Origin of the sequence: Kribbella pratensis, from assembly GCF_004366075.1 — a bacterium.
Classification (GTDB): Bacteria; Actinomycetota; Actinomycetes; order Propionibacteriales; family Kribbellaceae; genus Kribbella; species Kribbella pratensis.
This window is the reverse complement of the sequence record NZ_SODU01000004.1, coordinates 831,562-888,737: the sequence shown is the minus strand read 5'-3', so window position 1 is coordinate 888,737 and position 57,176 is coordinate 831,562. Positions and strand designations below refer to the sequence as shown.

The following is a 57,176-nucleotide window of genomic DNA, read 5'->3' as shown; positions in this document are numbered from 1 at the left end:
TGGCCAGGCAGAATGGCACGGCAACCGAGCAGAAGGAGCTTGTCGTGCCGTTCGAGCCAGGCGAGGTCGTCGCCCCGTCCGATCCGCGCATCGTCCTGGAAGGACAGTGGGGACATCAGCCGGGCGTGGCGATCACCGTCAACTCCGGGTCGCGGATCTCGTTCTCGTACGCCGGCGAGCGGCTGCAGTTGCTGTTCGACACCGACGGGCTGACCGTCGCTCCGCACCTGTGGATCACGGTCGACGACGGCGAGCCTTTGCTGCATGTGCTCGACGGTCCGGTCATCGAGCTGTCGGCGCCCGACGGCAGGCACCAGGTGTCGGTGGTGGTGAAGGACGTCAACGAGCACGTCAACCGGTGGAACCCGCCGTTCGAGTGCGCGGTCGTGTTCGCCGGTCTCGTGCTCGACGTGCGGTCGGTGTTGCGGCTCAGCGGGCGGCCGAGTGGTCCGCGGCTGGAGTTCTACGGCGATTCGATCACGCAGGGCGTGCGGTCGCTGAGCGAGCACCCGGAGTCGGAGGGGGCCGACGGTACGACGTCGTACGCCTATCTGACCGCGCGCGCGTTCGGTGCCACGTCGTACCAGGTCGGGTTCGGGAGCCAGGGGATCAGCAAGCCGGGGAACGGCGAGGTGCCGGCCGGGATCGACTCGTTCGGTTGGAACTTCGCCGGCTCACCGGCCGAGCGGGTGGAGCCGTCGGACGTGGTGGTGATCAACCTGGGCGTGAACGACCCGACGCTGGAGATCGAGGAGTACGCCGATTACGTACGCCGGGTGCGGGCGGCGTACCCGTCCGCGACGATCGTGTCGCTGACCCCGTTCAACGGCAAGCACGCGGACACGATCCAGGCTGCGGTGAAGTCCCTCGACGACCCGAACCTGATCTGCATCGACTCCACCGGCTGGATCACCGAAGACGACTGCACCGACCAGGTCCACCCAACAGTCGCCGGCCACACCAAAATCGCCACCCACCTGATCGAGGCCCTCGAAGAGCAAACCTCTCTCCGCCGCCCCACCTAACCCCTCCGAACGCACCGATCCCGCCCCGCAGCACACCCTCCCCGCGTCTGGCCACCCACGGACGGATATCCGACTCGCCTGTCGGATGTGTGGGTGGTGATCAGCCCGATCCGGGGTCGTGCAACAGGCAATGGTGGGTCGGCACCTGCTATTACCTGTCCCCAGTCACCAGCGCCTGTCCCCAGTCCCCACTTCCCGCCGCGCCCGCCCCGCCATTCGCGCGTCGAGCAGGAGACGACGGGTTATCCCCGCGTGTTGGGGGTTCTCTACTGGTACGTGAGGGAGAACCCTGCACCCAGGGAGAACCCCGGCTCTGACGGCGCTCCTCGGACCCGGGTGTGCCGGAGGCCTGCGACGTGACGAGTGGGTCGCGCCGAGTCGTGGCGTGTGGTTGGCCCCCTGAACGTCGAGTCGTGGATCGGGGCTGCATTTGGTCGCCGAAATCCACGACTCGATGGCCACGGGCGGGGCTCCGCTCTTGGCAGATGACGTTTCAGAGCGTGGACGAGTACGTCGCGTCGTTTCCCGCGGAGGTCCGCGAGGTGCTGGACGAGGTACGTCGTACGATCCACGCGGCCGTGCCCGACGCGGGCGAGAAGATCAGCTACCAGATGCCGACGATCACCCTCGGCGGCACCTCCCTACTGCACTTCAGCGGCTGGAAGACTCACCTCGCGATCTACCCGATCCCACCCACCGACCCCGCCCTGACCAAAGCCCTGAACCCCTACCGCTCCGGCAAAGGCACCCTCAATTCCCCCTCGACAAGCCAATCCCGTACGACCTGATCACCCGCCTCGCCGAGGCTTTCGTCGCGGCGCGGGGGCTGAAGGTCAGAGGAGGTCTTGGGGGGAGGGGGCGGGTGGATGGGTGAGGCTCCAGTCGTTGAAGGTTTTGTCGAAGCGGTACCAGAGGTTGTCTCGGCCCAGGCGGAGTTGGACTTTGCCGGCGGTTACTCGGTTGGCTTCGGTGGTGGCGTGGGGGAGGGCTTCTAGGGCCTCGGCGAGGGCTTCGGGGTCTACGTCGTGGGGGTCGTCGACGGTGACGGCGAGGCCGCCCGGGCCGGCTTGGCGCCAAGCGGTGGCCCAGGTGGTGAGTTGGCGGGCGGAGATGCCGGCGCGGTGCGCGAGGTCGGCGAGCTCCGGCGTACCGAGGGAGGCTGCTGCTCGGCGTGCGAGGTCCTGCTCGAAGGTAAGCGCCTGGTTGACGTCGCCGGAGGCCAGTTCCCAGGCTCGGCGGGCGGCATCGGTGGCCAGAGCGACGAGATCGCGTACGTCGACCCCGGACGATCGCGGTGGGTCCAGCACCTTCACCGCCGCCGGAACGCCGGGCGCCCCGAGCGGCCGAGGCGGCGCCGGCACAGGAACCACACCCACAACCCGCCGGTCACCGTCACCGCCGTCACCGCCGTCACCGGCGTTGGGCGGGTTGGCTAGATGGCGGGCGAAGGCTGCGATTGCCGGGATGCCTGCCGGTGCGGGCGTGCGAGGCGCGGCTGGTGCGGTGGTGTTGCCGGTGCGGCGGGAACGCAGCGCGGTCAGGAGTTCGTCCTTACGCCGCCCGCGAAGCAACAGCAACGCGAACGGATCGTCGTCCAGCGCATCCGCCACCAAGTAACAAACGGCCGCGGAATGCTTGCACGGTACGGCGAAGTCCGGGCAGCTGCAGTTCGTCAGCACCTCGCCCGCGCCCGGCAACAGGTCCAGCCCGGCCGCCTGTGCGTCCTCCACAACCTCCGGCGGTAACTCCCCGTCGAGCAACGCCGCAACCCGCCCGATCTGCGCCGACACGACATCGAGTACGGCGTCCCACTCGTCCGCGGTGAACGCACGGATCCGAACCGTCACCTGGTACGGCGTGACGCGGCTCCCCTGCACTACCGCCTCGACCTCGCCCGGGCTGACCGTCAGCTCGAGCACACTGCCGCGCCGCGCGTACGACCGTCCGCGCGACAGCCGACCGGGATCGAGCCGTGCCCGCTGCTCGAGCGCCTCCAACCAGGCCCGCCCCCACCACGTCGCCCCGAACGACCGCCGGCTCCCGGCGCCCTTGGCCGCCGGCAACCCGGCGTCCTCGCCCTTCCGCCGCCACCCCTGCCACGGCGTCCGATCCTCGTCAGCCATCGGACTTCCCCACCGCAGAAGGGTTGTAGGCACTCGCCGACCCGGATCGCACCGGTCCTGTCGACAACTCGACGAGCTCGGTCAGCTCCGTGTCCGACAGTTCGCTCAACCACGCCTCACCCGACCCGACGACAGCGTCCGCGAGGTCGCGTTTCGCGTTGATCACCGTGGCGATCCGGTCCTCGAGCGTGTTCTCGGTGACGAGCCGGTGGACCTGCACCGGCCGGTCCTGACCGATCCGGTACGCGCGGTCCGTCGCCTGATCCTCGACCGCCGGATTCCACCACCGGTCGTAGTGCACGACATGCGTGGCCTGCGTGAGCGTCAGTCCGACGCCGCCGGCCTTCAGCGACAGCAGGAACACCGGCGCCTCGCCCGACTGGAACTGCTCCACCATCTGCTCGCGCTTCCGCACCCCGATGCCACCGTGCAGGAACAGCGTCTTCACCTGCCGCGCCGCCAGATGGGCCTCGATCAGCCGGCACATCTCGACGTACTGACTGAAGATCAGCACCGACTCGCCCTCGGACAGGATCACGTCGAGCAGCTCGTCCAGCGCCGCGAGCTTGCCGGACCGCCGCTCGAGCGGACCGGGCTCGTGCAGGAACTGCGCCGGATGGTTGCAGACCTGCTTCAACTGCGTGAGCAGACTCAGCACCAGCCCGCGTCGCGCGATGCCCTCGGCGTCCTCGATCTTCGCGAGGGTTTCCTTCGCGACGGCCTGATAAAGCGTGGCCTGCTCGGTGGTCAGCGGTACGACGACATCGTGCTCGGACTTCTGCGGCAACTCGGGCGCGATCCCCGGATCGCTCTTCCGCCGACGCAGCAGGAACGGCCGCGTCACCCGACCGAGCCGGGCGGTGGCCTCCTCGTCATGGAACCGCTCGACCGGTACGGCGACGTCGTGGCGGAACCTGTCGAGTGTGCCGAGCAGCCCCGGTGCCGCCCAGTCGAGGATCGACCACAGCTCGGAGAGCCGGTTCTCCACCGGCGTGCCGGTGAGCGCGATCCTGGTTGCTGATGGCAACGTTCGCAGCGCGCGGGCGGTGCGGGACAACGGATTCTTCGCGTGCTGCGCCTCGTCCGCGACGGCCAGGCCCCACGCGATCTCACCGAGGACGCGGTGGTCCTGGCGCACCACGCCGTACGTCGTGAGCACGACCTCGTCGGGCGCGAGATCGCTGAGCGTCCGTCCGGCGCCGTGGTAGCGGCGGGTCGGTACGTCGGGGGCGAACCGCTCGAACTCTCGCTCCCACGTGCCGAGCAGTGTCGACGGGCAGACGACGACCGTCGGGCCGCGGCCCTTGAGTTGCAGATGCAGCGCGATGACCTGGATGGTCTTGCCGAGACCCATGTCGTCGGCCAGGCAACCGCCGAGACCGAGGTTGGCGAGCTGCGCCATCCACGCAACACCGCGGCGTTGGTAGTCGCGCAGGGTGGCCCTGAGACCGACGGGCTCGGTGAACGGCGCCGGCTCCTCGGCCGTACGCAGCCGGGCGAGCATCGCGGCGAGCGAACCGTCGGCGTCGAACGGCACCAGCTCGCCGTCGACCTCGATGGTCCCGGTGAGCGCTGCGCCGAGTGCTTCGGCGCCGGTGAGCCGGCGGGTGGAACCGTTGCGGAGCCGGCGGACGAGGTCGTGGTCGACCCGGATCCAGCGACCGCGCATGCGGATCATCGGACGCTTCGCCTCGGCGAGCGCGGCGACCTCAGCCTCGGTGAGGTCCTGGCCGTCGAGCGTGGGACGCCAGCGGAACGCGACGAGCTCGGTCAGGCTGAAATCGGGACCGGTGACGGCGCCGGGCGTCGGCGTCGCGACGGTGGCGCGGACGGCCAGCTCGCCGGCGAACAGTTCCGTCGGCCAGAGCACTTCGATACCGGCGCCCTCCAGCGCCGTACTGCCCTCGGCGAGCTCTTCCAACGCGGCGTCGTCGATCGGCACGTCTTCCGGTGCGGCGTCGCGGAGGGCCGAACCGAGCGGCGGCCAGACCCGGGCGCCGCGACGGAGGGCGAGAAGCAGGTCGGTCTCGGCGCGTTCGCCGAGGGCCGTGAGTACGGCGGCCGGTGCGTTCCACATGTCCGCGACGTCGACCAGCAGGCTCGGGTCCACCCCGCTCCGCAACTGCAGTACGGCCCGAAAGTCGTCCGTGGAATCGGGTGGTTCGATGCGTAGGACCAGGCGGGTGCCGGCTTGTTCGGCCAGGGCGGTTTCGTCGAGCCAGGCGGTCGGGCCGGGGAGGGCTGTGGGTTCGGCGGCCGCGAACGGCGCGGCACCAGGGCGGACCGCGACGGCTGCGGCGGGGGTGCGGACCAGGGTGTCCGCGAGCGCGTCCCAGAACGCGCGGACCAGTTGCTCCGGCTCGATCAGTCGGACGGGACGGGTGCCGTCGAGCGGCAGTGCATGACCGTACGCCGGCATTGCGGCGCTGAGGTTCCGCAGCCAGGCCTGGTCGAGCGGATCGAGCGGCGCGACCCGCCAAGCGCCGTACCCCTCCGGGCTCCGATCCGGCACCAGCCGCCCGCGCCCGATGAGCACCAACCCCGCAAGTCCAGCCGCCCGCCACGCCGCCCAGCTGCCGGAGCCGTCCAGTCGATCGGAGTCCTGCTCGGCGAGGCGGGTCAGCACTTCTTCCATGTCCAGAAGGCGCGCGGGGACCGTGGTACGGCGGACCGTGGTGCCGCGGGGGAGGACCAGGTCGACCGTCCCGTTGGCGGTTTCACCCGAGCCGGCCAGGTCGCCGTACAGCGCCAGCCGACCCGCGCGCGGCGGGTCAGCAGGCACGAAGACGGCGTCGAACATGCCCCGCACAGTACGCCGCGCCACCGACAATCCCGGACTTGACCTGAACCTGCGTTGAGGTTGCACGCTCGGTAGTTCCAGCAGACAACCGGAGAGTGTGAATATGCGTGCAGCAGTAGTGACTGCGTTCGGCGGTCCGGACGTGATCGAGACCCGTGACGTCCCGGCCCCGGAGCCCGCCGCGGGCCAGGTGCTTGTCGAGGTCGGCGTCGCGGATGTGATCTTCGTCGAAACCGCGATCCGCCGGGGTCAGCACGGCGAGTTCTTCGACGTGCGGGTGCCGTACGTCACCGGCAGCAACCTCGGCGGCCGGGTCCGCGCGGTGGGTCCCGACGTACCGGCGGACTGGATCGGCAAGACCGTCGTGGGGCGCGGCGTGGCCTTCGGCGCTCATGCGGAGCTGGCCCTGACCACGACCGACCTGGTCGAGGTACCGCCCGAACTCGACCTGCGGACCGCGGTCGCGGTGTACGGCGACGGCTTCACAGCCCTCATGCTCGAGGAACTCGCGCCGCCGATGGCCGGGCAGGACGTCCTGATCACCGCATCCGCCGGCGGCATGGGCCTGCTGCTGATCCAGTTGGCGCACAAGGCCGGAGCCCACGTCATCGCGGCCGCCCGCGGCGACGAGAAGCTCGAACTCAGCCGGGCCCAGGGCGCCGATGTACTGATCGACTACAGCAAGCCGGGCTGGGAGAAGTTGGTGCTTGAGGCCACGAACGGTCAAGGCCCAGGCATCGTGTTCGAAGGCGCGGGCGGCGAGCTGGGCGCAGCTGCGTTCAGCGTGGTGAAGGACGGCGGCTGGATCTCCGCTCACGGAGCGCCGAGTGGCAGCTTCGCGCCGTACGACGCCGCCGAGGTCGAGCGGCGCGGGCTTACTGTGAAGGGCATCATGGATCTGCGCGCCGACTCGACGACCACGTCGGTCACCGGCGCCGCCGTGATCGCTCGCGCGGCAGCCGGGGATCTCAAGCCGGTCATCGGCCAGGTCTACGACCTCGACCACGTGGCCGACGCGCACCGGGCGCTCGAGAACCGCAGGCTGCGCGGCAAGGCGCTGATCGAGGTCAGTCGCTGACCGTTTGTTCAGCAGTCTCGTCGGGCTGCAGCTCTTCCGAGTGGTTCGGGCGGGCGACCACGATCTGGTTCCGCCCGGACCGCTTGGCCCGCAGCAAAGCGTCGTCGGCGGCCAGGATCAGCTGGTCCATCGTGTTCGCGACAGCCGGGTAGACGGCCGCGCCGAATGACGCCGGTACGCCCTCGAGCGTCGCCGTACCCCCGTCCGTCGTACTGACCGAGACCGTGACGGTCACGAGCCGCGCCCTGATCCGCTCCGCGATCTCCAGTACCTCGGACTCGAACGCACCCGGCAACAGCACCGCCAGCTCGTCTCCACCGACCCGCGCGACCAGATCGCCGTTGCGTACCTCCGCACGGATCGCCTCACCAGCAGCACGCAGCGCCTCGTCACCAGCCGGGTGACCGTAGGTGTCGTTGATCTCCTTGAACTTGTCCAGGTCCAGCATCAGCAGCCCGACCGTGCTGCGCAGTGTGTCCGCACGAGCGAGCTCTGCGGGCACGGCGCTCGCCCAGTACGACGAAGTGGCCAAACCGGTCGTGGAGTCGATGCCGGCGGCCCGCTGGTACTGCGGGAGCAGCAGGTCTCTGTGCAGCGCCAGCACTGTCACCATGAGCACCGGAACGACCCAGGGGTACGACGTCTGCACCGCAGCGATCGCTACACCCAGACCCAGCCCGGCGCACACAACCATCTGATCTGACAGCTCGCCAAGCGCCTCACGCGCCGTGGCGTCCGGAGTGGACAGCAGGATCGCTCCGATGACCAGTGCGTAGTTCACCAGCCACCAGGTCGCAGCCGCAGCCAGAACGACCAGCAGCGTCCAGAAACCGGTAGGTACACGGGGAGCGTCCAGCAGACCGCCGGCACGCAGTACGGCGGCTGCTGCGGCGCTGGCCAGGACGTACGTCGAGGTTGAGAACACCTTGCGGTGCGCGACGGTCCGGCCGTACACGCGGAACCAGGAATAGGTGTAGGCCAGAACGACCAGCGGGACGACCAGCGACAGCGGGAGCAGCAACAGCGCCGCGAAGATCCACAGGCACTTCAGGTTGGTGTGCGGCGACGTGTTGGCCGCCAGCTCGCGCCGGCGCTCGATTCCGCGGGCGAACTCCAGGTGCATGGTCGAGGCCACGGCGAGTACGGCGAACGCCACCCACTCGGAATGCCGGACTCCCGAATCAGGGCCGCTCAGCGTGCTCCGCACCGCGAGTGTGGTAATCGTCACCGCAATCAAATCAATCGCGAGCACATAAGCCAACGCGGTTCTCGGCAACGACCAGAGCTTCCATTGCCGAGGTGGCACCCAGCTGCTCCGACCGATCAGAATCATCGTCAGCCTCACATGCGGTCGATCTGAGCGGTTATGCGTTCATGGTAACGACCTGTTCACATCAGGTCACCCGGATGCCCGGGTCATTCCACCAGTTGGTCAGCACCAAGAAGGGTCGAAAATCATGCAGATCTCAGCGTTCCCCGTCCGTACCGGCGCCGACGGCCCCGGCGGCAACGACTGGTTCACCGGTGGCAATGACTGGTTCTCCGGTGGCGGCAACGACTGGTGACCACCGGTATTTCTTTACCTTTTTCTTACATTCCCCAGAAATCGTTCACCGTATAAACGTGGGAGCCGGGCAATTTACCGCACTGTGATTGTCGCGAACCATGCCAATTACTATCCGTGGCGTCCCGTCTGCCGAGGGTGATCGCTCGGTGGCGGCGCGGCGCATCAGTGCCAGTTCCGCAACGAATCGGGGACCCGGTGGCGCGCGATTTGGATGAACGTTCTACTCTGGAGATCTCCGGTAGCGAGGTCTGGGCGGGGCGGCCCCGACCTTGCTACCGGAGCTCTACTTTTCAGCCCCTCTGCTTCAGCCCCTCCATGGCGGGCCCGGAAACTGTCGGTGCCTCCCGGTAGCGTTCTCAGTGCCAGGGGCGGCTCCTGGACGTGCTTCCTTCTCCTCCACCAGGCCAAGTAGCGCGTCCGCTCTCCGCCCCTGGCGCCCTCGTTCCATGAAGCACAGTAGGTGCAGGACGTCAGTGGGGAGACGGCATGCCGGACCAACCAGCGGATCCGCGAGCTGCTGTCCTGCTGCGCCGCCGGCGGCTCGTCGACGCCACCGCCCTCACCCCTCCGGTACGGCGCTCCGCCTGGCAGTGGCTGCGCCGACCGCTCACCATCCAGGCCGGCCTGTCCGCGCTCCAGGCGGACCTGATCCAGCGCGGTCTCCTGCTCTCGGTCGGCCTGTACCGGCACTGTGCCTCGCTGTCGGCGCCTGCGCTGGCCGGTTTCGGCAGTGCGCTCCTCGACCTGCTCGACGCCGAGTCCGGGTTCGACGCCAAGCACACGCCGTTGTTCCGGGGCTTCCCGGAGAGCGTGCCGGGCAACACGGAGACCTTCTATGTGAACCGGGTCTTCGCCCGCCTGCTGCAGGAGCCGGAGCAACCGTGTGTGCTCTGCGGCGACACGACCTCCGTGCACGCGGTCTCCCCGTGCGCCCACCTGGTCTGCCGGACGTGCTGGGACGGCGCCGACCTCAGTGCCTGTCCGCTGTGTCTGCGGCGCATCGACCCGAAAGATCCGTTCCTCAAGCCGTCGCCGGTCGAGGAGCCTCAGGCGCATGTCCGCTCGGATCGCCTGCGGCTGCTCTCGCTGGCCACGGCAGACTCGGTCCGTCAGACCGTCAATGCCCTGCTGGCCCGGCGCGCGCCTCTGTCCGCTGCGGACCGCGCCGACCTGCAGGTGCTGCTCAACGGCGCCAGTTCGGCCTGGATTCCTGATGACATCCCGGTCCGGGAGACCCGTGCGCTCGTGATCGCGCACTTCCTGGCCGAGGAGCCCGCGCTGATCGATCGCACCGACACCGCCACCGACGTACTGCGGCTGGTCTACGCGTTGATGGACGCCGACCCCGGGCTGTGGACGCCGCCGGTCCGGCGCAGGTCGTTGCCGCGGGCAACTCGACACCTCGTCCTGGAGCGTCTCGACCGGCTGCCGGTCGAGACGCTGGTGGAGGACATGCTGCGCCACGAGCGTGCCTGGAAACGGATCGGGGAGAACCTGCATCCGTTCGAGTTCGCGACCCGGTTCCCGGTCGCCGCGCTGGCGTTCGCGGTCCTCCGACGTACCGCTCTGGACCTCGGAACGGCGGCCGGACGGGCGGTGGCGGGCGAGGCTTCGCGGCATCCGCTGGTGCGAGTGGAGAGCGGGCGGCTCGTGATGAGCACGTTCAGCTCGCGTGTCGAGGGCGCTTTCACGCAAGGGCGGCCGGAGCAGGCGCTCGACCTGCTGGGGCACCGTCCAGGCGAGTTGGTACGCCGTCTGGTGCAGCTGGCGCGTGCCCTTCCGCCGGAGCAGCACGCGGAGCTCGTAGACGCCCTGACGACGGCGGTGTCGGACGTCTCGCCGGCGGTCATCACGGCCGCCCTGGGACAGGTCCGGACACCGCCGGGCGATCTGCGGCTGTTCTTCCCGCGTGGCGGGACCGCCCGGATCTGGACGTCGGTCGACGACCGGGAGCCCTTGCCCACTGCGCTCGCCGTCGAGCTGTCCGGCGTACTCACCGGGGAAATGTTGCGCCGGGCAACGGGATTGCCGCGCTGGCGGCGGGTGTTCCTGGACGAGGAGCTGTCCCGGATGGCGGCGCCCGGTTCGGAGCGGAACGCGTCGTCGAGCCTGCTGCGGATGACGCGGGGGAGTGCGGTGCCGATCCCGCAGGACGAGTTGCTGCGGCTGTTCCTGCACTGGGTCGAGCCTCGCGGGAGGCGGATCGATCTCGACCTGTCAGTGGCGGTGTTCGACGAGGAGTGGGCTTTCGTCGGGCTGTGCGACTACACCCGGCTGCGGTTCGACCAGGACGCGCTGGTGCATTCCGGCGATCTGACGTCCGCGCCGGGGCCCGACGGATCGACGGAGTTCGTGGACATCGATCTGCGCGCGGTGCGCCGGGTGGGTGGTCGCTATCTGCTGCCTGTGGTGTTCAGCTACAACGACGTACCGTTCGAGGAGCTGGAACGCGGTTTCGTCGGCGTACTGCGGCAACCTGGCAGGCTGTTCGATCCGGCGGCGGTCGAGGACCGCTTCGACCTGGCCGGGCCGGCGAAGATCCTGATGCCGTTCGGCGTCGACCTGCGGACCAAGGAACTGCGCTGGTACGACGTGAACCTCGGCGCGGCCGGATACGGCCACAACATCGCGAGGTACGGCGGTCATCTCGGGCTGATGGCGGCGACGCTGGAAGAGGTTCACGGGTCGGGCGACCGGGTGAGTCTGTGGGAGATCTGCTGCTGGCACGCGGCGGCCCGCGCCGACGAGATCGCGGTCCGGTGCGCCGACGGGTCGGTCGTCGGCTACGTCCGTGACCCGGCCGAGGAGCTGGCGACGTTCGCGCGGCGGGTCGTCGCGCGGCTGGAGCCGGACCGGAGCTGGGACGAGGACGCGGCGAAACGCGCCGATTTCGTCGCGGTGCTGACCGGTGACATCACGCCGCGCGCGGGCGCGGAAGTGTACGCGCTGCATCCGCGTCTCCTCGACGGCGCGAGCCTGTCGCTGATCGACGCACCGTACCTGCTGTCGGGTCTGGCCCCCGACACCCGCGCTCGCGCGAGCCTCGGAGCCACCTCACCCACTCCATGACCTGCGCTCGGGCGAGTCTGGCAGGAGCCTGAGAAGAAATTGACAATTCCGTGACGGAGGCGGGGCTGGTGCTTTGGACCGGTCCTCGGCAGGAGTACAACGGAATTGACGCGAAGGGAGCCACGAATGACGTACGACGTGGTGGTGCTCATCGAGCGGGAGATGAGCGAGGGCGACGCGCGCCGCGTTGCCGCCCTGCATGCAAGGCGCGAGGACACCGTGGACTACCACCTGCTGGTCTCCAGTCATCCGGAGAGCGGGTTCGGCGGTCCGATGGCGTTGCTGGGCTCGACGTTCGCGGACGTGGCCGGCCTGACCGGCTCCGCTTCCGTGATCGGCTCGGCGACGGTGGCGTCGGCGCGCGTCAGCCCGCCGGCAACAGTTGACCGAGCACAAAGCCGAACCCAGCGTGGAACCCAGCGTGGAACACTGCGCGAACCCCAGAGCGGAACGCCGACGGCGACCCTCGCCGATCCGGCCGTCGACCTCGCCTCGGTGATCGAGCACAGCTCCCGGCGGCTCCGGGCGGCCAGCGGCTACCCGGTGCACGTCTCCATCACGCACGGCGAGGTGCTGCTGGCACTGATGCAGATGGTGAAGACCACCGCCTGCCAGGAGGTCGTGGTGGTCGCCTGGCCGGAGACCGCAGCAGCCTTCGTGTGCTCCGACTGGACCACGAAGGCACGCAGGATCCTCAAGGTGCCCCGCGTCCGCATCCTCGAACACGACACCTGATCAGTTCGGTGGTTGGTGCGGGAGTCGCACCTGGACCGTGGTGTCGCCCGGGCGTGACGTGATACCGATCGTGCCGCCGTGGTGTTCGGCGACGATCCGTTGCGCGATGTCGAGGCCCAGACCGGTGCCCTTGCCGACGTCCTTGGTCGTGTAGAACGGCTCGAACGCGCGGGCCGCGACCTCCGGCGGCATCCCGGGACCGGTGTCGGTGAACTCGACCACGATCCGGTCGCCGTCGGTTCGGGTCGTGATCCGCAGGGTGCCGACACCGTCCATCGCGTCGACCGCGTTGTCGATCAGGTTCGTCCACACCTGGTTCAGTTCGCCGGCGTATGCATCGATCCGCGGCACGCCGGCGCCGTACGCGCGAACCACCTCGACGCCGTCGCGCAGCTTATGCCCGAGCATCACGAGCGTGCTCTCGATGCCCTCGGTGACGTCGATCGTCTGGATCGAGCCGCGGTCCATCTGCGAGTACGAGCGGACGGCGGCCACCAGCTCGGTGATCCGCCGCGTCGACTCCTTCACCTCGCTGAGCAGCGTCGCGACCGACAACGTGCTGGCGACCCATTCGAGGCCGGGCTCCAGCGCGTCACCGAGTACGTCGGCCGCGCGCTCGCACCAGTCCACGCTGGTGCCGGCCGCGGCGAGCGGGGGAGCGATGAACCACGACCGCTCGACGCCGTGGTCGTCGAGCCAGTCCGCGATCGTGCTCTCGTGATCGGCGAGGTCCACCGGATCCGGCGCCGCCGTACCCGAGCCGAGCTCGAGCCGCAGCTCGTCGAGGGCACTGAACTGTGCGGCCGTTGCGTCGCCTTCCGCGAGCCCGCGCAGCGCCGACAGCAGCGTGACGCACGCGGTGTCGAGTGCGCTGACCGAGCGTGCGGCCGCCGCGGCGGGGTTGTTGATCTCATGCGCCAGCCCGGCGGCCAGCGTGCCGAGCGTGATCAGCGACTCGCGCTGCCGGGCGGTCGACTCGATCGCCCGCGCGGTCCCGTAGACGCCCTTGATGAGATGCCCGGCGAGGGGGAACCAGTCGTCGATCCGCTCTCGCAGTACGTCGGCCGGCACCCGAAGTACCCGTCCTTCGGCCAGGCCGCGGCCACTGGCGAGATACAGGCCGTGCTCGTCCCAGGCGCGGAAGCCGCCGGCCCAGCGGCCTGGGACGTCCATCTTGCCCATCACGGTGTCCTCGCGGCCGATCTTGCGGTGCAGCGAGATCGCGCCGTCGACGAGCACCCACCAGAAGTCGGCGGGTTCGCCCTCGTGGAACAGGTCGACGCCGCGCTCGATCGACACCTCGGTGCTGCCGTCGATCAGTTCGTCCAGTTGCGCATCGGTCAACCCGGCGAAGAGCGGGATGGCGTGCAGTTCAGCGGCGTACATCAGACGGTCGCAAGGTAGCGGTGGACGAGATAGATCGACATGGCGCCTTCGCCGACCGCGGACGCCACGCGTTTCATCGAGTCGAGCCGTACGTCGCCGGCCGCGAACACCCCCGGCACGCTGGTCTCCAGCGCGTACGGCGGCCTGCTCAGCGACCACCGGTTCTGCGCGATCAGGTCCGGCCCCGTCACCACGAACCCCTTGGCGTCGCGGACGACGGAGTCGCCGAGCCAATCCGTCCGCGGGATCGCGCCGACGAAGATGAACAGCCAGCTGGCGAGCACCTCCTCGACCCGGCCGGAGGTGCGATCCGCGAACGTCAGCGCCTCGAGATGACCTTCGCCGCGGCAAGCGACCACCTCGGTCCGGCACCGTACCTCGATGTTCGAGGCCTGGGTGATCTTGTCGATGAGGTACCGCGACATCGAGCTTTCGAGCGTGCCGCCGCGGACCAGGAGCACGACGCGTTTGGCATAGCGGGCCAGGTTGAGCGCGGCCTGTCCGGCCGAGTTCGCCGTGCCGACGATGTACACCTCGTCGTCCTGGACCTGCCTGGCTTCGCTCGCCGTGGCGCCGTAGTACACGCCGCGGCCGGTGAGGGCGTCGAGGCCGTCGACGTCGAGGCTGCGGTACGAGACGCCGGTCGCGACGATCAGCGCGCGGGCCTCGATCTCACCGGATTCCTCGAGCAGTACGGCGTGCACGGGGCCGCGGGACTCGAGGCCGACGACCGAGCGCGCGAGCACCATTTCCGCGCCGAAGCGGGACGCCTGCGCGACCGCCCGCTGGGCGAGGTCGGAGCCGGTCAGGCCGCGCGGGAACCCGAGGTAGTTCTCGATCGCGGCGCTGAGCCCGGCCTGGCCGCCGGGTGCCTCGCGTTCGACGATCACCGTGCTGAGGCCTTCGGACGCGGCGTACACGCCGGCGGCGAGTCCGGCCGGTCCGCCGCCGACGATGCAGACGTCGTACAACGGTTGCTCGGCGCGGGTCCGCAGACCGAGAGCCGTGGCGAGGTCGCGGGCGGTGGGGGAGCGGAGCGTGTCGCCTTCCGGGATCAGGACCAGCGGCAGTTCGTGGTCGGCGGCGTCGGCGAGGTCCCTGAGGCGCTGACCCTCGGTGTCGCGCTCGACGTCGTACCAGTGGTACGGAACGTGATTGCGGGCCAGGAACGTCTTGATGTCGTGCGCGCGGTCCGACCAGCGGTTGCCGACGACACGGACATCGGAGGTGTGCTCGGGGTTGGCCTGCCGCCAGTCGCCGAGCAGGTCGTCGACGACCGGGAACAGCTGGTCCTCGGGCGGGTCCCAGGGTTTCAGGAGGTAGTAGTCGAGGCCGATCTCGTTGATCGCACGGATCGCCACGTCCGTGTCGGCGTACGCGGTGAGCAGCAGGTACTTCGCGCTCGGGGCGTGCTCGCGGGCGCGTTCGAGCAGTTCGATGCCGGTCATGCCGGGCATCCGCTGGTCGGTCGCGATCAAGGCGATCGGCTGGTTGCGCAAGGCGAGCTTGGTCAGCGCGGCGAGCGCCTGGTCGCCCGAGGTCGCGCGGACGACCAGGTAGTCGTCGCCGTACCGGCGGCGCAGGTCGCGGGAGATGGCCGCCGAGACCATCGGGTCGTCGTCGACCGTGAGAATCGCAGGTTTGCTCACGCGGTGCCCCCCACAGCAGTGAACTGATCCCGTCAGAATGCCACGGGATCAGTCAGTCATCTATGAGCGCACGCAAGGTTTCCTGCTCGGAGTCGGGCACGTACCCGGCGTAGTAGTCGAACATGTTCTGGCGGGCGATCCGGGCGGCGGCGTGGCCGTTGCCGGCGCGGATCGCGTCGACGACCTCGGCGTGGTGGTGCAGCGACTCGAGCATCAGGGCGCGGCTGTTCGGGGCGTGCGCGATCTTGTCGGCGATCAGTCCGAGCACGACGCCGCGGACGACCTCGTTGCAGGTCTGGATCAGCGAGTTCCGGCTGATCCGCGCGATCAGCTCGTGGAACGCGAGATCGGCCTCGCTGAACGCGGCGAAGTCGACGTCGATCGCGTCCCGCATCGCGACCAGGGTCGCCTCCAGGTCGTCCAGCTCCTCCGGGGTCCGCAGCCGGGACGCGACCTGGATCGCGGCGCCGTCCATGATCATCCGGAACCCGATCAGCTCGCTCAGGGTCAGCTCGTCGACACGCGCCAGCCTCGTCACCTGCTTGCGCAGCGCGGACGAGGAGTACGGCAGGATCTCCGGGCCGTTCGGGTCGCCGGGCCGGGAGCGGACCACGCCGTTGCTCTCCAGCACCCGCAGCGCCTCGCGGACCGTCGACCGGCTGACCGCGAACTGTGCGACCAGTTCACGTTCGCTCGGCAGCCGCTGGCCCGGTGCCAGGTCACCGCGGGCGAGTGCGTCCTCGACCTGCTCGACGATCCGCTGGTAGGCGCGCACGGGTTGTACCGGCTCGAACTGCGGACGCTTTGTCATCCGGCACACCCCCATTCGCTTGACAGGCACCTGAGCAGGGGACAAACCTAGTGGCCCATTGAGACCTAGTCCACTGGTCAGACCAGTCGGCGCACCGGAGGAGTAGACGTGAAGCCGTCGTTTTCCACTCGAGCGGTCGCATTCCTCGCGTCCGCCGCGCTGCTGGCCGTGACGGCCTGCTCGGCCGGATCCGGTACGTCGTCCGGCAGCTCACCGGGGGCTGACCAGAAGCTGTCGATCGGTCTGGTCGCGGAGCCGGCCAGCCTGGACTTCACCACCACCGACGGCGCCGCGATCCCGCAGGCGTTGCTCGGCAACGTCTACGAGACGCTGGTCAAGCAGGACGACTCCGGCAAGATCGTGCCGTCGCTGGCGAAGTCGTGGACGGTGTCGCCGGACCGCAAGACGTACACGTTCGACCTGGTCGACAACGCGAAGTTCACCAACGACAAGCAGTTCACCGCGAACGACGCGGTGTTCAGCATCAACCGGGTGAAGACCGCGTGGACGACGTCGCTGAAGGCCGCGATGGACGTGGTCTCCCAGGCCAAGGCGCTGTCGCCGACCCAGTTGCAGGTGACGCTGACGAAGCCGAGCAACGACTGGCTGTTCCGGATGACCACCCGGATCGGCGCGATGTTCTCGGAGAGCGGTGTCAGCGCGCTCGCGACCGCACCGGTCGGCTCCGGCCCGTTCAAGTTCTCGAAGTGGAACCGCGGCGACTCGATCGTCATGGTCCGCAACGACAACTACTGGGGCAGCAAGCCGTTCTTCCAGCAGATCACGCTGAAGTACTTCAAGGACGCGACCGCGCTGAACAACGCGCTGCTCACCGGCACCATCAACGTGGTCGGCACGGTGCAGGCGCCCGAGGCCCTCAGCCAGTTCACCAGCAACGACAAGTACCAGGTGATCGAGGGTACGACGAACGGCGAGGTGCTGCTGTCCTTCAACAACTCGCTGCCGCTGTTCAAGGATGTCCGGACCCGGCAGGGGATCCGGATGGCGATCGACCACAAGGCGTTGCTGGACACCTGCTGGGCCGGCCGCGGCAAGCTGATCGGCAGCATGGTCCCGCCGACCGACCCGTGGTACGAGGACCTCACCGGAGTCGCGCCGTACGACCTGGCGAAGGCGAAGTCGTTGCTGCAGGCCTCCGGCGCGGCGGGAAAGACGCTGCGGCTCCGGCTCCCGACGTTGCCGTACGCAACGTCCTGTGGCCAGGTGGTGAAGAGCCAGTTGGAGCAGGCCGGCCTGAAGGTGGCGATCGACCAGCTCGAGTTCCCGGCGGCGTGGCTGACGACGGTGTTCAAGAACGCCGACTACGACATGTCGATCATCGCGCACGTCGAGCCGCGCGACCTGGGTGCGGTCTTCAACCCGAAGTACTACACCCGCTACGACGACCCGACGCTGCAGGGCTACCTGGCCGCGGCGGACTCCGGTGACGAGGCCGCGCAGGTCGACAACCTGAAGAAGGCGGCGCGCCGGCTGTCCGAGCAGGCTGCGGGGGACTGGCTGTTCCTGCTGCCGAACCTGATGGTCGCCGACAAGAGCGTCAAGGGGCTGCCGACGAACGCGATCACCGAGAACTTCGATCTCTCCAAGCTCGCCCGATGATTCTCCGCCTGATCGAGCGCACCGGCGTGTTCTTGGTCAGTCTTGTGGTGAGCTCGGTCCTGGTCTTCGCGTTCATGGCGGTGCTGCCGGGCGATCCCGCCCGGGTCGCGCTCGGGGTGAACGCTTCCGACGAGGCAGTGGCCGAACTGCGTCGGCAGTTCGGCCTCGACCGCTCGCTGCCGACGCAGTACTTCGACTGGCTGGGCGGACTGCTGCGCGGTGACCTCGGTACGTCTTACGTGTCGAAGGCGGCGATCGGTCCGCAGGTGTTCGACCGGCTGCAGGTCACTCTGTGGCTGGTCGTCGCGGGCATGATCATCGCCCTGGTGGTCGCCGCCCCGGCCGGGACCGTGATGGCGGCGCGGCACCGCAAGATCTCCGGGTTGGCGCTCTCCGCGTTCTCTCAGGTGGGCGTCGCGGTCCCGGCGTTCCTGGCCGGGATTCTGCTGATCGTGGTGTTCGCGGTGCGGCTCGGCTGGTTGCCGGCCAACGGCTGGACGCCACCGGCGCAGGATCCGGCGATGTTCCTGAAGCAACTGATCCTGCCGGCCCTGTCGCTCGGGCTGGTCCAGGGCGCCGTGCTCACCCGCTACGTCCGCAGCGCGGTGCTGGAGGTGCTGCGCGAGGATTATCTCCGAACCGCGCGGGCGAAGGGGTTGCGACCGTTCCAGGCGCTGTGGCGACACGGTCTACGCAATGCCGCCGTACCGGTCGTGACTGTGCTCGGCCTGCAATTGGCCACGCTGTTGATCGGCGCGGTGGTCGTTGAGCGGGTGTTCGTCATCCCGGGCCTTGGGAGCCTGCTGCTCGACGGTGTGTCGAACCGCGACCTGCTCCTCGTCCAGGACGTGGTGATGGTCCTGGTCATCGCCGTACTGCTGGTCAACTTCGTCGTCGACCTGCTGTACGTCGCGCTCGATCCTCGACTCAGGACGGCGTCATGAAGCGGCTGAACCCGAGTCTGATCGCCGGCGGCGTGATCGTCGCGGTGATCGTGCTGATGGCGCTGGTGTCGTTCGTCTGGACGCCGTACGACGCGACGCTGGTGAGTCCCGCCTCGCGGTTGCTGGAACCGTCGTGGTCGCACTGGTTCGGGACCGACAAGTTCGGCCGGGACATACTCAGCCAGATCATGGTCGGCTCGCGGACGACGCTGTTCGTGGGTGTCGTCGCGGTCGGTGTCGCCGCGGTCATCGGCGTACCGCTGGGAATCCTGGCGGCGATGGTACGGCGGTGGCCGAGCGAGGTGATCATGCGCGCCAACGACCTCTTGCTCGCGTTCCCGGCGTTGCTGCTGGCGATCATGTTCGGCGCGGTCTTCGGTGCCAGCACGCTGACCGCGATGATTGCCATCGGCATCGCTTCGGTGCCGAGCTTCGCGCGGGTGATCCGGAGTGGGGCCTTGCAGGTGATGCGGACGGAGTACGTGCTCGCGGCGCGCGCGGCCGGCCGGCAACCGTTTCCGATCGCCCTGCGGCACGTGCTGCCGAACGTGACCAGCCTGATCACGGTTCAGGCCTCGGTGTCCTTCGCGATCGCAGTGCTGGCCGAGGCGGCGTTGTCGTTCCTCGGGTACGGAACGCCGCCGCCGACACCATCCTGGGGCCGGATGCTCCAGGAGAGCCAGGAGTTCCTGTTCAGCGCGCCGCGGCTGGCGATCTTCCCCGGGATCGCGATCGCGATCGCCGTCCTCGGATTCAACCTGCTCGGCGACGGCCTCCGGGACCGCTTCGATCCGAAACTGGAGGATCGCCGATGAACGACGTTCTCACCGTGCGCGGGTTGTCCGTGACCGTGCGGGATACGGCTCTCGTGTCCGACGTCGATCTGACGGTCGGGGCGGGAGAGCGGGTCGGACTGATCGGCGAATCGGGATCAGGCAAGTCACTGACCGCACTGAGCATTCTCGGGTTGTTGCCCGAGGACGTCCGGGCCGGCGGATCGGTGCGGCTCGATGGTGTCGACCACGAACTGGTCGGCGCGGACGAACGGCGGATGTCCCGCGTTCGCGGCCGTGATATCGCGATGGTCTTCCAGGAACCGATGACCGCGCTGAACCCGACTATGCGGATCGGTGACCAGATCACCGAGTCGATGCTCATTCACCGTTCCAGGACCAAAGCCGCGGCCCGCACGGCCGCCGCCGATCTGCTCGAGCTTGTCCAACTGCCGACCGGGACGCTCCGCGCATACCCGCATCAACTCTCCGGTGGCCAACGGCAACGAGTCGTCCTGGCGCTTGCCCTGGCCAACGATCCGGCGCTGCTGATCTGCGACGAGCCGACCACCGCACTCGACGTCACGGTCCAGGCCCTCGTACTCGACCTGATCGTCCGCGGCGTCGTGGACCGCTCCTCCGCGCTGCTCTTCATCACCCACGACCTCGCCGTCGTCGCCACCGTCTGCGAACGGGTCCTCGTCATGTACGGCGGACGCGTTGTGGAGGCAGGTCCGGTCAACGAGGTGTTCACGCGCCCCCGGCACCGCTACACCGAGGGACTGCTCGCAGCGTCCGATCTCGAGTCCACTTCGCGTCGACTGACCACGATCCCCGGCAACGTGCCGCCCGCCGGGCGTTTCCCGTCCGGCTGCGTCTTCCGGACACGGTGCGCGCACGCAACCGCACTCTGCGAAGAGACACCGGCGTGGACCGGGTCCGAGACCGAAGGGTTCGCATGCCACCACCCGGCGGGGGTGGCTGATGCCTGATATCCACGATCCTGAAGCTCCGACCGCCATCCGGGTTGTCGATCTCGTGCGCGACTATCCGCGCCCGCGAACGTCGTTGCTGCAGCCGGCGCCCGTCGTGCGCGCTCTTCGCGGTGTGAGCCTGGAAGTCAAGCAGGGCGAGCGTTTCGGCATCGTCGGCGAATCCGGCTGCGGCAAATCGACACTGCTGCGCCTGATCGCCGCGCTCGACCGGGCAACGTCCGGGCACGTGATCGTCGAGGACACCGACATCACCCGTCTCCCGGAATGCCGGCTGCGCTCGCTCCGCGAGAACCTCCAGCTCGTGTTCCAGGACCCGATGAGCTCGCTCGACCCACGGATGCGGGTCCGCGACATCATCGCCGAACCGCTCGTCGTGCAAGGACATCCGGCGTCGGGACAGCGCGTTCGCGAGTTGCTCGAAGCCGTCGGCCTCTCCGCGGATGCCGGCGACCGGTACCCGCACCAGTTCTCCGGCGGTCAGCGACAGCGCATCTCCATCGCCCGTGCTCTCGCTCCGCGCCCGCGGATCCTGATCGCGGACGAGCCGGTGAGCGCTCTCGACGTCTCCGTCCGCGCCCAGGTACTCAACCTGATCTCGGACCTGGTCGACGAACTCAACCTCACGCTCGTGTTCGTCTCGCACGACCTGTCCGTGGTCAAGCACGTCTGCGACCGGGTGGCCGTGATGAACGCCGGCCAGATCGTCGAGACGGGCTACACCGGTGATGTGTACGCCGCCCCGCAGCATCCGTACACGCAGCGCCTGGTCTCGGCCATCCCGACGCTTCAGAGGGCGCTTTCCGGTGCGACCACTGCCGACCTACTCGCGAAGGGGGAATCAGCGTGAAGATCCAGCTCGACGGCGGCGGGACGATCACGATGCCGGCCGGCCTGCCGATCGGTGAGACCTGGGTCGAGTCACCGGCCACGGCGCCGGTGATCTTCCCGTACGACGGCTCGACCGTGGCGGATGCACCGGTCGGGGACGTCGAGCTCGCCCGGGCGGCGCTCGAGAACGCGCTCTCCGTGCGAGAAACGGTTGGCCGACTGCCGTCGTACGTGCGCCGAAACGTCTTGCAGAGCCTGCATTCCGCCGTACTCGCTGAGCGGGACGCGTTCGTGGAGCTGCTGGTGCTCGAGACTGGCAAGCCGCTGGTCGACTGCCGGGTCGAGATCGATCGGACCCTGCTCACCCTGGAGACGTCGGCCGAGGAGGTTGCCCGGCTGCACGGCGAGACAGTGCCGCTCGACCTGTTGCCGAGCGGCGAAGGGCTGCAGGGGTTCTGGGTGCGCAAGCCGATCGGCGTAGTCATCGGGATCACCGGGTTCAACTATCCGTTGCTGCTCGCGGCGCACAAGATCGCGCCGGCGTTGGCGGCCGGGTGCCCGATCATCGTGAAGCCCGCGCCGCAGACGCCGCTCGCAACGCTCTGGCTCACGCACTTGATGCGGTCTGCACTCGCCGACGCGGGAGCGCCAGAGAGCACTCTCCAGCTGATCACGGGCGGAGCGGACGTGGGCGCCACGCTCACCACCGACGATCGGATCGGTGCCGTCTCCTTCACCGGATCCGCGGCCGTCGGGCATCGCATCGCGCGCGACGCGGCGCCGACGAAGGTGCTTCTCGAACTGGGGTCCAACTCCGCGCTGGTCGTCGCCGCGGACGCCGACCTGGACGCGGCCGCCGACGCGATCGTGCGCGGCGGGTACTACGCGTCCGGGCAGGCCTGTATCTCCGTGCAGCGCGTGATCGCCGTCGAGTCGGTGCGGGAAGCGTTGCTGGAGAAGCTCGGCGCGCGCATGCCTGGCGTGGTCGTCGGCGATCCGCGTGATCCGGCGACCCGGGTGTCCGCGCTGATCAACCCGGCGTCGACCGATCGCGTTCGGCAATGGGTGGGCGATGCGGTCCATGCCGGCGCATCGATCGCGTACGAGGCCCCTGGCGACGTACTCGGGCCGATCGTGCTCACCGACGTACCGGATGGGCTGTCGGCGTGGGACGAGGAGATCTTCGGGCCGGTGATCGCGGTGCGGTCCGTTCCGGACATCGAGAGCGCCCTCCGCGCGGTCAACGAGACGCGGTACGGGCTGCATGCGAGCGTCTTCACGGCCTCGCTCGACACGGCGTTCGCGGCGATCGATCGGCTCGACGTCGGGGGCGTGGTGATCAACGAGGTGCCTGGGTTCCGGTCCGACGTGATGCCGTACGGCGGCGTGAAGGACTCCGGCACCGGACGTGAAGGCCCACGCTTCGCGATCGAGGAACTCACCACAACCCGGATGGCCATCATCCGCCCCCGCCCATGACCACCCACCGCCCCACACCGCCCACCCGAGGCCAACTTTGTGAAGCCACCGTCCATTCCTGGCCGCCGAAAACGGTTGGTGGCTTCTCAAAGTTCGCAAGGCACGGGAGGTGATGGTGATGGACTACACGAAGTTGTTCCGGCTCGACGGCAAGCATGCGCTGGTGATCGGCGCGGGGAGTGGGATCGGCCGGGAAAGCGCGTTGGCGTTGGCCGCCCATGGCGCGCGGGTCACGTGTGCCGATCGGGACCTTGCCGCTGCGCGCGAGACAGCCGCCGGCGAGCTGGCGGCGTACGAGCTGGATGTGCTCGACGACGTGGCGATCGAGCGGGCTGTGGTTGAGCTGGATCCTGTGGATGTGCTGGTGTTCACCGCGGCTACGAACGTGCGGAAGCGGATCCTCGACTACACGGGCGAGGAGTTCGATCGCGTCGTGTCGCTCAACCTGCGCGCGTCGTTCCAGCTGCTGCGTGCGTTCGGACGCGGCATGGCGGAGCGGGGGAGCGGCAGCATCATCGGGTTCAGCTCGATCCGAGGGACCACAGTCGAGCCGGGGCAATCGGTGTACGCGGCAACGAAAGCCGGCCTCGTCCAACTGCTGCGCACCGCGGCCGCAGAGCTCGGCCCGTCCGGCGTCCGCGCGAACGCGATCGCCCCGGGAGTCGTCGAGACCCCGCTCACCGCGCAGATCAAGGCCGACCAGCGCTGGTACGACGCCTACGCGCAGAAGGGCGCGCTCGGTCGCTGGGCCCAACCGAGCGAGCTCGCCGGGGCGGTCGTGTACCTCGCCTCCGATGCCTCGAGTTTCGTCACGGGGAGCGTTCTTGCCGTCGACGGCGGCTGGACCGCGGTCGACGGCCGCTTCGACCCACCGAACTGATCCGCTAACGAGGGAGCCTGCATGAATCTCGCTGACTTGACGGCAACCGAACTCCTGGCGAAGTACCGCGACGGCTCGGTCTCCCCGGTCGAGGTCATCGAGGACGTGCTGACCCGCGTCGACGAGCTCGAACCCCAGCTCTGCGCGCTCTACGCACCGGACCCGGCGGGTGCACGGGCTGCGGCTCACGAGTCGGAGCGCCGCTGGCGGGACGGTACGGCGGGCGCGCTGGACGGCGTACCGGTGACGGTCAAGGAGAACATCGCGACGCGGGGAACGCCCGTACCGCAAGGAACAGCGGCAACCGCGCTCGTCCCGGCCGCGGAGGATGCGCCGGCCGCGGCGCGGCTGCGGGCGGCCGGGGCGGTGATCTTCAGCAAAACGACGATGCCCGAGTACGGGATGTTGTCGTCCGGCGTCTCGACCTTTCACCGATTGACCCGCAATCCCTGGGACCTGACGAAGACGGCCGGTGGCTCGAGCGCAGGCGCGGCGGCTGCGGCGGCCGCCGGATACGGGCCGATCCACGTCGGCACCGACATCGGCGGGTCGATCCGGTTGCCGGCCGGGTGGTGCGGACTGGTCGGGCTGAAGCCGACGCACGGTCGGATCGCGGTCGGCAACCCGTACGCCGGGCGCGCGATCGGACCCCTGACCCGTACGGCGCCGGACGCGGCGCTCGCGCTGCAGGTGATGTCCGGGTACGACCCGCGCGACCACACGTCGTTCCCGGTGGCATCCGACATCTTCGAGGTCGAGGTCGAGGGTTTGCGCGTTGCGTTGCTGCTCGATGCGGGCGTCGGGCTGCCGGTCGATCCCGAGGTCACCGCGGCGGTCTCGGCCGCGGCCGCTGTACTCGAGAAGGCCGGGGCGATTGTCGAACCGATCACGCCGATCATCACCCGCGACATGCTCGACGGCCTCGACCGCTTCTGGCGGATCCGCTCCGCCACGGACATCGCCGCGCTGCCCGAGGAGCGTCGCGCGAAGGTACTTCCGCAGATCCGCGAGTGGGTCTCGACGGCCTCCGATCTCACCGCTTCGGACGTCTTCGACGGGTACAGCCAGATGGGCGCCATGGCCGCCGCGGTCGGCCGGGTGTTCACGACGTACGACGTGATCCTGTCGCCGGTCGCGCCGATCACGGCGTTCCCGGCGGAGCTCGCGTACCCGACTGACGATCCCGGGAAGCCGTTCGAGCACATCGCGTTCACGGTCCCGTACAACATGTCCCAGCACCCCGCGACCACGGTCAACGCCGGCTGGTCGACGTCCGGGTTGCCGATCGGGGTGCAACTCGCCGTACCGCACCACCAGGACCTGCGCGCACTCGCCTTGGCCGACTACCTCGACAGCCGGCGTTCGGAGCAGCGAGACTGGCCGATGAGGTGACGACTTGGTCCGATGAACGGCTCCGGAGGTACGGCGTACCGCGCTGACGAGCTGCAGCGCGGTCTGGTCTCGCACTGCTACCGGATGCTCGGATCCGTCACCGACGCCGTCGAAATCGCTGCTGTCAGCAAGGGATACGAGGACGCCACCCGTGCCTGCCTGCAGCAGGTCGGCAGCCGTCCTCTCCCGTCGGACCTCGCTGCACCGAGCGATGATCCTGAGGGAGCGCTCTCCGAGCGTTCGGAGATTCTCTGGCTGGAACCGATCCCAGCGGACCTGATGGACGACCACCCGATCGATCTCGGCCTGATCGCCGCGCTGCAACGCCTTTCACCCGTCGAGCGCGCCGTGACCGTCCTGCACCTCGAGGGCCGGCCGAGCTTCGCCGACCTGCTGAGCGACACCTCTCCCGCACCGATCAGCATTGGCTCGCTCGTCGCTCCCGACGAAATCCTCCTGGCCCGGTACCGCGCGGCGTTCGAGCAGTACGACGTACCCGCGATCGTCACGCTCTTCACCGACGACGCGATCTGGGAGATGCCGCCGTTCACATCCTGGTTCCGCGGCGCCCGCGACATCGGCCGCCTGATCAGCACCCACTGCCCGGCCGAACGCCCCGGCGACCAGTACCTCGTCCCGCTGACGGCCAACGGCCACCCCGCCTTCGCCGTCTACATGCGAGACCCGAAAGACGACCTCCACCGAGCCTTCCAGATCCAGGTCCTCACCCTTACCGCCACCGCCGTGGTCCACGCGGTGGCGTTCTTCGACCTGTCCCTCTTCCAAACCTTCGGCCTGCCGGACCTCCTGACAGGCCTCCCACCCAACCCCTACGACGGCACCCCCAAACCCCACGTAGAACGCCTACCGAAGCACTAACCCATGGCAGCATCCAGCCGAGCAGCTGCCTTGCCGACGAGTTGCGTGAAGACTGCGTCCGTGATCGTCTCGCCTTGCGCCTCCAGGCCGACGACTGTTCCCTCTCGTACGACGAATGCGACGTAGACGACCGCCTCGACGACGGCGTAGCCGGCCATCGAGGTGTCATAGCGAATCGCGATGCCGTCGGTCAGTCCGGGAACCGACAGTCGCTTTTGCGACCCACCGATACTTCTCGCCGTCCGTGGCCACCATCGTGTAACTCGAGCACTTCGCGAATTGACTGGTGATGTCCGGAACAACCGTGTCCAATCGCGTCGGCCAAGACCACACCCACTCGGTCACGGACTGGATCGTTCGCCTGGTGAAGTACTGAGCTCGGACTGCGGTTGCGGGTCTGCCCAGGAGATCCATCGGGTGCCGGAAGACCATGCACTCGGGCGGGTCGTACCGAGCCCGTGGGCCGGGCGTCGGGCTGGGGTCGACCGCCACGCCGCCGTCCCAGCCCTTCTGTGGGGCTGGGAATCAGTGCGCACGGCGGGTAGTCGACCACGGTGGTGTGAGGGTTGGCAAGTTGCTGGGGAGGCGTCCGGATCCGGTCAGGCCGGGCTGTTGACAGGCATAGTTACCGGTAACAACATGTTACCGGTAACAACGTGGCGAGGAAGGGAAGACAATGCCCAGATCAGGCGTAGGAAATCGACTGACGCGGCGCCGACTGCTCGGGCTGGCCGCGGCTTCCGCCGGCGCTGCGTTCTCCGGGCCGGTGCTGACCGGCTGCGGTAAGGATTCGGCGAAAGGCGGCGGCGGCTCGACGGCGCTGACCTTCATGAACCAGTCCCGCGGCCAGGCGAAGGCGCTGGACAAGTTGGTCGAGACCTATCAGAAGCAGACCGGCGTACGGGTCACGATCGACAGTCCCGGGCCGACGAACTTTCCGGCGAAGTTGCAGTCGAAGTCGCAGTCGGGTGACATGCCGGACATCTACTCGACGCTCACGCTCCCCGAGATGATCCCGTACTACAAGGCCGGCTGGGCGATGAACCTGGAGCCGAAGCTGACCGGTGAGTGGAAGGGCAACTTCTCGCCGATCGCGCTGGACCTGACCACCGTGCGGGCCGGGACGGTCAGCGGCTTGGACGCCGGTATCTACTCCGCGCACTGGGAGATCCAGACCATGGGGATCCTGCTGAACACCAAGGCGTTCGAGTCGGCCGGGATCGATCCGAAGGTTCCGCCGGCCACGACGGACGCGTGGATCGATCAGCTGAAGAAGGTCTCCGGCAAGACCGGCAACGGTGCGTTCCTGATGGCTGCGTCCCTGGCGGATCGTTTCCTGTTGAGTCATGCCTCCAACTGGCTGACCGACGCCGAGATCGACGCGACGCTCGCAGGAAAGACGAGTTGGAAGTCGGACGGCTGGCGTAAAGGTCTGCAGCTGCTGGCCGAGCTGAGGGACGCCGGAGTCATCGTCAACAAGACCCTGCCGGGCGGCAACGACGACAACCCGACGGTGGAGAAGGGCTTCTTCAACGTCCAGGACACGCCGGCGATCTTCGACGCGTCGGTCGCGATCGGGGTTGCGCGGGCCACCGCGCCGGACTTCACGGAGTACACCTCGATGGGGATCCCGAAGGCGGCCGACGGCACGCAGAAACCGCGGGTGTACGGCGGTGTCGGCAAGGGGGCGTGCATCAACCCGAAGGGAAAGAACGTCGATGCCGCGGTGAAGTTCGTGCAGTGGCTGACCGAGCCCGAGCAGGCGAAGGTGTTCGTCGACATGGTCGGGCTGATCCCGGCGAACCCGAAGGTCACCGCCTCCGACCTGCCGCCGCAGGTCGCCGGTTTCGCGTCGCTCGCCAACGCGATCGAGGTTGTTCCGTCACCGTTCAGCCCCGACGCCCGGACGGCGCTGATCAGCGGGGTGCAGAGCCTGGTGCTGAAGGAGAAGACCGTCGACCAGGTGCTCGACGACATGGAGACGGCGCAGAAGAGGGCGAAGTGACGGTACGTCCGCTCGAACGGGTCGCCCCGCGGGTGCAGCCGACCTCCCGGCGCCGCAGTCCGCTGGCGCGGCGCCGGGAACTCATGGCCTACGTATTCCTCCTACCAGCGGCTGTGCTGCTGGCGGTCTTCACGCTCGTACCGTTCGTCCAGGCGGTCGTGCTGAGCTTCCAGGAATGGGACGGGGTCAGCGCGGTCACGTCCTTCGTTGGCCTGTCCAACTACCGGTTCGTGATGCACGACACCGTTTTCTGGTCGTCGATGCGGAACGTGCTGGTCTTCGGCGTGGCCGGTTTCGTCCTCGGCAACGCGTTGTCGTTGGGGATGGCGATCGCAGTGAACCGGGTACGTCGCGGGAAGGCGTTCTTCCGGACCGCGTTCTACCTGCCAGGTGTCTTCTCCGTGGTGGTCATCGGGATGATGTTCTCCTGGCTGCTCGCTCCGAACGCAGGCATCGTGAACCGGCTGCTCGGCGGCGTCGGGTTGTCCGGACTCCAGCACAACTGGCTCGAGGATCCCGGTACGGCGCTGCCGGCGGTGGCGGCGGTTTTCCTTTGGTATCACTGGGGATTCGGCTTCATTCTGTACCTGGCCGGCCTTCAGGACGTGCCCGTGGAGCTGTACGAGGCGGCCGACCTGGACGGCGCGGGCGGCTGGGCGAAGTTCCGGTACGTCACGTGGCCGGACCTGCTGCCGGTGACGGCGATCGTGTCGTTGCTGACGCTGCTCGGAGCGTTGCAGGTGTTCGGCACTGTGCAGGTGCTCACCAACGGTGGTCCGGGTGACCACACGATGGTGCCGACGCTGCGCATCTATCAGGAGGCGTTCACGAACCAGCGCTTCGGATCGGCGGCGGCGATGTCGGTGATCTTCGGTGGCGCTCTTGTCCTGCTCGCAATGCTGCATCTCTGGCTGTCACGGAGGCGGAAATGAAAGGTCTCGCGGGCCGTGGTGGTCTGTACGGGCTGCTGGTGCTGGCTGCGGTCGGGGCACTGTTCCCGATGGTCTGGTTGCTGATCGGTTCGCTGCAGACGAGCAGTGAGTTGTACCGCGGCAAGGATCTGCTGCCGGCGAAGCCACAGTGGTCGAACTACGTTACGGCGTGGACCGACGGCGACCTCGGCACGTACCTGCCGAACAGCATGATCTACACGGTTTCGGCGGTCGTCGGCATCCTGGTCGTGTCCAGTACGGCGGGCTACGCCTTGGCACGGATCGAGTTCCGGGGCAAGGCAGCGGTGACGTTCGCGTTGCTGGCGGTGATGATCATCCCGGCGCCGGCCTCGTTCATCGCGCAGTACAAACTGATGGTGATGCTGGGACTGACCAACAGCCGGCTCGGCTATGTGCTGATTCTGGTGTCGGCCGGCATTCCGATCTCCGCGCTCATCATGCGCGGGTTCTTCGCGAATCTGCCGAAGGACTTGGAGGAAGCCGCCGCGATCGACGGCAGTTCGGCGCTGAACACGTTCGCCCGGGTGATTCTCCCGTTGGCGCGGCCGGGGTTGATCGCTGTCGCCGTGATCCAAGGTCTCGCGGTGTGGAACGAATACCTGCTGGCGTTGGTCCTGTTCGACGACGACACCCTGATGCCGGTGCAGCGCGGGCTGATGAACTTCGTGTCCGCGGAGACACCGGTGCAGAACATTCTGCTGGCCGCCACCGCGATCTCCGTCCTGCCTGTGGTGGTGTTCTACGTCTTCGCCCAGCGTCAGGTTGTGCAAGGCATCAGCAGCGGAGCGGTCAAGTAGGCTGCGTGGTCCGAAGGGAGGTGGAGAAGAATTGAGCGAGAAACCTGTGCCTGTGGTGCGGGCTACTCTCACCGATGTTGCCCGCGCTGCGGGGGTCTCCCGCCAGACCGCCTCGCGAGTCGCCCGCGGGGGCGAGAACGTGAACAAGCGGACGGCGGCCCGGGTACGGCGCGTGATCAAGGCGCTCGGCTACCGGCCGGATCCGATCGCGCGTGCCTTGTCCACCGGGCGAGGGCTCAGTGTGGGACTGCTGACCCATCAACTGACCGATCGGCAGCTGGGCCTCGGGGCGATCTCGATCATGATCGGCGTCGAGCAGGCGGCGACCGAGTTGGGGCTCGGAGTCAGCGTCGCGACGTTCGCGACCTTCGATCGGGCCACGGTGCAGGACGGGATCGACCGGCTCGCCCGGGCCGGGTGCGACGGCGTGATCTTCATGGCCCCGTGGGTGTCGGCCGCGAAGACGTTGCGATCACTGGACACCACGCTGCCGTTGGTTTCGACCAGCGAGGTTCCCGACTACGACGGTCCCGCCGTACACGTTGATGCGGTCAAGGCATCCGCTGACATGGTGGATCATCTGCTGTCGCTCGGGCATGAGACCGTCCATCACGTCGCCGGTCCGCTCGACTGGACCTCCAGCCGGCTTCGTCGACGTGGCTGGGAGAGCGCCTTGCGGAACGCCGGTGCCGAGATCGCCGAGCCGCTGGCCGGCGACTGGACCGCTCAATCCGGGTACGAAGCCGGCCGGCAGTTGGCCGATGATCCCTCGGTCACGGCGATTTTCACCGCCAACGACGAGATGGCCCTGGGTGTCGTCTATGCGCTCACCGAGGCCGGACGCCGGGTTCCGGAAGATGTGAGTGTCGCGGGCTTCGACGACGCTCCTGGGTCGGACTACTTTCGTCCGCCGCTCACGACGATCAGGGTCGATGACGCAGAGTACGGTCGGCAGGCTGTTGCGCAACTGATGCTTCAGGTCAACGGCGAATCGGCCGCCCCGGCGACGATCATGCCCCACGAGTTGATCATCCGCGCGAGCACCGGTCGCAGTCCGCGACACCAGACCTCCGCCCGTCAGCCCAAGAACACATGAGTCACCGTCCGGACCGACTGCGGATCGACAGCGGCGGAGACCAGTTCACCGTGTCCGGCCGATCGCCGAGACTCTCCTGGCGACTGCCGCCGACGTTCACGGGTTGCACGGCGTACGAACTCGAGGCTCTCGTTGACGATATCCCGCTTGCTCCCGTACTGCGGACGTCCGCGGAACACCTGTTCGTCCCCTGGCCCTGGGCGCCGCTCGGCAGTTGTCAGCGAGTGACGTGGCGAGTCCGGGTGCGCGGCGACCAGGGGTACTCGGACTGGTCCGAGCCGACCAGTTTCGAGGCCGGACTCCTGAACGAGGACTGGACAGCTCGATGGATCTCTCCGGTCGAAGGTGCCGACGAGGGCTACGGGATGCGGCCCGCCTACTCTCTTTCGGCCCGGTTCGAGCTGACCGGACAGGTGCGGTCCGCCCGGCTCTACGCCACCGCGTTGGGTGTGTACGAGGCGTTCGTCAACGGACGGCGTGCCGGTTCGGCTGAGTTGACGCCCGGCTCGACGTCGTACGACCACACGCTCTACGCACAGGCGATGGATGTCACGCAATCCCTTCAGCGCGGCGGCAATGAGCTCGAGGTCTTGCTGTCGGACGGCTGGTACCGCGGCAAGACCGGCGGCTTCCGCCTGCCGTCCGGATGGGGTACGACGACGGCCGTGCGGCTCGAGCTCCACCTTTGGCACCACGACGGTTCCCGAAAGATCGTTCGCAGCGACGACAAGTGGACCAGCTCACGATCGAGGATCACCCGCGCGGACCTCATGGACGGACAGGTGGTGGACCTCGGATCGCCGCCCGACGTACGGCGTCCGGTTCTGGTCGACCGCGTGGTTGCCCCTGGCATCGATTGGTCGCCCGCCCCGCCTGTGCGCAAGATCGAGACCCGGTTGCCGGTCGCGATGCGGCAGATCGACACCGGGAGCTGGGTGGCGGACTTCGGTCAGAACGCCTCGGGCTGGATCTCGCTGGCCGACCTCGGCCCGGCGGGCGCCCGCACGGTCATCGACTACGGCGAGTTCGCCCGACCTGACGGTGATCTGACCACCTCCCATCTGGACTCCGTCCTGCCAGAGGGCGGTCCGGTCCGGTTTCGGCAGCGCGACGAGATCGTCTCCGCCGGCGACGGCGAGGTGTTCGAACCGCGCCACACCGTTCATGGTTTCCAGTACGCACGACTGCGACGCGACGACGGTGGTGCGATCGACCCGGCGAGTGTGACCATGCACGTGGTGCACTCGGATCTCGCCCGGACCGGAACGTTCATCTGCAGCAGTGCCGACCTCAACCGCCTGCAGGACATCGCGGTCTGGAGCTTTCGCGGCAACGCTGTGGATGTGCCCACCGACTGCCCGACGCGAGAACGAATCGGCTGGACCGGCGACTATCAGGTCTTCGCGCCCGCCGCGGCGCGGCTGTACGACGTTCTCGGGTTCAGCCGGAAGTGGCTGCGCTCGGTTCGCGACGACCAGCTGCCCGATGGACGGATCGCGAACTTCTCCCCGGACGGCCGGCGTACCAAGCTGAATCTCGAGGACCGCCTGGCCAGGACCACCGGATCGGCCGGCTGGGGCGACGCGATCGTCGCGGTTCCGATGGAGCTTTACGAGGCGTACGGCGACCGGGAGGTGCTGGCCGAGAACTGGGACGCGATGGTTCGCTGGGTGGAGTGGTGTCTTGAGGCCGCCCGCACGCATCGGCACCCCTCCCGGATCGAGCGGTCAGCCGAACCGCCGCCTCATGAGCAGTTCATCTGGGACGGCACCTACCACTGGGGCGAATGGGCGGAGCCCACGCCCAAGGCACCCGACGGGACGCCGCTCGAGCCGCCGCAGAGCGACTGGCAGAAGGCGGACAAGGGCGAACTCGGAACCGCGTACCTCTACCGATCGAGCGCCACGCTGGCGCGGATCGCCGAGATCCTCGGCCGGCCCGCGGACGCGGTCCGCTACGCCGCGATCGCGGATCAGGTGCTCGATGCCTGGCGCGTGGAGTTCCTCGACGAGTCGGGGCAGACGGCAGGAGATACCCAGGCCGGCTACGTGCGGGCGTTGTCGTTCGGCCTGATCCCGGGCGAGCTGCGACAGAGCGCCGTACGACGGCTCGTCGAACTGATCCGGGCCGCGGGCAACCATTTGGGGACCGGATTCCTGTCTACGGCGCAGCTGCTCCCGGTGCTCGCCGACCACGGGTACGCCGACGTTGCGTACGACCTGCTCTTCCAGCGAACCTCCCCGTCCTGGCTGGCGATGCTCGACCGCGGAGCAACGACGATCTGGGAGGACTGGGACGGCGTCGATGTCAACGGGAACCCGCACGACTCGCTCAACCACTACAGCAAGGGCGCCGTCGTCCACTTCCTGCACACCCACGTCCTGGGCCTGCGACAGGCCGAAGGATCGGTCGGTTGGGAGTCGTTCGTCGTCGCCCCGGCGCATCATCCGGAGATCACCTGGGCGCGCGGCAGCTACGAAAGTCCCCGGGGCCGCATCGAGGTCGCGTGGCAGATCGAGGGAGAAACCTTCCGGCTCACCGTCGACGTACCGCCAGGCTCCACCGCCGAAGTCACCTTCCCCAACGGCGAAAAGGCCACACTCCCACCAGGCCACTTCACCACCACCCGTCCTTCAGTCGGGCTCACGCCAGCACGTGCGTAGGTGGAAGGCGGCAGTTTTGGCCGTCTCTGCGGTAACAATCGACCGCTGGATGAGTTTCATCTGGAGGTGGTGCTGGATCGCCAGACGAGTCGGTGGGGGAGAGTCACCTTGCGCGGCGAGCCTTCCGGGTCGGCGATTCGTTGCATCAGTAGTGCTATCGCGGTGTCGGCGACATACGCCTTGTCGAAATCGATGGTGGTCAGCGGTGGCACGGTGATCGCCGAATCGTTGATGTTGTCGTAGCCGGTCACCGAGACGTCTTCGGGCACTCTGAGGCCGTGCGCGTGCAACGCGAGCAGGGCCCCCATCGCCGCGCCGTCGGTGCAGCAGACCACTGCGTCGACCGGCCCGGGATCGCTGTCCAGGAAGGCGTTCAGGGCCCGTGCCGCTGACGTCGGTCTCCAGTCGTCGCTGGCGATCTCGAGCCCCGGATCCGTCGGGATGCCTGCCGATCGCAGAGCCTGCCGGTAGCCGTCGAGACGGGCGATGGCCGCAGGGTGATCGGACATGCCGAGGAGGGCGATCCGGCGATGCCCGGTCGTGATCAGTTCGCCGGTCAGGTCGGCGATCGCGGCCGCGTTGTCCATCCACACCATGTCGACGATCGGCAGGTAGACCTCGCCGATCAGGACCACCGGCGGCAGGGCGATCCCGGGTTTCACGGCTGTCGTCTCATGATTGACCGGATTCAGGATCAGGCCGTCCACCTGGTGTTCCCGGGCCCGGGACAGCAGCCGGGCCTCACGCCCCGGATCCCAGCCGGTCTCCTCGACCTGGACCTGCAGGCCGCGCGCGGCCGCCGCGTTGACGAAGTGGTGCATCATCTCGGCGAAGAAGGGGACCTGCAGGTCCGACAGCGCGATCGCGATCATGCCGGTGCGCCCGTTCCGCAATCCGCGAGCGGACAGGTTCGGGACGTAGTCGAGCGCGACCATCGCCGCTTCGACCCGCGCACGGGTGGCGGGACGCACGTTCACGGTCCCGTTGAGCACGTTGGAGACCGTCTTCGGTGACACCCCTGCCCAACTCGCGACATCCCGCACGGTGGCTCGCATACGCACAATCCTAGGTCGCTCCGGCCCCTGAATTTTGCTGCGGCCGAGCCGTTGACAGCGCCGATTACAACGGTGCAAACTCCCTGGCACTGCAGATTACATCGTTGCATTCCAGTCTGGAGTCTCCGTGACCATGACCTCCACGATCGACCCTGCCTTCACCGTCGGCCCGGTCAATCGCTGGCTGTTCGGCACGTTCGTCGAGCATCTCGGCAGGTGTGTCTACACCGGTATCTACGAGCCCACGCATCCCTCGGCGGACGAGGACGGCTTCCGCGGAGACGTCGCCGCGCTGGTCCGTGAGCTCGGTGCGACCGTGGTGCGGTACCCGGGCGGCAACTTCGTGTCCAACTATCGCTGGGAGGACGGCGTCGGGCCGCGCGCGTCGCGACCTCGCGTGCTCGACCTGGCCTGGCATTCGATCGAGACCAACCAGGTCGGCACCGACGACTTCCTCGCCTGGTGCTCGCGCGTCGGCCTGGAGCCCATGCTCGCGGTCAACCTCGGCAACCGCGGATTGGCCGAGGCGGTGGACTACCTCGAGTACGTGAACGGCGCCCCCGGCACCCGGTACGCCGATCAGCGGGTGAGCAACGGGAACCCGAAACCCTGGGGCGTCCGGCTGTGGTGCCTGGGCAACGAGATGGACGGCCCGTGGCAGATCGGCCACAAGACGCCGCTCGAGTACGCCCGCATCGCGCAGGAGGTCGCCCACGCGTACAAGACCTTCGACCCGAACCTCCTCCTGGTCGCGTGTGGCTCGTCGAACACGTCGATGCCGACCTTCGGCGAGTGGGAACGCGTCGTCCTCGAACACTGCTACGACGACGTCGACCTGATCTCCGCGCACGTCTATTACGAGCCGGTCGACGGCGACGAGGTGTCGTTCCTCGCGTCCTCGGCGCACATGGACCGCTACATCCGGGACGTCGTGGCGACCGCGGACCATGTGGCCGCGAGACGGCACTCGTCGAAGCGGATCAACATCTCGTTCGACGAGTGGAACGTGTGGTTCGCCGCCCGGCATGCGCAGCACGAGGAGCAGCGTGCCGAGGCGTCCGAGGCGCCCGCGCTGATCCAGGACGTCTACACCGCCCTGGACGCGGTGGTGGTCGGATCGCTGCTGATCACCCTGCTGCGCAACACCGATCGGGTCGGCGTCGCCTGCCAGGCCCAGTTGGTGAACGCGATCGCGCCGATCCTGACCGTCGAAGGCGGTGCAGCCTGGCGTCAGACGATCTTCCACCCGTTCGCGCTGACCGCGAAGTACGCCCGCGGCACGGTACTGATGCTTGCCGGCGACCACGGTGAGGTCGACACGCCGGCGTACGGATCCGTGGAGCAGGTGTGGGCCGTCGCGACGTACGACGAAGAGTCCGGTGAGCTGGCGCTCTTCGCCGCCAACCGGTCGCTGACCGAACCCGCCTCCTGGACAGTCCGGCTCGGCGCACTCGGTGAGCTCCGCCTGCTCGAGCACCTCGCGGTCGGTGATGAGGACCGCAACGCAGTCAACTCCCAGGACGCCCCGGACCGAGTCGTTCCCCAGCCAGGGGTTTCCGCCCTCTCCGGCGACCGCTTGACCGTCACGCTGCCGCCGGCCTCGTGGCACTGCATCCGGCTCGCCAGCCGGTGATCTTCGAAAGGACGAACAATGACTACTCCTGATCTGGTGCGTCTCGGCCGCCGTACCCTCCTCGGCGCCGTCGCCGGTGCGGGCGCCGGACTCGCCCTCACCGCGTGTGGCGGCACCAGCGGCCCGCCCCAGGCGGGGCCCGCGACCGGCAAGGGGGGCGCCGAGGGGTACGACGGGCCCAACGTCGAACTGCAGTACTGGAACGGTCTGACCGGCGGCGACGGCCCGGTCATGAAGAAGCTGGCGCAGAAGTTCATGGACGCCCACCCGAAGATCAAGGTCACCACCACGTCGATCGCCTGGGCGGACCTGTTCCAGAAGCTGCCCGCCGCGGTGCAGAGCGGGCGCGCGCCGGACGTCTGCCTGATGCACACGGCCGACATCGCCACGAACGCCGCGCGCCGGGTCGTGCAGCCGATCGACGACGTGGTCGCGGGCGCCAAACTCAGCGCCGACGACTACGCCGAGCTGGTGTGGAAGGCCACCTTCTACCAGGACAAGCAGTACGCCATCCCGCTCGACATCCACCCGGCCGGGCTCTACTACAACAAGAAGGTCCTGACCCAGGTGGGCGCGGACCCGACGAAGCCGCCGACGACCAAGGACGAGTTCCTGGCCGTCCTGGACAAGTGCAAGTCCAAGGGCGTCAAGGGCTACTGGGTCAGCGCGCTGAGCGTCGGAGGTCTGGTCGCGCAGTCGATGATCTTCCAGAACGGCGGCTACATGATCAGCGACGACGGCGCCAAGACCGGCTTCGGCGACCAGCCCGCGATCGACTCGATCACCTTCTTCAAGAGCCTGATCGACAAGGACTACTCACCGAAGAACGCGGCCGGTGACGGCGACTGGGTCTCCTTCAGCAACAGCAAGGCCGCCTTCATGATCAACGGCCCGTGGATGGTCACCCCGTGCAAGCAGGCCAAGGGCCTGGACTGGGGCTGCGCGCCGATTCCGGTGCTCGGATCCCAGGAACAGACATGGGCGGGTTCGCACTGCTTCACGCTGCCGCGGCAGACCAACCAGGACAAGAACAAGGCGACGGCGGCCCGTGTCTTCGTCAACTGGATGAGCCAGAACTCGGTCGGCTGGGCCGAGGCCGGCATGGTTCCGGCCCGCAAGTCGGTCCGCGAGTCCGCGGAATTCGCGCAGTACACCGAGGTCAAGCAGTTCGAGAAGATGATCGACTGGGCGCACTTCCCGCCGAACGTGCCGGGCGCCGGCGACACCGACCCCGAGTGGACGAAGGCGATCAGCCTTGCCGTGACCGGGAAGAAGCCGATCGACCAGGCGCTGAAGGACGCGGCACAGAAGGGTGATCAGATCCTGGCCGCGAACCAGAAGAAGTACGGCGGATGAGCGGGCGGATCACCGGCCTGGCCGGGCCGGTCCGCAGCCCGTTGCGGCACCACCATCCGGTCACGCCGTACCTGTTCGTCGCGCCGTACGTCGTACTCCTGCTGACGTTCCTCGTGGGGCCCGCCGTCTTCGGTGTCTGGATGAGCCTGCACAACTGGGACTTCATGCTGCCGGGCAAGCCCTGGGTCGGACTGCAGAACTACCGCGACCTGTTCGACTCCAGCTCGGTGCTCTTCCATCCGTTCTGGAACGGCATGAAGAACACCTTCCTGTTCGTCCTGATGAGCGTGCCGTTCCTGGTGGCCATCCCGCTCGGGCTGGCGCTGCTGCTGAACCGGAAGTTCCGCGGGCGGACCTTCTTCCGCGCCGTGGTGTTCACGCCGTTCGTGCTCGGGGTCGCGGTGGTCGGCCTGGTCTTCGGCTACCTCTTCGACCCGGAGGTCGGACTGGTCAACGGGATCCTCGACGGGGTGGGGTTGCCCAAGGTCTCCTGGCTGTCCACCCAGCCGCAGGCGTGGATCACGATCACGGTCATGACGATCTGGTGGACCATCGGGTTCAATGCGGTGATCTTCCTCGCCGGCCTGCAGGGTCTGCCCGAACAGCTGTACGAGGCGGCGGAACTCGACGGTGCCGGCCGGTGGTCCCAGTTCCGGCACGTCACGGTGCCGGGCCTTCGCAACGTCTTCCTGTTCGTGGTGACGACCACCATCCTCGCCAGCGCGAACCTCTTCGGCCAGCCGTACATCCTCACCAAGGGCGGGCCCGGTGACAGTACGACGACGGCGATCATGGCGATGACCAACGAAGGCCTGCGCGGCTTCCGGATGGGCAGCGCGGCGGCGATGAGCTACGTGCTCGCGCTGGCCCTGGCGATCATCTCCGTCGCGAACTTCCTGATCATGAGGGAGCGCAAACCATCATGACGACGACCAGTCCGATCACCGGCGCCGGTCCCGGCGCCTCCGACCCCGCCTCCACCGAACCCGGCGGACCGGCGCGGCGCCGGCGGGCCTACTCCCGGACCAGAGTAGGGCCGCTGACGTACGTCGCGATGACGGTCATCTCGCTGATCTTCATCCTGCCGTTGCTGTGGATGCTGCTGACCACGTTCAAGACCGAGTCCGACGCGCGCTCGATCCCGATCCGGGTGATGCCCAGCGAATGGACGCTGCGCGCGTACCGGCTGATCTTCGACGACGCCGCCAATCCCGTCTACACGTGGCTGATCAACTCACTCGTGGTGTCGGTCCTGCACATGGTGCTCAACGTGGTGGTGGCGGCGATGGCGGCGTACGCGCTGTCGCGGATGACCTTCAGGGGCCGGAACCTGCTGTTCGGCACGCTGATCGCGACGCTGTTCATGCCGGGCTTCATCTTCTTCATGCCGAACTACCTCACGATGAGCAAGCTCGGCTGGCTGGACAGCTACTGGGCGCTGGTGGTGCCGGGGGCGGCGGGCGCGTTCGGCGTGTTCTTCCTCCGCCAGTTCTTCCTCGCGATCCCGCGCGAACTGGAGGAGAGCGCGCTGATCGACGGGGCGAACTCCTGGACGATCTTCACCCGCATCATGCTCCCGCTGTCGAAGCCGGCGCTGGTGACGCTCGCGGTACTGAGCTTCCTCGGCGCGTGGAACGATTTCGTCTGGCCGGTGTTCGTCCTCTTCAGCCCCGACAGGATGACGCTGGCACCCGGCCTGGCCACGCTGTACGGCGCCTACACGACCGACTACCCCGTCGTCATGGCCGGTGCGACCCTCGCCGCGATCCCAGTGCTGATCCTGTACGTCGTGGTGCAGCGGTACGTCATCGAAGGCGTCGCAAACAGCGGCCTCAAGGGCTAGCCGGCCCGGCGCGGTCCCAAGTTGCCGGAGGAAACTTGGGACCGCGGCAACGTCCTGCTCCTCGATGCCCCCGATCGTCTGAACTCCGGCCGCTACGGCGTCGCGACCCCGCTTGGTCAGCACGATGAGTTTCGCGCGGCCGTCGTGCGGGTCGGGACGGAGCACACCCTGCCCGCCCCGGAGCACGTCGGCGAGGCGTCGCCACGGGACAGCGCGCGGCCATCATGAGGGCCAGGCGTTCGACTGATGTGGAGGCGAGCTCAGCCTTGAGTTCTTCCGTCTGCCGGCGCCGGTTCGAAGAGTTCGAGTGCATTGCCGGCGGGGTCGTCGAGGACGATCTGGTTGCCGCCGCGGCCGATCACGATGTCGGTGCGGAAGGTGAGACCCTCAGCGCGAAGAGCGTCCACGGTGGCGGACAGATCGTCGACCTCGATCTGGATGCGGTTCCAACCGCCTGGTTCGGGCCTGCGGCCGTCAAGGGCGGGCGCCGCGCCTCCGCCCGGCCCGGTGGGCACGGAGAGCAGGAGCCGCAGATCCCCACGGGAGACAGCGGCAAAGGTCGGCGCCGGATGCATGTCCACACCGAAGCCGAAATGCCTGGTGTAGAAGTCGATCGCGGCGTCGACGTCATCGACGATGTAACGCACTGAGACAGTGCCCATGGACAGCTCCTCACCTGAATGGCTGCGCCGGTCGAGTGTCGAGGATGGCACTACAGCGCCACTGTACTGTTGCCGACTGCTTCCAAGGCTTCAGGTGCTGGTGGCGCGTGAGGGTTTCGCGAGGAATTCTTCGACTGTGGTGACGTGGTCGAGGAGCCTCGCCGTGGCGGCTGGGTCCGCGGGTACTGGGTTGTCCGCGAGCCAGCGCCACATGGTCGTCAGGTCCTTGCCGACAAAGCGTTCGAAGAGCCGGACAGGCATCGGGAAGCCTCGGGTAGACCGGCCCGTCAGCGCGGCCGCTTTGCGGCACTCGGCGATCGAACGGAACTCGGCTGCCAGTGGCAGTTCCGCACCGACGAACTGACGTGGTTCGGCGAATGCGCGGGCCGCGATCGCCCCGAGATCGTCGACCGCGAGCCAGGGAATTGGTGTCTGAGCGCCGGCCAGCTTGGGCATGACATGCCAGACCGAGACGGGGGGATAGAAATCCTTGTCGGTCATGAGCTCCATGAACGCCGTCGGCCGGAGCACGGTCAGTGGTATGCCGGACGCGCGCAGGTGCTCGGTGATGATCAGCTTCGAGTCCCAGGAATCGACACCGGTCCCGCGCAGACCCGGTCCGGCCGAGCCGTACACCACGTGCTTCACGCCGGCCGCCTTGGCCGCGTCCGCGACGTTCCTGCCTTGCCGGATCTCGCCGTCGTGCCCGGCGATCATCGGGTTCTGCACGCTGTACACGCCGTACGCTCCGGTGAACGCCCGGAGCAGCGAGTTCACGTCGTCCATATCGCACCGAACGACCTCCGCACCTGCGGATCGCAAGGCTCCGCTCGCCTGTGACTCCGGGGTTCGCGTGAGGGCGAGCACCCGTCGGCCGTCAGCCAGCAGATGCCGCGCGACCGCACCACCCTGGCGTCCCGTGGCACCCAATACCGCGATGACCTGCTCGTGCTCCATGCCACCACCCCCTCTTGTCAGGCTAGGCCCGCGAGAGTTGCACGCCTAGCATCTGGCGCCGGCGAAGGGCGGTAGGGGCTCTAGTACTCGCCGTAGATCTGGACCTTGGTGCCGATGGGGGTGTCGGTGAAGATCTGGTGGATTTCGGGGCGTACTACGCGGACGCAGCGGTGGCTGTCCGGGTAGGGCTTGACGAGGGAGTTGACCCGGGAGCCGTGCAGGGCGATGCCGGGGCGGTCCTTGAGGAAGTAGAGGGAGTCGTACATGTACGCGTCGTCGTACAGGCTGCTCTCGTGCGCGCCGGCCCACTTGCGCCAGACCGCGCCGGTGCGGTTCGGGGTCTCGTAGCCGGGGCCGCCGGTGGAGATCCAGACGATCCGCTTGTACGTCTTTCCGACGATTTGGTACAGGATCTGGCAGGTCTTGTTGACGTAGATGCCGGGGGAGCGGGTCGGCGCCGGGCGACTGGTTGCGTTGAGCACCGAGTACGCGTCGTTCAGGCTGAGTCCCTTGCGGCTGACCGGCAGGCCGTGGGTCTCGCGCCACGCGCACAGCGCTTGCTTGGCGCGGGCCGTGATGTCACCGTCGATGTCACCGACCGGGTATCCGAGCTTGTCCAGTTGCCGTTCCACGCGCAGCGCGTAGTACTCCGGCTTCTGCTTCACCTTGGGCTTCGGCTTGACCGTCGGCTTCACGGTGGGCTTGGCCGTCGGCGTGGTGCTCGGTGTCGCACTCGGCGTACTGCTCGAAGTCTGAGTGGGAGAAGGCGTCGACTCGCTCGCGGCCACATCGGAACAGCCGGCGAGTACGAACGACAGAACGACCGCACCGGCAACGAGACCACGTCGACGAGACACGAATTCCCCTCTCCCTCAGATTTTCAGCGTCGCAGAACCACGCCACGTAAGCGTGCAGCGACCCGCCGAGACTAATCTGCGAGAGGTTCCTCAACAGGTGCCATGCCGGATCCCGTCACCGAACCGTTGCCGAGTTCCGGTGCCGGATCGTCCCGCAAGCGGCTGTACAGGTACCCGTCCCGCATCCGCCCGGCCCGGAACTCGCACCCGCGGATCACCCCTTCAAGCCGGAAACCCGCCTTTTCCAAGGACTTCTGCTCGGCCACGTTCTCCGGATGCGTCGCGGCCTGGATCCGGTGTACGGCGGTGTGCTCGAACAGGTACGCCGTCAGCAGCGCCTGCGCCCGCCACCCGATCCCACGCCCGCGGTACTCCGGCAGCAGCGCGATCCCGATCTCCCAGTACGGCGTACGCCCGTCGAACGACCCCGTCCGCCAACTCACGAGCCCCGCCGTCTCGGAGGCGGTGCGGACCATCAACCGCCCGTCGTCCTTGCCGAGGAACCCGTCCTCGGCATACCGCCGTACCGGCGCCTGCGCGTCCCGGAACCCGTTCCAGTCCAGCCCGATCAGCCCCGGCTCGACCGCGAACCGCTGGAACAACGGCACATCCTCTTCCTGAACAGGCCGCAGCAAGACATCCATGCCTGCCAGACTAAAGGGCATGGATGCCACGCGGGCTGAACGCGCAGGCGATGAATCCCATCCATCCCGGGGAGTTCCGCGAGGCCGTCGCGTGCATTACCGAGTCGCTGCAGTACACGAGGTCGAACGACCAACTGGTTGCTTCGGTCAACCGCGCTGGGGCTTACAAGGAACTTGGCGAACTGGGGCCGGCGGCGGCGGATCGCGCTGCAGGCACTCGCCGAGTCCCACCTGTTCGCCGGTGATGTGGCCACCGCGTGCACGTACTTCGAGGAAGCCGAGGCGTTCGCCACCAAATCGGGCTACGGCACCATCCTCGCCGAACTCCACGCCGACCTTGCCCAGTGCAACTTCCTCGACGGCGAGGTCGAGCTCGCTTACACCCAGGCGACCCAGGCCCTCGCGGAGCCGGAAGCCATCGAGTACGGCATCGGACAGCAGTGGTCCCACAGCCTGCTGGCCCGCTGCTGCACAGTCCTCAACCGCCCCACCGAAGCCGCCACCCACCAAGCCGCCGCCGACGCATTGTGCCGCCAGACGGGCTACACCCCCGCTGAGCAGCGACCGGCCTTGTGGGCTGGAGCGGGTGGGCGACCGGCTTTGGGGGGCGGGGCGACCGGCCGTATGGGTGGGTGACCGGTGTTGCGGGGCGGGGCGACCGGGTCTTACAGGCCGAGGTCGCGGAGGAACTCGGGCTTGTAGGCCTGCATCACGACGTACCGCGGGTCCGGGACCTCCATGTCCGCGTTCTTCGCGGCGTCGCCGGCGGCGTCGTGCGGGCCGACCGGCAAGCTCGGGTCCGTCCAGTCCTGCTCGGCCGGATTCCAGCGCGTGACGGTGTACGTCGCATCGAGGTGCTCGTCGGCCACCAGATCCTTGGCGGTCCGCTCCGCTTCCTGCGCGTCGTCGAGCGTGTGCGTGTACATCAGCATCCGGTTCCCGTCCCGGGTCACCGTCACCTGACTCCCGAGCCGCTTCCGCGCGTCGTCATCCAGATCCAACGCCCGCAACCGCTCCCAGACCGTCAACCCGTGCTCGTCACTCCCAAGCACAACCTCAACCCGAAACTCCTCATCCGCCATGAATCACACCCTACCGAGGGCCAGCCCCGCCCCGACGCGCAGACCTGCCAGCTCCGCCCTCGCGCGCAGAGCCGCCAGCTCCACCTCGGCGCGCAGACCCGCGGGTCCTTCCACGCCGCGCAGACTCGCGGGCCCTTCCACGCCGCGCAGGCCCGCGGGCCCTTCCATGCCGCGCAGACCTCGCAGGCCTCTCCACGTCGCGCGCGCCCGTTTCCCACCCGCTGCGAGCGGACCTGCCGCACTCACCTACCCCCATCGCCGCGGTGCAACCCCGGCCTCCTGAGCGTGACAGCCGCGCGCGGCTCCCGGCCCTGGCCGGCTTGGTGAGTGGCTCACGTCCGCTCTGTCGGTTGGTTGCGGACCGCCAGGCCATCACAATCGCGCTCCAGGCGCGGTTCGCCGCCTGAAGGGAGCGGGATGGGCGCATTTGTGATGGCCTGGCGGTCCGCTACGGCGAGACGGGTGCCCCCGCCAACATGCGGCGCCGCAGAATTGTCGTGGTTCGATCGACTACAGTTCTTAGTCATGGAGCTGAGGCACTTGGAACACTTCGTGGCGGTGGCCGAGCAGAAGCACTTCACGCGGGCTGCCGAGGCGATGTCGATCTCGCAGTCGGGATTGTCCGCCTCGATCCGCGCGCTCGAGCGTGAGCTCCGCGCGAGTCTGTTCGTCCGCAACACCCGCAGCGTGGAGCTCACCGAGGCGGGCCGGGCGCTCCTGTGCGAGGGACGACGTACCCTCGCCGCCGCCGAGGCCGCGAAGGACGCCGTCGCCGCGGTCCAGGGGTTGCTGCGCGGTCACCTCACGGTCGGGCTCGAGCAGTGCCTCGGGGTGGTCGACGTACCGGCGCTGCTCGCGAAGTTCCGGTCCGCGTACCCGGGCGTGGAGATCGAGGTCCGCCAAGGCGGCTCCACGCCGATGCTCGACGAACTCGCGTCCGGCCGGCTCGATGTCGCGTTCGTCGCCACCGCCGGCGACCCGGTCGACGGGCTCGACCTGCGGCCGCTGTCGCGCGAGTCGATGGTCCTCGTCTGCGCTCCCGACCACCGGCTCGCGAAGGCGTCCGGCGTGACTCTCGACGACCTCGCGGGGGAGTCGTTCGTCGATTTCGACCCGACCTGGGGCGCCCGCGCCATCTCCGACCGCGCCTTCGCCACGGCCGGTGTCGCGCACCCGGTGACCATCGAGGTCAACGACGTACACACCCTCCTGGCCCTCGTCGCCCACGACCTAGGCGTAGCGCTCGTCCCTGAACGCATCGCCGCCAAACGCGGAGATCACGTCACCGTCTCCCTGGCCCCCGGCACCGCCTCCGACTGGCAGGTTTCGGTCGCCGTCCCCACCGGCCCCGCCGCCTCCCTGGCCGCCGACGCACTCATCGGCATGCTCCCCACGACCGCCGTCCACGCCTAGGCGTACTGCAGGTTGGCGACCCGGATGCGGCCGTCGTCACTGGTGAAGTCGTAATGCGCCAGCCATCCGTCCGACCCGGCCGGCGCCCAGCGCACCAGCAACTTCTGCCCGGTCGGCCGTCGTTCGACTACTTCCAGGACTTTCAGCGATCCGCCGATCACCTCGTTGCGCGCCCAGGTGCGGATCGCGTCCTGGCCGGTGATCGTCCGCGACACATCGACGATCCGTCCGTCCGTGTGGAACGCGTTCACGAGCCCGTCCAGGTCCCGCCGGTTGACCGCGTCCACGTACACCTGCGCCGCGGGAAGAACGTCCACCGGCGCTGGCGTAGTTGACGCACCTGGATTGGAGCCCCCGCAGCCGACGAGTGCCACCGTGACTGCAGCGACGGCGAGTACCTTCACCGCTCGTCCTGGAGCAAGGTGCCGCCGACCGGCATCAATCGGGCGAGGACGGCGTCGATCCGCTCGAGCGTGTCCGGGTGCAGGGTGATGTCGGCCGCCGCCAGATTCTCGACGATGTGCGCCGGCGTACGACTGCCCGGGATCGGCACCACGGCTGGATCCTGGTGCAGCAACCACGCGAGCGCGAGCTGGCTCCGGGTGATCCCGAGGTCAGCGGCCAGCGCCTGGAGCGCGGCGTACGACGCGTTGTTGGCCTTCAGGCTCTCCGCATCGAACCGTGGCGCATTGTTCCGGAAGTCACCATCGTCCAACTTCTCCACCGTGCCGGTCAGGAACCCGGCACCGAGCGGACTCCACGGTACGACGCCAACACCGAGCTCCCGCGCCACGTCGAGCAACTCCGGATCGATCGGCCGCCACATCGACCACTCGGTCTGTACGGCGGCGATCGGATGTACGGCGTACGCCCGGCGGAGCTCGTCCGGCGTCACATTGGACACCCCGAGATACCGCACCTTGCCGTCGGCAACCAGCTCGCCCATCGCGCCGACCGAATCCTCGATCGGCACCTGCGGATCCGGGAAATGCAGGTAGTACAGGTCGATCACATCGATGCCGAGGTTGGTCAGACTGCTGTCGGCGTACCCGCGGATGTACTTCGGCTCCGCGTTCACCAGCAACTGTTCGAACGCGAAACCCACCGCCAACGGATGCGGCTGCGCGCCGTCGGGCACCCTGAGACCGAACTTGGTCGCCACGGTCACCTCGTCGCGCCGTCCGCGGATCGCCCGTCCGACCACCTTCTCGTTGTGCCCGTCGTCGCCGTACGCGTCACTGGTGTCGATGAACGTCCCACCGGCCCCGATCGCCGCGTCGAGTGCCGCGACCGCACGGCCGTCGTCGATGTCGCCGTACATGCCGGGGGAGAGAACCATGGCGCCGAACCCGATCGCCGGTACGTCGAGTCCTCCGAGATTGCGTGTGCTTGTCATGAGTCCAGCGTCGGTCGCCGATGCCGCGCGGTCCAAGACCTGTTGGTATAACCGTTGGTTATGGATGCGCACCTGCGCGAACTCCGCTACTTCGTCGCGACCGCCGAGGAATCGACCGTGACGGCCGCGGCCGCGCGGCTCTTCGTTTCACAGCCCGCCCTGTCCAAGCAACTCCGAGCGCTCGAACGCCGCCTCGGCTTCGACCTCTTCGAGCGCCTGCCGCGCGGACTGACACTGACGTCGCAGGGGTCGGTCTTGCTGCCTGTGGCGAGGGAGGTGCTCGCCGCCTGGGACCGCGGGTACGCCGAAGCGCGGGCGGCCGCCCACCCGAATCAGCTGGTGGTCGGCATGCAGACTGCTGTCGGCCGCGACCTGCAACGGCCCGCCGTCGAACGCTTCCGCGCCACGCTCCCCGGCTGGACGGTCTCGCTGCGCCTGGTCGGCTGGGACGACCCGACCGCCGGCCTCGCCGACGGAACCAGCGACGTCGCCTTCGTCTGGCTCCCGATCTCCGCCGACTTCGCGACCCGCGTGCTGATCACCGAACCCCGCTGGGTCGCGCTACCCGCCCACCATCCCTTGGCGGACCGCCCATCGGTCCCGTTCGAGCTGCTCCTGGACGAGCCCTTCGTAGCTCTTCCTGCGACGGCCGGTCCACTCCGCGACTTCTGGCTCGCTGTCGACGCCCGTCCCGGTCCACCTGTCGTGGCGGCCGAGGCCACCGCCGCAGACGAGGTCCTCGAACTGGTCACCGCCGGCGTCGGCATCGCCCTCCTCGCCGAAGGCAACACGGGTCTCTACCAACGCCCCGGCCTGGTCTGCCGCCCCGTCCCGGATCTCCCACCTGCGGAACTGGCGGTCGCGTGGCGCCGCACCGACAACCGCGACGCCGTACGTGCGTTCCTCGACTCGGTCCAGCCCTGAATGCCGCCGTACACATGGTTGTGTACGGCGGCATATGAGCATTACCAGGCGTAGTCCTCCGGGGCGGTCTTGTAGCCCGGGAAGATTTCGTCGAGGCGGGTCAGGGACTTCTCGTCGAGCTTGATGTCGACCGCGCGTACGGCGGACTCCAGCTGCTCCATCGTCCGCGGTCCCACAATCGGCCCCGTCACACCGGGCTGGTGCAGCAGCCACGCCAGCCCGAGCTCACCCGGCTCGTGCCCGAGCTCGTCCGCGAACGCCTCGTACTGCTCGATCTGCGGCCGGAGCTTCTCGAGCGTCTCCTTGGAACGGCCCTCGAGGCGCCGTACGCCCTCGTTCTCCTTCCGGATCACGCCGCCCAGCAGCCCGCCGTGCAGCGGCGACCACGGGATCACGCCCAGCCCGTACGCCTGCGCCGCCGGCAGCACCTCACGCTCGATGTCACGCTGTGCGAGGTTGTACAGCGACTGCTCGCTGACAAGCCCGACGTAGTTGCGTCGCGCCGCCGCCTCCTGCGCCTGAGCGATGTGCCATCCGGCGAAGTTGCTCGACCCGGCGTACAGCACCTTCCCCTGCTGTACGGCGACCTCCATCGCCTGCCAGATCTCTTCCCACGGCGTGTTCCGGTCGATGTGGTGGAACTGGTACAGGTCCACGTAGTCGGTCTGCAACCGCTTCAGGCTCGCGTCGAGCGCGCGGCGGATGTTGAGCGCGGACAGCCGGCTCGTGTTCGGCCACTCCTGCCCCATGTCGCCGTACACCTTGGTCGCCAGCACCGTCTTCTCCCGGTTCTTGGCGTCCTTGGCGAACCACTCCCCGATGATCTCCTCGGTCCGCCCCGGGTAGATAGACCGCCCGTACCCGTTGGCCGTATCAAAGAAGTTGACCCCCTTGTCATGCGCCGCATCCATGATCGCGTGCGCATCCCCCACCTCAGTAAGAGGCCCAAAGTTCATCGTCCCCAACACGATCCGACTGACGTTCAGTCCCGTACGCCCAAGCTGAGTAAATTCCATACCCTCCAACCTCCCTCGCCCCAGCCGACATGTCCAACAGAAGAATCCACTCAGTCCGATGACTCATCCTTCTGAGTGCTGGGCGTGTCTAGCAGGCCTTGCATCAGATCCCGACGCTCGCGGCCAACTCCTGGGCCCGCCGAGCGTGGTGCAGCGCCCGCGCCCGCACCTACTTGATCCGCTCAAAGTCAGCGTCCGGGCTTGACCGGTGACAGTTCCGCCTGACCGATCGCGGAGGTGCGCTAGGCGTTCAGGATTCGCTCGCGCAGCACGAGCTCATCGGACAGGCTGAGATACGGCAACTGCGTTTGGGGTTATGCCACGACCGAGGCGGCTTGGAACATTTCGGTGGGCATTGGGTGGTCTAGTTGCCAGGTGATGGCTATTGGGCGGTCGCCGGTGTGGGACGTGTAGGTGGCTGGGCCGAGGAAGAGGTACGGCGAGGTGCCTAGCTCAGTGAGCTTGTGCTCGCGGGCGAAGATGAGGATCTTCGTGTCCTGGTCGCGGTGATTGAGGTATCGCTGCCCAACCTTCGACGTCACCGACGTGTTGCTCTGGGTTTCCCAATGAAAGAGGCTCGGGCTGATCGCGTAGTCGCGATACATCGTGGTCGGCGAGTAGTCCGCTTCTGACTTGACCAGGGTGACGAGGAAGGCATCGGAGTTCAGTTCCTCCGAGTACAAGACGCCGGACTGGAAGGTGCTCGGTCGGCGTTGAAAGTTGGCGTAGTCGAGCGCCGCCAGGATCTCTTCACGTTGATAGCGAGCGTGTACTCGCAGCGCCAGGTCGTCGAGTCGGCCGCTGAGCGGCACAGCTCGATGGCGGGCGTGATCCATGGCGAAGTCGGTGACCTCAAGGAGTTCGTCGCGCGCTGCACGTTCCTGACGGAGGGCGTGGAAGCCGTCTTCGTATGTCTTGAAGCCACCGCCGTTCGGCCACAACGAGAAGAAGAGCATCCGCGCGAACGTGCGTTGCATTGGAGCGAGATCGTCGTACGACGGTCCGTCGTCCTGCAGTAGTCGTCGATAGGTCTGAGCACGTTCCGGGTCGTCGACGTGAGACAGCGCCCGCACCCGTCGTAGCAGCGCAGTCTCATGCGTCGATCCGCCCCGAGTGGGCATCCCCGCATCGCGCCGAAGCGACGTCCAACTTCGACCGGATCGCAGTACGTCGCTGAGTTCGACTCCGGACTCTTGCACGAAGTTCCCGAGATCCCGGTCGCCCAGCGTCTTGAGTTCTTGAACCATGTCTTGCCACCGACCGGCGACCTGGCCCTTCAGATTGGAGAGGACCACTTCCTGGGCGACCTTGTCGAGGACGATCTGGCAGCCAGAAGGCAGCGCCGGGAAGCCTTGCTTTACTTGGTCTTCCAGTCTTTTTCGGGACTTGCCAGTGAGTGCCCGGAACCTGAGGTCGAACCGGAATTCCTTGCGCTGGTGCCCAACGAAGTCGAGTGCTGTGAGGACTGGTTTGCCGTCGGACTGACGCAGGCCGCGCCCAAGTTGCTGGAGGAAGACAGTCGGACTCTCCGTGGGCCGGAGGAACAGGACTGTGTCAACTTCTGGGAGATCCAGGCCCTCATTGAAGAGGTCGGCCGCGAAGAGTGCATTAACTCGGCGATCCTTCAGATCACGCAGGGCCTGGTCGCGGACGGCTGTTGAGGTCTCGCCGGAGACTGCTTGTGCAGGAATGCCTGCGGCGTTGAATGTGCGCGCCATGTACTCGGCATGAGCGATTGAGACGCAGAACCCGAGTGCTCGCATTGCTCGTACGTCGGAGAGCTTGTCCTGCACCTCGCGCAGGACGATGGCAGAGCGTTTGTCGTTTCCCGTGTATAGCGCCTCGAGTTGCCGCTCGTCGTACCGACCGCGCTTCCATTGCAGCTCATCGAGCTGGGTCCCATCGGCGATCCCGAAGTAGTGGAACGGGCAGAGCAGATCGGCTGAGAGCGCATCCCAGAGGCGAAGCTCGACGGCGGTTCTTCCGCCGAAGAAGCTCAGCAAGTCGAAACCGTCGGTGCGCTCCGGCGTTGCCGTCAGTCCAAGCAGTTCGCGTGGCTGCAGGTGATTGAGCAGCTTCCGGTACGTCGGAGCGGCAGCGTGATGGAACTCGTCGACGACAACGATCTCAAAGGCGTCCGCCGGCATCGAGGTGACGTCGTACGCCGTCAACGCCTGAACAGACGCGAAGACGTGCCGCCAGCGTTCGGGGCGTGCGCCCGAGTGATACTCCTCGCCGAAGCTCGCGTCTGCGAGGACCTCGCGGTACGTGCGCAACGATTGCTGCAGGATCTCGCGACGATGAGCGACAAAGAGGAGCGACGGCGCGGGCTCGCCGCGCTCGAGGGCAGCGTCGCGGAGCCGCCGATAGTCGAGAGCTGCGATCACGGTTTTGCCGGTGCCGGTCGCTGCGACGACGAGGTTGCGGTGCCGGTCGTGTACCTCGCGTTCGACCTCGATCTCCTCGAGCATCTCTGCCTGATACGGCCGCGGACGTACCTCAAGGCCGGCCAGGGAGATCGTGACTCGATTGGACGACGTACGGCCGCTCGCTTCAGCTAGTGCGTCGTCGAGCCGATCGCGGTCGCGTGCGGGGTCGTACGACTCGAAGGTGGAGTCGTTCCAGTACGTGTCGAAGGTTGCTCCGAACTTGTTCAGCAGGCCCGGAGTGGCGATCCGGGAGAGCCGGACATTCCATTCGACCCCGTCGAGTAGCGCCGCCCGGGAGAGATTCGACGATCCGACGTACGCCGTGTCGAATGTGGTCGCGCGGCGAAAGAGCCACGCCTTCGCGTGCAGGCGCGTGCGGAGGACGTCGTACTGGATTTTGACCTCGGCGCCGAAGTCGTTGACGAGTCTGTCGAGAGCGGTGCGATCAGTTGCGCCGAGATAGGTCGTAGTGATGACGCGGAACGGAGCATCCCGAAGCCGAAGGCGCTCGAGCTCTGGCTCGAGCAACCGCAGGCCGTACCACTTCACGAACGCGCAGATCAGGTCAACCTCGTCGGATGTGTCGATCTCGGCGCGTAGTTCCGGACCTAGCGATGGCTCGCCGTGCGAGTTCGTCAGCAGAGCAGCATCCGACAGCGGCGTACTTGGACGAGTCGAGCCGTAGCTCGTGACGCCCGGACGTACGGCGGGATAGAGAGCGTGGAGTTGACGAGGCGGTTCGCTGGGAAGGAGGTCGTCGTGTTCGGCGAGGAGCTCCAGCAGGTCGTTGACCAGAGCAACGCGCTTGCCTGCGTCGCGCGTGCCACCGAGCACACGCCGTACTGCGTCCCCGACGTGCCGCGCCAGGACCTCCGGCTGGTCAGCCTCGTCAACCTCGTGTATCACCGGCTGCTGACCATCAAACTGCCCAATGGCCTCAAGCAGACTGCTCGTCACCAACGCGTCGTAGATCCCTGGCTTCATTCCCCGATCACCCCTCCCAGAGGAGCTTGCCAGACCGCACCGACAGTCACCTGCATAGGCGTCAGGTGAGTGTGTCTCTTGCGGGCATCGAGTCACCCTGATTCGTCATCTGAACAGATGAGCGTTCCCCAGGCGCTGACGAGAGTTCGAGCCAGCTGCGTCACTCCAGCAGATAGGCGTTGATCTCCTTGACAGTCTCCGCGAGGTCGGGGAGCTCGACGACTTCGACGTTCGCAGCGTTCAGGAGTTCTACGCCCTCGCAGTCGACGAAGATGAATGGCTCTCGCCAGGCCAGGACTACTCGGGGGATACCGGCTGCGAGGATTAGATCGGTACAGGTGCGGGGGCGGGAAGCTCGTTTGCTGCAGGGCTCGAGGCTGGTGTAGATGGTGGCTTCGCGGAGGCGGGGGTCGCCTGGCCGGATCTTGGTTAGCGCGACTTCTTCGGCGTGGTCATGGGGGTCGGTTTCGCGGGAGTAGCCGGTGGCCAGGACCTCGCCGTCGGGGGTGACGATGATGGCGCCTACCGAGAAGGCGGTGGTCGATGGTGGGCACGAGCGGGAGAGGTCGATGGCCTGGTGGAGCCAGTAGCGGTCGTCGAGTTCAGGCATGGGTGGGGACTTTCGGGAGGTAGCGGAGGAGGACGACGTCTCCGATTTGTTTGACCTCGGTGAGGGCCATGCGGCTGGACGGGCTCTGGGGGAATTGAGCATCGCTGACGAACCGGGGTGCGCTGCTGTCGCCGACGAAGAATGGGGCGATCACCAGGTGGATCTCGTCCGCGAGTCCGGCGGAGAGGAACTGGGTATGCATTGTGCCGCCGCCTTCGACCATCAGCCGCTTCACGCCACGCTGGGCGAGGTCGCTCAGGACGAAGCCGAGATCGACTGCCGCGCCCGCGTCAACGACGTGGCTAACAGCTCCGACCGCAGCCGCGGCCTTTTCCACGGCAGACGTTGGGACATAGACCACCTTGTCGACGTCGCCGGTGGCGAAAAATTTCGAGGTGGGGTCGAGGTCCCCGCCGGCGCTGATCGTCACCTTGATCGGTGACTCGGCGAGGCCCGCATCTACGCGGCGCTTGCGCCGGTCATCAGAGCGGACGAGGAGGCGCGGGTTGTCGCGGCGGATGGTGTTGGCGCCCACTAGGATCGCGTCGACTCCGGCTCGGACATCGTCGACTCGGTCGAAGTCCTCGTCGTTGGAGAGGAGAAGTCGCTGGTCCGTGTTGTCGTCAATGTAACCGTCGACGGATGCCGCGACGGACAGCAGGACGTACGGGCGATCAGGCACGTGATTCTCCTCGGTCTGCGTGGATGACCTCGTCGAGCATGTCAACGAAATCATCCGTCATCTGTTCGATGTCGATTGTGCTGGCCCCAGGATCCAGGCGTGCACATCGGTCCAAGGCGACCCGACTATGCGGTGGCATCCAGGAGTTCAGAGTGGGGCTGCGATGTAGATGTTGGTGTATGACTTGCGCCGTGCCGCCGCTGGCTCCGTACGGGAGCAGACGTTTGCCCATTGCCACAGCTAGGTCGGCCTCAGCGCGAGTACCCTCGCCGCCGCCGACGACCACGACGTACTCCGCGTCGGCGATGACGTTCCTGCGACCGAAGATCGCCACGGCTCCGCGCAGGCCAGGCGGTTGGTAGTGATCGGCGATGTGGGTCATCACCTCGATCCCGATGCCGATCGGTCCGTGATTTACTCGCAGCCGCCTCACCATCACGAGCCTGGCGAGAGCGCGTACGGCGGCGTCGACGGCGTGGGTATGGACGTTAGCTGCTCGGCTTCCACAGATCGCGATCCTGATGCTTGTCAGGTCGGAGCCGTCGAGTCGACGCCGATCCGGCCCACCCCCGGTTCCGGCGTCCGGCTCTGACATCTCGCGCTCGTCGCGCACTGAGGACACCAAGGCGTCCGCAGGAGCCAGACCCATCAAGATCCGTGCGCTGTCTGGCAAGCGGAGTCCTTCTGCAATCCGAGTGAGTACGCCGATGTCCGAGACCTGACCGTGGCGTGTGCCTCGAATCCAGTTCGATACATCTGACCGATCGTGCTCGGTCAGAAGCGCTAGCTGCGTCTGCGTGCAGTCGTCGAAAGCGTCCAGGTAGCTTCGGAACAGCGCTCCGATGTCGCGCCGGGCGAGCGCAGTCTGAACTTCGTTGCCTCGCCAGAAGGACGGCGGCACCGCGTTTGGATCAAAGACCTTTCGACGGGTCACCTGGTTCGCCCTCTCGTGACCTTCACACACTGAGGGTAGCGGGATGGTGTCGTCCCGTGGACTGGTTCCACGGATTCGGTCGATTTCGCTTCGCCGTCGCTCGCCCAAACATGAGTCACAGATTTCCGCGCTGACTCTGAGGAGCGATCGATATGAGAAGTACATACCCGGCGGAAGCGGGGCGAGGACCGGCGTGCACTGTCGTCGGCTCGCATCCGAGGACAGGTCTCCCGGTCCGTCTGTCGACGGACCGCACGCTCAGGCTGAAGGTGATCGATGCCTGTGGGATGACCTGCACTTTCTGCCACAACGAAGGTACTCCGGTCGTGGCAGACAACCTTGGTAGGGCACCCGGCGAGATGACCGGTGCCGGACGATCTGGCCGGGTCTCGATCTATCTCGGGACCAATGGTGCCAGGTTTCTCCCAGCGACAGTCGCGCCTGACGAGAGCCTTGCCTCGACCCTGGACGTGCTTCGCGATGCGCTTCACGTCAGCGAGTTGCACCTCACAGGCGGTGAGCCCACGTTACATCCCAGGCTGTCCGAGGTCGTCGCAATCGGGGTCCGTGCGGGATACCAGGTCTGTGCGACGTCGAACGGAGAGAACGGCGCGCGGGCTCTGCGCGCCTGTGGTGAGGCTGGGCTTGAACGCGTCAACTTCTCGATCTTCGGCACGACCGCCGAGGAGTTGGCGCAGGTTCAGCATGGGAAGTATGCGAACACGGAACGTGCGGAACGAAAGATCCGAGCGTTGCAGGACTCGATTCGAGTAGCGATCGCCAATGGCATCGGAGCGAGTGCGAACATCGTCGTTCCTGATGCCACTCATGTGCCTCGGGTTCATCGGCTGTTGACCGAATACCTACCAGGCATCTCAGTCAGGTTGCTCAATTCGCTCGACGACGGAGACAAGTCGATCGACGCCATCCACGAGCTGCTCGTCGAATTAAAGGCTCGACCGATTGGCATCGATGTGACAGCCGGCGCATCTGGGTGGAGAACGGCGTACCGCCTGCCGTCCGGACGGGTTGTGTTCTTCAAGCAGATCCGACCGGTCCGCCTGCCCGAGACGTGCGCCGGCTGCCGATTCAACAACGGCACCGACTGCGAGGAGGGCTACTACGGCGTGCGGCTCTATCGGGATCGTGTGGGCACATTCCAGGTGGGCGTCTGCATCCAACGAATGGATCTCTGCCTTCCTGTGGAAGAGTTCGTTCGGAGTGACCTTCGCGAGGAGATTCTTGCGCTGCGGGAGACCGAGTTTCAAAAGCTGGCGGCGAAGTACGGCGCCGAGGGAGTGTGAGATGCCGATCGAGTTCGAGGCCAAGGTGTTGGGCGTTGATCCGGATGAGGTGGCGGGCAGGATCCTCTCGCTGGGTGGGCGTCGTGTCGGGGATCGGCTGATGCGGCGGTACGTCTACGACATCGAGGCTGGGGACCAGTCGCGGTGGATTCGCTTGCGTGACACTGGTACGGCGGTGACGCTGACGGTCAAGGAGATCGCGCATGACGGGATCGACGGGACGACGGAGACCGAGGTGGTGGTCGGGGACTTCGAGACCACCAACGAGTTGCTGGGGCGCGTCGGGTTCGAGCCGAAGTCGTATCAAGAGAATCGGCGGACGAGTTTCGAGCTTGCCGGCGCTCAGTTGGAGCTCGACCGGTGGCCGTTGATTCCGCCGTACCTCGAGATTGAAGGACGTTCTCGCGGCCATGTCCTCGATGTCGGTCACATGCTGGGTGTTTCCGAGGACGATCTCACGGGCGAGAACACCACCAAGGTATACGCCCGCTATGGAATCGATCTGTCCACGATCGCCGACCTCCGGTTCCCGGTCTGACGAGACCTGGACCGGCGACTTGCGCAGTCGCGTCGTGAAGATGATCCTCGCCCGGCGCGACAATCTCGTCGAGCAACGCTTACACCTCCCGACTCGGTGGGCTGTTGCAGTGTGCACCGACGTGCGAGCTCTGAGCGGGACGCTCAGCGCGGACGGCGCCTGATGCGGGGGCGACGCCGGATGCTGCTGCCAGGGCGGTGCGGAGGTCTTGGGGGAGTGCCGGGCGGATTGGTGCGGGTGGGTCGGTGCGGACGACTGGTCTGAACTCGTGGATTCTGACGCCGCGCTCGCGGCCGAGGCGGGCGGCTGCTACGTCAAAAGGGCGGTCGTCCCTGCGCGGCTCGAAGGCGATCACTTGGCGGTACGGCGGCCCGCCGTCTTCGGCCTCGAACTCACGGTAGATGAGGCGGTGTGAGGGCCCGAGTTCGCGGCTGCCGCGAGACTCGGGGATGGCCGAGAGCTTGATCTCGGCACAGTCGCTGAGGTCATGGGTCGCGAATCCGAGACGCTTGCCCGAGAAGTCGGCTTCCTGGCCGTGGGCGATGGCGCGAAGACCCAGCTCGATGGTTCGGAACTCCCGGTCGCGTAGGCCGCCTGGTTGCTGGCGCCCGGCCTGCCGAAGAGTAGCCAGTTGCCTCAGCACCTCCTCTCGGACGAGGAGGCGATACCGGGTCATTGCTTGTTCGGCAGGTCTGAGTCGTCGACGGGCTCATCGAGATTCAATCCGAGCTCGGCGGCGACATTCTCGATTGGGATCGAGCGCCCGGGACTTGCGAGTCGCTCTCGTGCCACGGCGTACGTCGCGTCGAATCCGTTCTCGTCGGTTGCCAACGCGTCGAGCCGACGCCAGACGTCGAACGGGATGACGACGGCCTCTGGCTGGCCGGCGTCGCCGAAGATCAGTGGTTCTGGCTCGTCGGCGCGAAACCGTTCGAGCATCTGCGGGAGAAGACCTGCAGCTGTGGACGTCTTGATGACCCAGACCCGTTCTCCATCAGGGAGGAGGTACGGCGTTTCGTCGGGATCCATGATCTGTCCTTCCGCGGGTGAACGTGCTCTTCAGGATAGGAGTTGTCTGACGTACGCGAGCGGAGTTATCCACAGGGGTTGCGACTGAAGCGGACCCCACAGACGTGTTGTCGGGTGGGTTGGGTGGGCGTAGCTTCGGAGGTGGGTGAGTGGGGGATGAGCGCCGGCTGGGGGTGTGTTCGCCGGTGGAGGAGGCTCTGCCCGGACGTCCCTCCAGATGGGTGGAGCTCAAAGGAGCCCGGGGCGCTTGGCGCTCCGGGCTCCCTCTTGGTCGGGTGACG

The 57,176-nt window shown here is 67.5% G+C and carries 51 protein-coding genes; 29 read left to right on the top strand and 22 right to left on the bottom strand.

What is annotated here, in order from left to right; all coding sequences use genetic code 11:
- Positions 1-44: 44 nt before the first annotated feature.
- Complete coding sequence (locus tag EV137_RS36585) at positions 45-1,025, top strand: SGNH/GDSL hydrolase family protein (RefSeq protein WP_238175798.1); 981 nt, start codon at positions 45-47, stop codon at positions 1,023-1,025.
- Positions 1,026-1,510: 485 nt separating this feature from the next.
- Positions 1,511-1,813, top strand: coding sequence for an iron chaperone (locus EV137_RS36580; protein ID WP_238175796.1), 303 nt, complete (start codon positions 1,511-1,513; stop codon positions 1,811-1,813).
- A 45-nt stretch (positions 1,814-1,858) separates the two neighbouring features.
- Here EV137_RS36580 and EV137_RS36575 read toward each other — a convergent pair whose 3' ends face one another.
- Entirely contained in the window at positions 1,859-3,148 is a 1,290-nt protein-coding gene (locus tag EV137_RS36575; RefSeq protein WP_134132697.1) for an SWIM zinc finger family protein, read from the bottom strand.
- Positions 3,141-5,948 carry an SCO1167/SCO6262 family helicase gene (locus EV137_RS36570; RefSeq protein ID WP_134012596.1) on the bottom strand — a complete coding sequence of 936 codons (2,808 nt, stop codon included), beginning with the start codon at positions 5,946-5,948 and terminating at the stop codon, positions 3,141-3,143. Before EV137_RS36570 ends, EV137_RS36575 begins: the two co-directional genes overlap by 8 nt.
- 103 nt (positions 5,949-6,051) lie before the next feature.
- Here EV137_RS36570 and EV137_RS36565 point away from each other — a divergent pair, with 103 nt between their 5' ends.
- Complete coding sequence (locus EV137_RS36565; protein WP_134132696.1) at positions 6,052-7,026, top strand: zinc-binding dehydrogenase; 975 nt, start codon at positions 6,052-6,054, stop codon at positions 7,024-7,026.
- On the opposite strand, the gene EV137_RS36560 is transcribed toward EV137_RS36565, so the two are convergent.
- Positions 7,016-8,254, bottom strand: a complete 1,239-nt coding sequence (locus EV137_RS36560; RefSeq protein WP_238175795.1) for a GGDEF domain-containing protein — start codon at positions 8,252-8,254, stop codon at positions 7,016-7,018. The genes EV137_RS36565 and EV137_RS36560 overlap by 11 nt on opposite strands.
- 825 nt (positions 8,255-9,079) lie before the next feature.
- On the opposite strand from EV137_RS36560, the gene EV137_RS36555 reads away from it, so the two are divergent.
- Positions 9,080-11,662, top strand: coding sequence for an MXAN_6230/SCO0854 family RING domain-containing protein (locus EV137_RS36555; protein ID WP_134132695.1), 2,583 nt, complete (start codon positions 9,080-9,082; stop codon positions 11,660-11,662).
- A gap of 126 nt (positions 11,663-11,788) precedes the next feature.
- The gene (locus EV137_RS36550) at positions 11,789-12,397 is read left to right on the top strand and encodes a hypothetical protein (protein ID WP_134132693.1); all 609 of its coding nucleotides are present in this window, start codon (positions 11,789-11,791) and stop codon (positions 12,395-12,397) included.
- Here the strand turns inward: EV137_RS36550 and EV137_RS36545 are convergent, their stop codons facing one another.
- The 3 genes from EV137_RS36545 to EV137_RS36535 are packed head-to-tail and all read right to left on the bottom strand — an operon-like array spanning position 12,398 to position 16,243.
- Positions 12,398-13,783 carry a sensor histidine kinase gene (locus tag EV137_RS36545; protein WP_134132692.1) on the bottom strand — a complete coding sequence of 462 codons (1,386 nt, stop codon included), beginning with the start codon at positions 13,781-13,783 and terminating at the stop codon, positions 12,398-12,400. It abuts the gene before it with no gap.
- On the bottom strand, positions 13,783-15,432 hold the full coding sequence (locus tag EV137_RS36540) for an NAD(P)/FAD-dependent oxidoreductase (protein WP_134132691.1): 1,650 nt from the start codon (positions 15,430-15,432) through the stop codon (positions 13,783-13,785). The genes EV137_RS36545 and EV137_RS36540 overlap by 1 nt, the downstream gene beginning before the upstream one ends.
- Positions 15,433-15,484: 52 nt before the next feature.
- A complete protein-coding gene (locus EV137_RS36535) occupies positions 15,485-16,243 on the bottom strand; it encodes a FadR/GntR family transcriptional regulator (RefSeq protein WP_134012610.1) in 759 nt (252 codons plus the stop codon).
- 108 nt (positions 16,244-16,351) lie between these two features.
- Here EV137_RS36535 and EV137_RS36530 point away from each other — a divergent pair, with 108 nt between their 5' ends.
- The 9 genes from EV137_RS36530 to EV137_RS36490 all read left to right on the top strand — a co-directional run bounded on the left by EV137_RS36530 (position 16,352) and on the right by EV137_RS36490 (position 26,033).
- Positions 16,352-17,863: an ABC transporter substrate-binding protein gene (locus tag EV137_RS36530; protein ID WP_134012612.1), complete on the top strand. Its 1,512-nt coding sequence runs from the start codon at positions 16,352-16,354 to the stop codon at positions 17,861-17,863.
- Complete coding sequence (locus EV137_RS36525; protein ID WP_134132690.1) at positions 17,860-18,807, top strand: ABC transporter permease; 948 nt, start codon at positions 17,860-17,862, stop codon at positions 18,805-18,807. The genes EV137_RS36530 and EV137_RS36525 overlap by 4 nt, the downstream gene beginning before the upstream one ends.
- On the top strand, positions 18,804-19,622 hold the full coding sequence (locus tag EV137_RS36520) for an ABC transporter permease (RefSeq protein WP_134132689.1): 819 nt from the start codon (positions 18,804-18,806) through the stop codon (positions 19,620-19,622). The genes EV137_RS36525 and EV137_RS36520 overlap by 4 nt, the downstream gene beginning before the upstream one ends.
- The gene (locus EV137_RS36515) at positions 19,619-20,572 is read left to right on the top strand and encodes an ABC transporter ATP-binding protein (RefSeq protein WP_134012617.1); all 954 of its coding nucleotides are present in this window, start codon (positions 19,619-19,621) and stop codon (positions 20,570-20,572) included. The genes EV137_RS36520 and EV137_RS36515 overlap by 4 nt, the downstream gene beginning before the upstream one ends.
- Positions 20,565-21,422, top strand: a complete 858-nt coding sequence (locus EV137_RS36510; protein WP_134132688.1) for an ATP-binding cassette domain-containing protein — start codon at positions 20,565-20,567, stop codon at positions 21,420-21,422. The genes EV137_RS36515 and EV137_RS36510 overlap by 8 nt, the downstream gene beginning before the upstream one ends.
- Positions 21,419-22,882 carry an aldehyde dehydrogenase family protein gene (locus EV137_RS36505; protein WP_238175794.1) on the top strand — a complete coding sequence of 488 codons (1,464 nt, stop codon included), beginning with the start codon at positions 21,419-21,421 and terminating at the stop codon, positions 22,880-22,882. The genes EV137_RS36510 and EV137_RS36505 overlap by 4 nt, the downstream gene beginning before the upstream one ends.
- 118 nt (positions 22,883-23,000) lie before the next feature.
- A complete protein-coding gene (locus EV137_RS36500; RefSeq protein ID WP_134012621.1) occupies positions 23,001-23,762 on the top strand; it encodes an SDR family NAD(P)-dependent oxidoreductase in 762 nt (253 codons plus the stop codon).
- A 21-nt stretch (positions 23,763-23,783) separates the two neighbouring features.
- Entirely contained in the window at positions 23,784-25,154 is a 1,371-nt protein-coding gene (locus tag EV137_RS36495) for an amidase (protein ID WP_134132686.1), read from the top strand.
- A 12-nt stretch (positions 25,155-25,166) separates the two neighbouring features.
- On the top strand, positions 25,167-26,033 hold the full coding sequence (locus EV137_RS36490; RefSeq protein ID WP_134132685.1) for a sigma-70 family RNA polymerase sigma factor family protein: 867 nt from the start codon (positions 25,167-25,169) through the stop codon (positions 26,031-26,033).
- Here the strand turns inward: EV137_RS36490 and EV137_RS40900 are convergent.
- Positions 26,030-26,191, bottom strand: coding sequence for a hypothetical protein (locus EV137_RS40900; RefSeq protein ID WP_166680113.1), 162 nt, complete (start codon positions 26,189-26,191; stop codon positions 26,030-26,032). The two genes, EV137_RS36490 and EV137_RS40900, sit on opposite strands and share 4 nt — an antisense overlap.
- A gap of 518 nt (positions 26,192-26,709) precedes the next feature.
- Here EV137_RS40900 and EV137_RS36485 point away from each other — a divergent pair.
- The 5 genes from EV137_RS36485 to EV137_RS36465 are packed head-to-tail and all read left to right on the top strand — an operon-like array spanning position 26,710 to position 33,547.
- Complete coding sequence (locus EV137_RS36485; protein WP_134132684.1) at positions 26,710-28,038, top strand: ABC transporter substrate-binding protein; 1,329 nt, start codon at positions 26,710-26,712, stop codon at positions 28,036-28,038.
- Positions 28,035-28,970 carry a carbohydrate ABC transporter permease gene (locus EV137_RS36480; RefSeq protein ID WP_134132682.1) on the top strand — a complete coding sequence of 312 codons (936 nt, stop codon included), beginning with the start codon at positions 28,035-28,037 and terminating at the stop codon, positions 28,968-28,970. The genes EV137_RS36485 and EV137_RS36480 overlap by 4 nt, the downstream gene beginning before the upstream one ends.
- Positions 28,967-29,788, top strand: coding sequence for a carbohydrate ABC transporter permease (locus tag EV137_RS36475; RefSeq protein WP_134012633.1), 822 nt, complete (start codon positions 28,967-28,969; stop codon positions 29,786-29,788). The genes EV137_RS36480 and EV137_RS36475 overlap by 4 nt, the downstream gene beginning before the upstream one ends.
- A gap of 31 nt (positions 29,789-29,819) precedes the next feature.
- A complete protein-coding gene (locus EV137_RS36470; RefSeq protein ID WP_134132681.1) occupies positions 29,820-30,884 on the top strand; it encodes a LacI family DNA-binding transcriptional regulator in 1,065 nt (354 codons plus the stop codon).
- Complete coding sequence (locus tag EV137_RS36465; protein ID WP_134132679.1) at positions 30,881-33,547, top strand: family 78 glycoside hydrolase catalytic domain; 2,667 nt, start codon at positions 30,881-30,883, stop codon at positions 33,545-33,547. Before EV137_RS36470 ends, EV137_RS36465 begins: the two co-directional genes overlap by 4 nt.
- Before the next feature lie 56 nt (positions 33,548-33,603).
- Here the strand turns inward: EV137_RS36465 and EV137_RS36460 are convergent, their stop codons facing one another.
- A complete protein-coding gene (locus tag EV137_RS36460) occupies positions 33,604-34,602 on the bottom strand; it encodes a LacI family DNA-binding transcriptional regulator (protein ID WP_134132677.1) in 999 nt (332 codons plus the stop codon).
- A 133-nt stretch (positions 34,603-34,735) separates the two neighbouring features.
- On the opposite strand from EV137_RS36460, the gene arfA reads away from it, so the two are divergent.
- The 4 genes from arfA to EV137_RS36440 are packed head-to-tail and all read left to right on the top strand — an operon-like array spanning position 34,736 to position 39,434.
- Positions 34,736-36,235: an arabinosylfuranosidase ArfA gene (arfA, locus tag EV137_RS36455; RefSeq protein ID WP_166680122.1), complete on the top strand. Its 1,500-nt coding sequence runs from the start codon at positions 34,736-34,738 to the stop codon at positions 36,233-36,235.
- Positions 36,236-36,253: 18 nt separating this feature from the next.
- Positions 36,254-37,591 carry an ABC transporter substrate-binding protein gene (locus EV137_RS36450; protein WP_134132675.1) on the top strand — a complete coding sequence of 446 codons (1,338 nt, stop codon included), beginning with the start codon at positions 36,254-36,256 and terminating at the stop codon, positions 37,589-37,591.
- Positions 37,588-38,517 (top strand): carbohydrate ABC transporter permease, encoded by a 930-nt coding sequence (locus EV137_RS36445; RefSeq protein ID WP_134012643.1) that lies wholly within the window; start codon positions 37,588-37,590, stop codon positions 38,515-38,517. The genes EV137_RS36450 and EV137_RS36445 overlap by 4 nt, the downstream gene beginning before the upstream one ends.
- Positions 38,514-39,434, top strand: coding sequence for a carbohydrate ABC transporter permease (locus EV137_RS36440; protein WP_134132674.1), 921 nt, complete (start codon positions 38,514-38,516; stop codon positions 39,432-39,434). The genes EV137_RS36445 and EV137_RS36440 overlap by 4 nt, the downstream gene beginning before the upstream one ends.
- Before the next feature lie 260 nt (positions 39,435-39,694).
- On the opposite strand, the gene EV137_RS36430 is transcribed toward EV137_RS36440, so the two are convergent.
- The 4 genes from EV137_RS36430 to EV137_RS36415 all read right to left on the bottom strand — a co-directional run bounded on the left by EV137_RS36430 (position 39,695) and on the right by EV137_RS36415 (position 42,554).
- Positions 39,695-40,096 (bottom strand): VOC family protein, encoded by a 402-nt coding sequence (locus EV137_RS36430; protein ID WP_134012647.1) that lies wholly within the window; start codon positions 40,094-40,096, stop codon positions 39,695-39,697.
- A 90-nt stretch (positions 40,097-40,186) separates the two neighbouring features.
- Positions 40,187-41,053, bottom strand: a complete 867-nt coding sequence (locus EV137_RS36425; RefSeq protein WP_134132673.1) for an NmrA/HSCARG family protein — start codon at positions 41,051-41,053, stop codon at positions 40,187-40,189.
- A gap of 80 nt (positions 41,054-41,133) precedes the next feature.
- Positions 41,134-41,910: a L,D-transpeptidase family protein gene (locus EV137_RS36420; protein WP_238175793.1), complete on the bottom strand. Its 777-nt coding sequence runs from the start codon at positions 41,908-41,910 to the stop codon at positions 41,134-41,136.
- A 71-nt stretch (positions 41,911-41,981) separates the two neighbouring features.
- Entirely contained in the window at positions 41,982-42,554 is a 573-nt protein-coding gene (locus tag EV137_RS36415) for a GNAT family N-acetyltransferase (protein WP_134132671.1), read from the bottom strand.
- 174 nt (positions 42,555-42,728) lie between these two features.
- Between EV137_RS36415 and EV137_RS36410 the strand changes: the two genes are divergently transcribed.
- Positions 42,729-43,190 carry a hypothetical protein gene (locus EV137_RS36410; protein WP_134132670.1) on the top strand — a complete coding sequence of 154 codons (462 nt, stop codon included), beginning with the start codon at positions 42,729-42,731 and terminating at the stop codon, positions 43,188-43,190.
- A gap of 29 nt (positions 43,191-43,219) precedes the next feature.
- Here the strand turns inward: EV137_RS36410 and EV137_RS36405 are convergent, their stop codons facing one another.
- Positions 43,220-43,636, bottom strand: coding sequence for a hypothetical protein (locus tag EV137_RS36405; protein ID WP_134012653.1), 417 nt, complete (start codon positions 43,634-43,636; stop codon positions 43,220-43,222).
- 3 nt (positions 43,637-43,639) lie between these two features.
- Entirely contained in the window at positions 43,640-43,804 is a 165-nt protein-coding gene (locus tag EV137_RS36400) for a hypothetical protein (protein ID WP_166680087.1), read from the bottom strand.
- Between the two features lie 357 nt (positions 43,805-44,161).
- Between EV137_RS36400 and EV137_RS36395 the strand changes: the two genes are divergently transcribed.
- Positions 44,162-45,049 (top strand): LysR family transcriptional regulator, encoded by an 888-nt coding sequence (locus EV137_RS36395; protein WP_134012655.1) that lies wholly within the window; start codon positions 44,162-44,164, stop codon positions 45,047-45,049.
- Here the strand turns inward: EV137_RS36395 and EV137_RS36390 are convergent.
- Both EV137_RS36390 and EV137_RS36385 read right to left on the bottom strand, forming a co-directional pair.
- Positions 45,046-45,366, bottom strand: a complete 321-nt coding sequence (locus EV137_RS36390) for a nuclear transport factor 2 family protein (RefSeq protein WP_134132668.1) — start codon at positions 45,364-45,366, stop codon at positions 45,046-45,048. The two genes, EV137_RS36395 and EV137_RS36390, sit on opposite strands and share 4 nt — an antisense overlap.
- A gap of 83 nt (positions 45,367-45,449) precedes the next feature.
- Positions 45,450-46,445, bottom strand: coding sequence for an aldo/keto reductase (locus EV137_RS36385; protein WP_134132666.1), 996 nt, complete (start codon positions 46,443-46,445; stop codon positions 45,450-45,452).
- Between the two features lie 60 nt (positions 46,446-46,505).
- On the opposite strand from EV137_RS36385, the gene EV137_RS36380 reads away from it, so the two are divergent.
- Positions 46,506-47,369: a LysR family transcriptional regulator gene (locus tag EV137_RS36380; RefSeq protein ID WP_134132665.1), complete on the top strand. Its 864-nt coding sequence runs from the start codon at positions 46,506-46,508 to the stop codon at positions 47,367-47,369.
- Positions 47,370-47,410: 41 nt separating this feature from the next.
- Here EV137_RS36380 and EV137_RS36375 read toward each other — a convergent pair whose 3' ends face one another.
- The 5 genes from EV137_RS36375 to EV137_RS36355 all read right to left on the bottom strand — a co-directional run bounded on the left by EV137_RS36375 (position 47,411) and on the right by EV137_RS36355 (position 54,024).
- Entirely contained in the window at positions 47,411-48,325 is a 915-nt protein-coding gene (locus tag EV137_RS36375) for an aldo/keto reductase (RefSeq protein WP_238175792.1), read from the bottom strand.
- A gap of 374 nt (positions 48,326-48,699) precedes the next feature.
- A complete protein-coding gene (locus EV137_RS36370) occupies positions 48,700-51,798 on the bottom strand; it encodes a DEAD/DEAH box helicase (RefSeq protein ID WP_134132663.1) in 3,099 nt (1,032 codons plus the stop codon).
- 160 nt (positions 51,799-51,958) lie between these two features.
- Positions 51,959-52,408: a deaminase gene (locus tag EV137_RS36365; RefSeq protein ID WP_134132662.1), complete on the bottom strand. Its 450-nt coding sequence runs from the start codon at positions 52,406-52,408 to the stop codon at positions 51,959-51,961.
- Positions 52,401-53,090 carry a RibD family protein gene (locus tag EV137_RS36360; protein ID WP_134132660.1) on the bottom strand — a complete coding sequence of 230 codons (690 nt, stop codon included), beginning with the start codon at positions 53,088-53,090 and terminating at the stop codon, positions 52,401-52,403. The genes EV137_RS36365 and EV137_RS36360 overlap by 8 nt, the downstream gene beginning before the upstream one ends.
- Complete coding sequence (locus tag EV137_RS36355) at positions 53,083-54,024, bottom strand: hypothetical protein (protein WP_134132659.1); 942 nt, start codon at positions 54,022-54,024, stop codon at positions 53,083-53,085. Before EV137_RS36355 ends, EV137_RS36360 begins: the two co-directional genes overlap by 8 nt.
- Positions 54,025-54,176: 152 nt before the next feature.
- On the opposite strand from EV137_RS36355, the gene EV137_RS36350 reads away from it, so the two are divergent.
- The 3 genes from EV137_RS36350 to EV137_RS40895 all read left to right on the top strand — a co-directional run bounded on the left by EV137_RS36350 (position 54,177) and on the right by EV137_RS40895 (position 56,281).
- Entirely contained in the window at positions 54,177-55,328 is a 1,152-nt protein-coding gene (locus tag EV137_RS36350) for a radical SAM protein (protein WP_134132658.1), read from the top strand.
- A 1-nt stretch (position 55,329) separates the two neighbouring features.
- On the top strand, positions 55,330-55,866 hold the full coding sequence (locus EV137_RS36345; protein ID WP_134132657.1) for a class IV adenylate cyclase: 537 nt from the start codon (positions 55,330-55,332) through the stop codon (positions 55,864-55,866).
- Positions 55,867-56,134: 268 nt separating this feature from the next.
- Positions 56,135-56,281: a hypothetical protein gene (locus EV137_RS40895; protein WP_166680112.1), complete on the top strand. Its 147-nt coding sequence runs from the start codon at positions 56,135-56,137 to the stop codon at positions 56,279-56,281.
- A 257-nt stretch (positions 56,282-56,538) separates the two neighbouring features.
- On the opposite strand, the gene EV137_RS36340 is transcribed toward EV137_RS40895, so the two are convergent.
- Positions 56,539-56,895 carry a hypothetical protein gene (locus EV137_RS36340; RefSeq protein WP_134132655.1) on the bottom strand — a complete coding sequence of 119 codons (357 nt, stop codon included), beginning with the start codon at positions 56,893-56,895 and terminating at the stop codon, positions 56,539-56,541.
- Positions 56,896-57,176: the final 281 nt, after the last annotated feature.

Coding starts and splice junctions, on each gene's coding strand:
- EV137_RS36580 (WP_238175796.1), top strand. CDS start 1,511: ATGACGTTTCAGAGCGTGGACGAGTACGTCGCGTCGTTTCCCGCGGAG.
- EV137_RS36575 (WP_134132697.1), bottom strand. CDS start 3,148: ATGGCTGACGAGGATCGGACGCCGTGGCAGGGGTGGCGGCGGAAGGGC.
- EV137_RS36570 (WP_134012596.1), bottom strand. CDS start 5,948: ATGTTCGACGCCGTCTTCGTGCCTGCTGACCCGCCGCGCGCGGGTCGG.
- EV137_RS36565 (WP_134132696.1), top strand. CDS start 6,052: ATGCGTGCAGCAGTAGTGACTGCGTTCGGCGGTCCGGACGTGATCGAG.
- EV137_RS36555 (WP_134132695.1), top strand. CDS start 9,080: ATGCCGGACCAACCAGCGGATCCGCGAGCTGCTGTCCTGCTGCGCCGC.
- EV137_RS36550 (WP_134132693.1), top strand. CDS start 11,789: ATGACGTACGACGTGGTGGTGCTCATCGAGCGGGAGATGAGCGAGGGC.
- EV137_RS36545 (WP_134132692.1), bottom strand. CDS start 13,783: ATGTACGCCGCTGAACTGCACGCCATCCCGCTCTTCGCCGGGTTGACC.
- EV137_RS36535 (WP_134012610.1), bottom strand. CDS start 16,243: ATGACAAAGCGTCCGCAGTTCGAGCCGGTACAACCCGTGCGCGCCTAC.
- EV137_RS36525 (WP_134132690.1), top strand. CDS start 17,860: ATGATTCTCCGCCTGATCGAGCGCACCGGCGTGTTCTTGGTCAGTCTT.
- EV137_RS36520 (WP_134132689.1), top strand. CDS start 18,804: ATGAAGCGGCTGAACCCGAGTCTGATCGCCGGCGGCGTGATCGTCGCG.
- EV137_RS36515 (WP_134012617.1), top strand. CDS start 19,619: ATGAACGACGTTCTCACCGTGCGCGGGTTGTCCGTGACCGTGCGGGAT.
- EV137_RS36510 (WP_134132688.1), top strand. CDS start 20,565: ATGCCTGATATCCACGATCCTGAAGCTCCGACCGCCATCCGGGTTGTC.
- EV137_RS36500 (WP_134012621.1), top strand. CDS start 23,001: ATGGACTACACGAAGTTGTTCCGGCTCGACGGCAAGCATGCGCTGGTG.
- EV137_RS36495 (WP_134132686.1), top strand. CDS start 23,784: ATGAATCTCGCTGACTTGACGGCAACCGAACTCCTGGCGAAGTACCGC.
- EV137_RS36490 (WP_134132685.1), top strand. CDS start 25,167: ATGAACGGCTCCGGAGGTACGGCGTACCGCGCTGACGAGCTGCAGCGC.
- EV137_RS40900 (WP_166680113.1), bottom strand. CDS start 26,191: ATGGCCGGCTACGCCGTCGTCGAGGCGGTCGTCTACGTCGCATTCGTC.
- EV137_RS36485 (WP_134132684.1), top strand. CDS start 26,710: ATGCCCAGATCAGGCGTAGGAAATCGACTGACGCGGCGCCGACTGCTC.
- EV137_RS36475 (WP_134012633.1), top strand. CDS start 28,967: ATGAAAGGTCTCGCGGGCCGTGGTGGTCTGTACGGGCTGCTGGTGCTG.
- EV137_RS36465 (WP_134132679.1), top strand. CDS start 30,881: ATGAGTCACCGTCCGGACCGACTGCGGATCGACAGCGGCGGAGACCAG.
- EV137_RS36460 (WP_134132677.1), bottom strand. CDS start 34,602: ATGCGAGCCACCGTGCGGGATGTCGCGAGTTGGGCAGGGGTGTCACCG.
- arfA (WP_166680122.1), top strand. CDS start 34,736: ATGACCTCCACGATCGACCCTGCCTTCACCGTCGGCCCGGTCAATCGC.
- EV137_RS36450 (WP_134132675.1), top strand. CDS start 36,254: ATGACTACTCCTGATCTGGTGCGTCTCGGCCGCCGTACCCTCCTCGGC.
- EV137_RS36445 (WP_134012643.1), top strand. CDS start 37,588: ATGAGCGGGCGGATCACCGGCCTGGCCGGGCCGGTCCGCAGCCCGTTG.
- EV137_RS36440 (WP_134132674.1), top strand. CDS start 38,514: ATGACGACGACCAGTCCGATCACCGGCGCCGGTCCCGGCGCCTCCGAC.
- EV137_RS36430 (WP_134012647.1), bottom strand. CDS start 40,096: ATGGGCACTGTCTCAGTGCGTTACATCGTCGATGACGTCGACGCCGCG.
- EV137_RS36425 (WP_134132673.1), bottom strand. CDS start 41,053: ATGGAGCACGAGCAGGTCATCGCGGTATTGGGTGCCACGGGACGCCAG.
- EV137_RS36415 (WP_134132671.1), bottom strand. CDS start 42,554: ATGGATGTCTTGCTGCGGCCTGTTCAGGAAGAGGATGTGCCGTTGTTC.
- EV137_RS36405 (WP_134012653.1), bottom strand. CDS start 43,636: ATGGCGGATGAGGAGTTTCGGGTTGAGGTTGTGCTTGGGAGTGACGAG.
- EV137_RS36400 (WP_166680087.1), bottom strand. CDS start 43,804: ATGGAAGGGCCCGCGGGCCTGCGCGGCGTGGAAGGGCCCGCGAGTCTG.
- EV137_RS36395 (WP_134012655.1), top strand. CDS start 44,162: ATGGAGCTGAGGCACTTGGAACACTTCGTGGCGGTGGCCGAGCAGAAG.
- EV137_RS36385 (WP_134132666.1), bottom strand. CDS start 46,445: ATGACAAGCACACGCAATCTCGGAGGACTCGACGTACCGGCGATCGGG.
- EV137_RS36380 (WP_134132665.1), top strand. CDS start 46,506: ATGGATGCGCACCTGCGCGAACTCCGCTACTTCGTCGCGACCGCCGAG.
- EV137_RS36375 (WP_238175792.1), bottom strand. CDS start 48,325: ATGAACTTTGGGCCTCTTACTGAGGTGGGGGATGCGCACGCGATCATG.
- EV137_RS36370 (WP_134132663.1), bottom strand. CDS start 51,798: ATGAAGCCAGGGATCTACGACGCGTTGGTGACGAGCAGTCTGCTTGAG.
- EV137_RS36365 (WP_134132662.1), bottom strand. CDS start 52,408: ATGCCTGAACTCGACGACCGCTACTGGCTCCACCAGGCCATCGACCTC.
- EV137_RS36350 (WP_134132658.1), top strand. CDS start 54,177: ATGAGAAGTACATACCCGGCGGAAGCGGGGCGAGGACCGGCGTGCACT.
- EV137_RS36345 (WP_134132657.1), top strand. CDS start 55,330: ATGCCGATCGAGTTCGAGGCCAAGGTGTTGGGCGTTGATCCGGATGAG.
- EV137_RS36340 (WP_134132655.1), bottom strand. CDS start 56,895: ATGGATCCCGACGAAACGCCGTACCTCCTCCCTGATGGAGAACGGGTC.